This is a genomic window from Pseudoalteromonas sp. SG43-8, from assembly GCF_014164245.1.
Classification (GTDB): Bacteria; Pseudomonadota; Gammaproteobacteria; order Enterobacterales; family Alteromonadaceae; genus Pseudoalteromonas; species Pseudoalteromonas distincta.
This window is the reverse complement of record NZ_JACJEX010000001.1, coordinates 1,053,569-1,111,239: the sequence shown is the minus strand read 5'-3', so window position 1 is coordinate 1,111,239 and position 57,671 is coordinate 1,053,569. Positions and strand designations below refer to the sequence as shown.

53 protein-coding genes (2 of these 53 running past the window's edge) are annotated in these 57,671 nt (G+C 37.7%); 33 read left to right on the top strand and 20 right to left on the bottom strand.

Annotation, left to right across the window (positions count from 1 at the left end; genetic code table 11):
• The 6 genes from mfd to H5122_RS04970 all read right to left on the bottom strand — a co-directional run.
• Positions 1–2,354: the 5' portion of a transcription-repair coupling factor gene (mfd, locus tag H5122_RS04995; protein WP_182682648.1), read on the bottom strand. 1,120 nt of this gene lie to the left of the window's left edge; the window shows 2,354 of its 3,474 coding nt (coding positions 1–2,354); its start codon is at positions 2,352–2,354; its stop codon lies beyond the left edge, outside the window.
• A 59-nt stretch (positions 2,355–2,413) separates the two neighbouring features.
• Positions 2,414–3,307 carry a carbon-nitrogen hydrolase gene (locus H5122_RS04990; protein WP_182682649.1) on the bottom strand — a complete coding sequence of 298 codons (894 nt, stop codon included), beginning with the start codon at positions 3,305–3,307 and terminating at the stop codon, positions 2,414–2,416.
• Positions 3,304–4,359 carry an agmatine/peptidylarginine deiminase gene (locus tag H5122_RS04985; protein WP_182682650.1) on the bottom strand — a complete coding sequence of 352 codons (1,056 nt, stop codon included), beginning with the start codon at positions 4,357–4,359 and terminating at the stop codon, positions 3,304–3,306. The genes H5122_RS04990 and H5122_RS04985 overlap by 4 nt, the downstream gene beginning before the upstream one ends.
• A gap of 57 nt (positions 4,360–4,416) precedes the next feature.
• Positions 4,417–5,025: a PilZ domain-containing protein gene (locus H5122_RS04980; protein ID WP_024597238.1), complete on the bottom strand. Its 609-nt coding sequence runs from the start codon at positions 5,023–5,025 to the stop codon at positions 4,417–4,419.
• A gap of 220 nt (positions 5,026–5,245) precedes the next feature.
• Positions 5,246–6,013, bottom strand: coding sequence for a haloacid dehalogenase type II (locus H5122_RS04975; protein ID WP_182682651.1), 768 nt, complete (start codon positions 6,011–6,013; stop codon positions 5,246–5,248).
• Positions 6,013–6,663: a peroxiredoxin-like family protein gene (locus H5122_RS04970; RefSeq protein ID WP_024597236.1), complete on the bottom strand. Its 651-nt coding sequence runs from the start codon at positions 6,661–6,663 to the stop codon at positions 6,013–6,015. Before H5122_RS04970 ends, H5122_RS04975 begins: the two co-directional genes overlap by 1 nt.
• 122 nt (positions 6,664–6,785) lie before the next feature.
• Between H5122_RS04970 and H5122_RS04965 the strand changes: the two genes are divergently transcribed.
• Positions 6,786–7,673: a LysR family transcriptional regulator gene (locus H5122_RS04965; protein ID WP_002961497.1), complete on the top strand. Its 888-nt coding sequence runs from the start codon at positions 6,786–6,788 to the stop codon at positions 7,671–7,673.
• Here H5122_RS04965 and H5122_RS04960 read toward each other — a convergent pair.
• Positions 7,653–8,168: a DUF2937 family protein gene (locus tag H5122_RS04960; RefSeq protein ID WP_182682652.1), complete on the bottom strand. Its 516-nt coding sequence runs from the start codon at positions 8,166–8,168 to the stop codon at positions 7,653–7,655. The genes H5122_RS04965 and H5122_RS04960 overlap by 21 nt on opposite strands.
• A 274-nt stretch (positions 8,169–8,442) precedes the next feature.
• Here H5122_RS04960 and H5122_RS04955 point away from each other — a divergent pair, with 274 nt between their 5' ends.
• The 3 genes from H5122_RS04955 to H5122_RS04945 are packed head-to-tail and all read left to right on the top strand — an operon-like array spanning position 8,443 to position 13,130.
• A complete protein-coding gene (locus tag H5122_RS04955; RefSeq protein WP_182682653.1) occupies positions 8,443–9,009 on the top strand; it encodes an RNA polymerase sigma factor in 567 nt (188 codons plus the stop codon).
• A complete protein-coding gene (locus tag H5122_RS04950) occupies positions 9,006–10,085 on the top strand; it encodes a FecR family protein (protein WP_024603563.1) in 1,080 nt (359 codons plus the stop codon). Before H5122_RS04955 ends, H5122_RS04950 begins: the two co-directional genes overlap by 4 nt.
• A 9-nt stretch (positions 10,086–10,094) precedes the next feature.
• Positions 10,095–13,130 carry a TonB-dependent siderophore receptor gene (locus H5122_RS04945; protein WP_182682654.1) on the top strand — a complete coding sequence of 1,012 codons (3,036 nt, stop codon included), beginning with the start codon at positions 10,095–10,097 and terminating at the stop codon, positions 13,128–13,130.
• A 73-nt stretch (positions 13,131–13,203) separates the two neighbouring features.
• On the opposite strand, the gene H5122_RS04940 is transcribed toward H5122_RS04945, so the two are convergent.
• From H5122_RS04940 to H5122_RS04910, 7 genes are all read right to left on the bottom strand, one after another.
• Positions 13,204–13,599, bottom strand: a complete 396-nt coding sequence (locus H5122_RS04940) for a biopolymer transporter ExbD (RefSeq protein ID WP_182682655.1) — start codon at positions 13,597–13,599, stop codon at positions 13,204–13,206.
• Positions 13,600–13,913: 314 nt separating this feature from the next.
• Positions 13,914–14,357 carry a PA2169 family four-helix-bundle protein gene (locus H5122_RS04935; protein ID WP_002961486.1) on the bottom strand — a complete coding sequence of 148 codons (444 nt, stop codon included), beginning with the start codon at positions 14,355–14,357 and terminating at the stop codon, positions 13,914–13,916.
• 177 nt (positions 14,358–14,534) lie between these two features.
• Positions 14,535–15,473, bottom strand: a complete 939-nt coding sequence (locus tag H5122_RS04930) for a LysR family transcriptional regulator (RefSeq protein ID WP_182682656.1) — start codon at positions 15,471–15,473, stop codon at positions 14,535–14,537.
• 19 nt (positions 15,474–15,492) lie between these two features.
• Complete coding sequence (aceK, locus tag H5122_RS04925; protein WP_182682657.1) at positions 15,493–17,211, bottom strand: bifunctional isocitrate dehydrogenase kinase/phosphatase; 1,719 nt, start codon at positions 17,209–17,211, stop codon at positions 15,493–15,495.
• 103 nt (positions 17,212–17,314) lie between these two features.
• Positions 17,315–17,794: a DUF4124 domain-containing protein gene (locus tag H5122_RS04920; RefSeq protein ID WP_024596961.1), complete on the bottom strand. Its 480-nt coding sequence runs from the start codon at positions 17,792–17,794 to the stop codon at positions 17,315–17,317.
• 86 nt (positions 17,795–17,880) lie between these two features.
• On the bottom strand, positions 17,881–19,377 hold the full coding sequence (locus tag H5122_RS04915; RefSeq protein WP_182682658.1) for a DUF3413 domain-containing protein: 1,497 nt from the start codon (positions 19,375–19,377) through the stop codon (positions 17,881–17,883).
• 5 nt (positions 19,378–19,382) lie between these two features.
• Positions 19,383–19,595 (bottom strand): DUF1414 domain-containing protein, encoded by a 213-nt coding sequence (locus tag H5122_RS04910; protein WP_002961475.1) that lies wholly within the window; start codon positions 19,593–19,595, stop codon positions 19,383–19,385.
• 62 nt (positions 19,596–19,657) lie between these two features.
• Here H5122_RS04910 and yejK point away from each other — a divergent pair, with 62 nt between their 5' ends.
• A complete protein-coding gene (gene yejK, locus H5122_RS04905) occupies positions 19,658–20,674 on the top strand; it encodes a nucleoid-associated protein YejK (protein ID WP_002961473.1) in 1,017 nt (338 codons plus the stop codon).
• Positions 20,675–21,299: 625 nt separating this feature from the next.
• Here the strand turns inward: yejK and rne are convergent.
• Positions 21,300–24,413, bottom strand: a complete 3,114-nt coding sequence (gene rne, locus H5122_RS04900; protein WP_182682659.1) for a ribonuclease E — start codon at positions 24,411–24,413, stop codon at positions 21,300–21,302.
• A gap of 772 nt (positions 24,414–25,185) precedes the next feature.
• Here rne and rluC point away from each other — a divergent pair.
• On the top strand, positions 25,186–26,145 hold the full coding sequence (gene rluC / locus H5122_RS04895) for a 23S rRNA pseudouridine(955/2504/2580) synthase RluC (protein ID WP_165742892.1): 960 nt from the start codon (positions 25,186–25,188) through the stop codon (positions 26,143–26,145).
• Positions 26,142–26,801 (top strand): HAD-IA family hydrolase, encoded by a 660-nt coding sequence (locus H5122_RS04890; RefSeq protein ID WP_182682660.1) that lies wholly within the window; start codon positions 26,142–26,144, stop codon positions 26,799–26,801. Before rluC ends, H5122_RS04890 begins: the two co-directional genes overlap by 4 nt.
• Positions 26,802–26,806: 5 nt before the next feature.
• Here the strand turns inward: H5122_RS04890 and H5122_RS04885 are convergent, their stop codons facing one another.
• Positions 26,807–27,409 carry a nucleoside triphosphate pyrophosphatase gene (locus tag H5122_RS04885; RefSeq protein ID WP_182682661.1) on the bottom strand — a complete coding sequence of 201 codons (603 nt, stop codon included), beginning with the start codon at positions 27,407–27,409 and terminating at the stop codon, positions 26,807–26,809.
• Between the two features lie 131 nt (positions 27,410–27,540).
• On the opposite strand from H5122_RS04885, the gene yceD reads away from it, so the two are divergent.
• The 14 genes from yceD (at position 27,541) to H5122_RS04815 (ending at position 39,477) form a co-directional block, all read left to right on the top strand.
• Positions 27,541–28,065 carry a 23S rRNA accumulation protein YceD gene (yceD, locus tag H5122_RS04880; protein ID WP_149592585.1) on the top strand — a complete coding sequence of 175 codons (525 nt, stop codon included), beginning with the start codon at positions 27,541–27,543 and terminating at the stop codon, positions 28,063–28,065.
• Positions 28,066–28,074: 9 nt separating this feature from the next.
• On the top strand, positions 28,075–28,245 hold the full coding sequence (gene rpmF / locus H5122_RS04875; RefSeq protein ID WP_002962381.1) for a 50S ribosomal protein L32: 171 nt from the start codon (positions 28,075–28,077) through the stop codon (positions 28,243–28,245).
• A gap of 12 nt (positions 28,246–28,257) precedes the next feature.
• Positions 28,258–29,298: a phosphate acyltransferase PlsX gene (gene plsX, locus H5122_RS04870; RefSeq protein ID WP_002962380.1), complete on the top strand. Its 1,041-nt coding sequence runs from the start codon at positions 28,258–28,260 to the stop codon at positions 29,296–29,298.
• 52 nt (positions 29,299–29,350) lie between these two features.
• A complete protein-coding gene (gene fabD, locus H5122_RS04865; protein WP_182675336.1) occupies positions 29,351–30,277 on the top strand; it encodes an ACP S-malonyltransferase in 927 nt (308 codons plus the stop codon).
• An 11-nt stretch (positions 30,278–30,288) separates the two neighbouring features.
• The gene (gene fabG, locus H5122_RS04860; RefSeq protein WP_002962378.1) at positions 30,289–31,035 is read left to right on the top strand and encodes a 3-oxoacyl-ACP reductase FabG; all 747 of its coding nucleotides are present in this window, start codon (positions 30,289–30,291) and stop codon (positions 31,033–31,035) included.
• A 250-nt stretch (positions 31,036–31,285) separates the two neighbouring features.
• On the top strand, positions 31,286–31,522 hold the full coding sequence (acpP, locus tag H5122_RS04855; protein ID WP_002962377.1) for an acyl carrier protein: 237 nt from the start codon (positions 31,286–31,288) through the stop codon (positions 31,520–31,522).
• Positions 31,523–31,737: 215 nt separating this feature from the next.
• Positions 31,738–32,976, top strand: coding sequence for a beta-ketoacyl-ACP synthase II (gene fabF, locus H5122_RS04850; RefSeq protein WP_002962376.1), 1,239 nt, complete (start codon positions 31,738–31,740; stop codon positions 32,974–32,976).
• 59 nt (positions 32,977–33,035) lie between these two features.
• Positions 33,036–33,851: an aminodeoxychorismate lyase gene (gene pabC / locus H5122_RS04845; RefSeq protein WP_182682662.1), complete on the top strand. Its 816-nt coding sequence runs from the start codon at positions 33,036–33,038 to the stop codon at positions 33,849–33,851.
• On the top strand, positions 33,845–34,831 hold the full coding sequence (gene mltG / locus H5122_RS04840; protein ID WP_182682663.1) for an endolytic transglycosylase MltG: 987 nt from the start codon (positions 33,845–33,847) through the stop codon (positions 34,829–34,831). The genes pabC and mltG overlap by 7 nt, the downstream gene beginning before the upstream one ends.
• Positions 34,832–34,837: 6 nt before the next feature.
• Positions 34,838–35,464, top strand: a complete 627-nt coding sequence (gene tmk / locus H5122_RS04835) for a dTMP kinase (protein ID WP_182682664.1) — start codon at positions 34,838–34,840, stop codon at positions 35,462–35,464.
• A gap of 1 nt (position 35,465) precedes the next feature.
• Positions 35,466–36,380, top strand: a complete 915-nt coding sequence (locus tag H5122_RS04830) for a DNA polymerase III subunit (RefSeq protein WP_182682665.1) — start codon at positions 35,466–35,468, stop codon at positions 36,378–36,380.
• Between the two features lie 11 nt (positions 36,381–36,391).
• Positions 36,392–36,718, top strand: a complete 327-nt coding sequence (locus H5122_RS04825; protein WP_002962367.1) for a PilZ domain-containing protein — start codon at positions 36,392–36,394, stop codon at positions 36,716–36,718.
• 115 nt (positions 36,719–36,833) lie between these two features.
• On the top strand, positions 36,834–37,613 hold the full coding sequence (locus H5122_RS04820) for a TatD family hydrolase (RefSeq protein ID WP_024594691.1): 780 nt from the start codon (positions 36,834–36,836) through the stop codon (positions 37,611–37,613).
• 4 nt (positions 37,614–37,617) lie between these two features.
• Entirely contained in the window at positions 37,618–39,477 is a 1,860-nt protein-coding gene (locus H5122_RS04815; RefSeq protein ID WP_182682666.1) for an alkaline phosphatase D family protein, read from the top strand.
• A 654-nt stretch (positions 39,478–40,131) separates the two neighbouring features.
• On the opposite strand, the gene H5122_RS04810 is transcribed toward H5122_RS04815, so the two are convergent.
• The 4 genes from H5122_RS04810 to H5122_RS04795 form a co-directional block, all read right to left on the bottom strand.
• Positions 40,132–41,448, bottom strand: a complete 1,317-nt coding sequence (locus H5122_RS04810) for an O-antigen ligase (RefSeq protein ID WP_182682667.1) — start codon at positions 41,446–41,448, stop codon at positions 40,132–40,134.
• A gap of 100 nt (positions 41,449–41,548) precedes the next feature.
• The gene (locus H5122_RS04805) at positions 41,549–42,058 is read right to left on the bottom strand and encodes a hypothetical protein (protein ID WP_182682668.1); all 510 of its coding nucleotides are present in this window, start codon (positions 42,056–42,058) and stop codon (positions 41,549–41,551) included.
• Positions 42,059–42,079: 21 nt separating this feature from the next.
• On the bottom strand, positions 42,080–44,086 hold the full coding sequence (locus H5122_RS04800) for an EAL domain-containing protein (RefSeq protein ID WP_182682669.1): 2,007 nt from the start codon (positions 44,084–44,086) through the stop codon (positions 42,080–42,082).
• Positions 44,070–44,765, bottom strand: coding sequence for a transglutaminase-like cysteine peptidase (locus H5122_RS04795; protein WP_182682670.1), 696 nt, complete (start codon positions 44,763–44,765; stop codon positions 44,070–44,072). The genes H5122_RS04800 and H5122_RS04795 overlap by 17 nt, the downstream gene beginning before the upstream one ends.
• Before the next feature lie 295 nt (positions 44,766–45,060).
• On the opposite strand from H5122_RS04795, the gene galU reads away from it, so the two are divergent.
• From galU to H5122_RS04735, 12 genes are all read left to right on the top strand, one after another.
• A complete protein-coding gene (galU, locus tag H5122_RS04790; protein WP_182682671.1) occupies positions 45,061–45,960 on the top strand; it encodes a UTP--glucose-1-phosphate uridylyltransferase GalU in 900 nt (299 codons plus the stop codon).
• Positions 45,961–46,025: 65 nt separating this feature from the next.
• Positions 46,026–47,276 carry an oligosaccharide flippase family protein gene (locus tag H5122_RS04785; protein ID WP_182682672.1) on the top strand — a complete coding sequence of 417 codons (1,251 nt, stop codon included), beginning with the start codon at positions 46,026–46,028 and terminating at the stop codon, positions 47,274–47,276.
• Positions 47,264–48,331, top strand: a complete 1,068-nt coding sequence (locus H5122_RS04780; RefSeq protein ID WP_182682673.1) for a glycosyltransferase — start codon at positions 47,264–47,266, stop codon at positions 48,329–48,331. The genes H5122_RS04785 and H5122_RS04780 overlap by 13 nt, the downstream gene beginning before the upstream one ends.
• Positions 48,318–49,268, top strand: a complete 951-nt coding sequence (locus H5122_RS04775) for a glycosyltransferase (RefSeq protein WP_182682674.1) — start codon at positions 48,318–48,320, stop codon at positions 49,266–49,268. The genes H5122_RS04780 and H5122_RS04775 overlap by 14 nt, the downstream gene beginning before the upstream one ends.
• Positions 49,269–50,495: an O-antigen ligase family protein gene (locus tag H5122_RS04770; RefSeq protein ID WP_182682675.1), complete on the top strand. Its 1,227-nt coding sequence runs from the start codon at positions 49,269–49,271 to the stop codon at positions 50,493–50,495.
• Positions 50,485–51,534 carry a glycosyltransferase family 4 protein gene (locus tag H5122_RS04765; RefSeq protein ID WP_182682676.1) on the top strand — a complete coding sequence of 350 codons (1,050 nt, stop codon included), beginning with the start codon at positions 50,485–50,487 and terminating at the stop codon, positions 51,532–51,534. Before H5122_RS04770 ends, H5122_RS04765 begins: the two co-directional genes overlap by 11 nt.
• Positions 51,531–51,776 carry an acyltransferase family protein gene (locus H5122_RS04760; protein ID WP_182682677.1) on the top strand — a complete coding sequence of 82 codons (246 nt, stop codon included), beginning with the start codon at positions 51,531–51,533 and terminating at the stop codon, positions 51,774–51,776. Before H5122_RS04765 ends, H5122_RS04760 begins: the two co-directional genes overlap by 4 nt.
• The gene (locus tag H5122_RS20325) at positions 51,713–52,594 is read left to right on the top strand and encodes an acyltransferase family protein (RefSeq protein WP_182682678.1); all 882 of its coding nucleotides are present in this window, start codon (positions 51,713–51,715) and stop codon (positions 52,592–52,594) included. The genes H5122_RS04760 and H5122_RS20325 overlap by 64 nt, the downstream gene beginning before the upstream one ends.
• Before the next feature lie 161 nt (positions 52,595–52,755).
• Positions 52,756–54,159 (top strand): undecaprenyl-phosphate glucose phosphotransferase, encoded by a 1,404-nt coding sequence (locus H5122_RS04750; RefSeq protein WP_182712991.1) that lies wholly within the window; start codon positions 52,756–52,758, stop codon positions 54,157–54,159.
• Positions 54,143–55,357, top strand: coding sequence for an outer membrane beta-barrel protein (locus H5122_RS04745; RefSeq protein ID WP_182681426.1), 1,215 nt, complete (start codon positions 54,143–54,145; stop codon positions 55,355–55,357). Before H5122_RS04750 ends, H5122_RS04745 begins: the two co-directional genes overlap by 17 nt.
• Positions 55,357–55,875: a polysaccharide biosynthesis/export family protein gene (locus H5122_RS04740; protein WP_182681425.1), complete on the top strand. Its 519-nt coding sequence runs from the start codon at positions 55,357–55,359 to the stop codon at positions 55,873–55,875. The genes H5122_RS04745 and H5122_RS04740 overlap by 1 nt, the downstream gene beginning before the upstream one ends.
• A gap of 24 nt (positions 55,876–55,899) precedes the next feature.
• A protein-coding gene (locus H5122_RS04735; RefSeq protein ID WP_182681424.1) for a polysaccharide biosynthesis tyrosine autokinase crosses the window boundary here: on the top strand, positions 55,900–57,671 show its 5' portion. The gene runs 436 nt beyond the window's last position; only the first 1,772 of its 2,208 coding nucleotides appear in the window; the start codon lies at positions 55,900–55,902; its stop codon lies off the right edge, out of view.

Below are 57,671 nucleotides of genomic sequence, written 5' to 3'. Positions count from 1 at the left end.
ATTATTGATAAATCGCGCATGCCGCTCATGGCCATGTTGAGTGTACGAGGTATTGGCGTTGCAGTCAGTGTGAGTATGTCTACATCGGCGCGCAGTGCTTTAATTTTCTCTTTTTGGCGAACACCAAAGCGATGCTCTTCATCAACAATGAGCAAGCCTAAATCGTTAAATTTAATATCTTGTTGAATAAGTTTGTGTGTGCCAATAACTATATCGAGCTTACCGTTGGCCATTTTTTCAAGTGTGTCTTTTTGCTCTTTAGTGGAGTTAAAGCGCGAAAGCACACCTACTTCAATAGGAAAATCAGCAAAACGGTCTTTAAAGTTTTCATAGTGTTGTTGAGCCAGCAGGGTAGTTGGTACTAAAATGGCTACCTGTTTATCATCGTTAACCGCAACAAAAGCAGCGCGCATGGCCACTTCTGTTTTACCAAAGCCTACGTCACCACACACTAAGCGATCCATCGCTTGTTTTGATTGCATATCGCCTAATACGGCTTCTATGGCGTTACGCTGATCGTCAGTTTCTTCAAACGGAAAGCTATCGCTAAATTGGCGATATGCAGGGGCATCTAGGGTAAATTTATTACCTGGTTTTGCTTGGCGCTGAGCATAAATATCAAGTAATTCAGCGGCGACATCGCGTACTTTTTCAGCAGCACGTTTTTTTGCTTTTTCCCACGCATCTGAGCCAAGCTTATGCAGCGGGGCGCTGGCTTCTTCACCGCCAGAGTATCGACTAAGCATATGCAATGCAGACACTGGCACGTACAATTTAGCTTCACTTGCGTAAGTAATTGTTACAAATTCAGTAACTACACCTGCAGCATCAATGGTTTGCAAACCTTGATAACGGCCAACACCGTGATCGAGATGCACAACAGGTTGACCTTCTTTAAGCTCGGCTAAGTTACGGATTAGTGCATCTTGGCTGGCTTCGTACTTGTGCTTGCGGCGTCTGCGCTGAGATACTTTTATGCCAAGCAGTTCTTGCTCGGTAATAATAGAAAGGCTTGGTTTAGTGCCAAGTACGACACTTTGCTCGAGGGGGCTTACTATTAGGCCTACGTCACTTGCACTTTTTATAAATTGTTCGAGTGTTTCAAATTCTTTAAATTTTAAACCGCTTGGCTTTAAAATGCTCAGCAATGATTCGCGACGACCATCGGATTCAACACTGAGTAATATGCGGCCTTTTTTCTTTTTTTGCTCTGCTACATAATTTATAAACGCGCCATAAGGTTCATGATGTTTATGATCAATTCGAATGGCTGGCAGCTCGCTAACGCTTAAGTTTTTATTGCCTGCTTTAGTACCAAGCTTTGCAAGGGATAATCTAATACGTGCAAAATTGCCTAAATTAGAAAACAGCTCTTCAATTGGCTGATAAAGCGCATTAGGTTCAAGTAATGGACGAAGTGGGTCAACTCTGCGGTTTTCATAACGTACATTTACATCGTGCCAAAAGTTATCTGCCGCATGCTCTAAATCACCCAGCTGCATAACGGTTGTTGTATCTGGCAGGTAGTCAAAAATAGTCGCGAGCTTTTCAAAAAACAACGGCATGTAGTATTCAATACCTGCAGGCCAGTTACCTTTGCTTACTTGCATGTATACTGAGTCTTGCTGCGAGCTTGCGCCAAATTTTTCACGGTAGCTTATTCTAAAACGTTCAATATCAGCGTCGTTAGTAGGAAATTCATGCGCTGGAAGTAGCTCAATTTTATCTACTTTTTCATCAGAGCGCTGTGTTTCTACATCAAATAAGCGAATGGTATCGAGTTCGTCATCAAAAAAGTCGAGTCTAAATGGGTGTGGACTACCCATTGGATATAAGTCAACGATAGAGCCGCGTATAGCGTATTCGCCGTGCTCCATTACTTGTTGAACATTTAAATAACCAGCTTGCTCTAAGTTGTCACGAAAGTTATGAGTGTCTAGCTTGTCGCCCACTTTAAAGTTTATTGTTGAACCGTAAATAAATGAGGCCGGGGCTGTGCGCAACATTAAAGTAGATACAGGCACAATTAACACACTTTGTTGTTCTTTTTTTAAGGTGTTTAACGTGGCCAAACGGGCTGAAATAATATCTTGATGGGGAGAAAAATGATCGTATGGCAGAGTTTCCCAATCAGGAAATACCATGACTGGGTTATCGGGTAATAAATATTCTAATTCTGTTTCAAGGCGCAGTGCACTTGGTGTATCAGGCGTAACAATTAAGACTAAGTTATCTTGTTGTTTAACGCCTTCAGCAATAGCAATACTTAAACCACTTCCGCTTAGCTGGCCCCATTGAATTTTATCTTTATGAGATTTTACCCAAGGCAAGGCTGCCCATTGCTCAAACGCCATTTATTACTCCATTTATAGTTGGCTCTTAGCAAGTAAGAGCCATCTTGAGTTAAGATTACTTAGTCTCGGTATATTTTTGTTAGGTCTTTATAGTGATCAATTCGTCTATCACGCAAGAAAGGCCAGATACGTCTTACGTTTTCTGAGCGTTTTTGATCAATTTCTACTACTAAAATTTGCTCATCAGTATTATTAGCCTCTGCTAATAGTTCACCTTGTGGGCCTGCAATAAACGAATTGCCCCAAAACGAAATACCATCGCTTTGCGCACTAGGGTCACTTTCATGGCCAACGCGGTTACAGCTAATTACCGACACGCCATTGGCAACAGCATGGGCACGCTGGCTAATAACCCACGCATCTTTTTGACGAGTTTGCTCAGCAATGTCGTCGTTAGGATCCCAACCGATAGCGGTTGGGTAAATTAATACCTCAGCGCCAGCCATTGCCATTAAACGTGCAGCTTCAGGAAACCATTGATCCCAACATACTAGCACGCCTAATTTACCCACCGAGGTTTGAATAGGCTCAAAACCGATATCACCTGGGGTAAAGTAAAATTTTTCGTAAAAACCTGGATCATCAGGAATATGCATTTTGCGGTATTTACCTGCAATACTGCCGTCTTGCTCTAATACAACTGCAGTATTGTGATAAAGGCCCGTAGCGCGCTTTTCAAATAAAGACGCGACAATAACAATGCTTAGCTCTTTAGCAAGCTCACCTAAGGCATTACTGCTAGGGCCTGGAATGGTTTCGGCTAAATCAAATACGTCAACATTTTCGGTTTGGCAAAAATAGAGGCTTCGGTGTAGCTCTTGGAGTACAACCAGTTTTGCACCTTTTTGAGCGGCTTCACGAATGGCACTCATTGATTTTGCCATATTGTCCTGAGCGTTATCGCTATTGCTTTGTTGCACTAACGCAACGGTTAATTTTGCAGGGCTTGTCATTGTGCTGCTCCAGCTAAAAATCCACGAGGTAATTGCATTGTAATACAGTGTAGGCTGCCAAATTGTTCAATAATTGGTTGGCAATTTACGCCAATAATAGTGTGTTGTGGGTATGCTTTTTGAACTTGCGCAAGAGCACGCTCATCATTGGCATCATTATACGTTGGCACAAGCACAGCATTATTAATAATTAAGTAGTTAGCGTAGGTAGCCGGTAAGCGTGTTTGCTCATCGTCATAAGCGGCTTTTGGCCACGGTAACTCAATTAAGTTATATGGGGTGTTATCGGCAGTTTTAAAGGTTTTTAGTTGTTTTTCCATCGCATCAAGTGCGCTAAAGTGCTCATCAGTTTTATCGTCACACTGCACATATACAAGGGTATTATTTGGTGCAAAACGCACTAAAGTATCAATGTGGCTGTCGGTGTCATCGCCCGCTAAATAGCCATGTTCAACCCATAAAAAACTCGTCGCACCTAAGTGCTCTTTTAAAAGTATTTCTATGTCAACAGGATTTAAATCTGGGTTACGATTTTTGTTAAGCAAACATTCGCTGGTTGTTAGTAACACACCATGCTCGTTTATTTCAATACCGCCACCTTCAAGTACCATATCGAGCGCTTGATATTGGTTGTTTATGCTACTTAGCTCTTTTACCAAAGTACGATTGATTTGATTGTCTAATGCGCTTTCAAACTTATTGCCCCAACCATTAAAAGTAAAATCATATACTTTTAATTGTTCTGTTGAATCAATAGCGGCGCAAGTAAGCGGACCATGATCGCGCGCCCAGGTATCGTTAGTAGGCGTTACTACAAAATGAACACGATTAAGAGAGACGTTAGCACTATTTAGTAATGCTGTAATATGCACTTTTAAGGCACTGTTATGCGCCACAATAACAAGCTGTTGCTGCGTTGTTATGTGTTTAGCAAGTTCAATATATACAGGTTCTACACGCGCTAAGTTGTCGGCCCAATCGGTGTCTTTGTGAGGCCATGTAAGCATAACAGCGTCTTGCTCGGCCCATTCTGGTAAAAGTCTAAAGTTCATGAATTTTATATACTAATTAAGATGGCGCTAGTTTAGCATTTTACATAAAGATGTCAGCTAATTATCACTGTTAAGGTCGCCTCGGTTTTGATCAAGTTCTTGACGTTTTTTAAGTTGGCGGGTTTGAGCATGTAAACTCGCTCTAACAATAAGTTCTTGGTCAGTGGTTCTAATTGCGGTAAAGAGCATAGTGTATTGGTAGTGTTCGCTATCTTGTTTTTCTACTGCCACAACTTCGGTGTAACAATAAACCGCAGAGGCCTCGTGGTGCAAAAACAGTTTGGTTCTAAATGCTTGGCCAATTGAGTGTACTTCAGGTGATGTAAAACGAATACCGCCACCGCCGTAGCTATCACATTGTATTGCGTTATCTTGGGCTTGTTCTGAGGCCAAAATATGGCTCATTATTAAATCTATTTTACGTGACTGCGCTTGTAAAAATGTAGCTAGCTCTTGTGCTATATCGCCTAAGTTACGCAGTGGGCGTAACGAGCTTTGCTCAAGCTCACTTACTTCATTTGCTAATCTAAATAGTGGGGGAATGTCGTCTTCAAGCTCAAGCTGCGATTTAGGAACTTGTCCGGTTGATACGGGGAATAAATTTACTCTTATACTTTCATTAATTTGAAAGTACTGCTCAAACTCACCTAATCTTTCACTATTCATTATGTTCTCCACCACGTATTTATTTAATAGTAGCGTTGTGAGTACTAAATTGCTAGCAGATAAAATAACGCATAGCGGGCTAAATGCTTTGTTTACATTCAATTTTTAACATACTAATTATGAAAATAAATACACTAAGACATATTTAGGGTTAGTTATAAAAAAGCGGCCAATGTCATCCTAACATTGGCCGCTTGGGTATTGATTCATCAGCGTGTACTTATTTAAGTAGAGCGGCTAATTCATGTAAATCTTTCACAACGTGATCTGGTTTTTTAGCTAGTGGGTAAAGTGCCTTACCTGGGCGTGCTATAAAAGTGGTTTGTAAGCCAGCTTCTTTTGCACCAGCAACATCCCAACCATGGGCTGCAACCATCATTGCTTCATTTGGTGCTACGTTTAGCTTTTTAAGAACCCACTCATACGCACGTAAGTCTGGTTTGTAAATTTTAATATCTTCAATGCTGTAACGCGCATCAAAGTAAGACATTAAACCAGCGCTTTCAAACTGTGCCTTTACACCTTTGTTTGAAGAATTTGTAAGGCTTACTAACTTATAGCCCTGTGCTTTGAGTTTTGCCAGTCCTTCTTTAACATCGTTGTGGGGAGGAAGCGTTAAAAGAGGCGTAACGATAGCTGTTTTAGCTTGTTCACTTGTAATATTAATATTATTGTTTTGAGCAACCATAAGGAGTGACGCCACACCGATTTGCCCAAAGTCGTGATAACTACCGCTTACAGTATCTACTAATGAATGGTGCAGCATAGTCGAAAACCACAGTGGTAATAAATCTTCACGTCCGCCTAGCGCTTTACCAATAGAGGTACGCATTGACGTTAAATCAAGTAGGGTTTCGTTTACATCAAAAATAAGCACTTTAGGTTTTGCTTGTTCTTTTGTTTCATCAGCGACTGCATAACCAGATACAAGGCTTGTGCCCACAAGTAGCGAAAGAGTAAGTGTTTTTAACGATTTTAAAATAGACATTAATTATTCTCCGATTCAAGTGCTGTCATAACATCAATAGGTTCTGCGCGTAGGGTGTAATCTTCGCTTAAAAATGCGTATGTAATAACACCTTCTTGGTTTATCACATAGGTGGCCGGTAGCGGTAATTTAAAGCTTTTATCGCCGTAGTAGTGTTCAAAATCAATACCAAATTGTGTGTATAGCGCTTGAATACGCTCATCAAGTGTAAACAATAAACCAAATTGCTCAGCTACTTTATTGCTCACATCGCAAAGCACGTCAAATTCAAGGTCGTTTTTTTGTGCAGTTGAGAGAGTTTCATCAGGTAGTTGTGGTGATATTGCGATTAACTGAGCACTTTGAGTTTTAAATTGTGGTAAATAGTCGTTAAGTGCTTTTAGTTCTAAATTACAATATGGGCACCAGCCACCACGGTAAAAACTAATAATTACCGGCCCTTTTTTTAGTAAATCTGCAAGCTCAATGTTTTCGCCGTTATGGTTGGCTAAGCTAAAGTTTTCTACTTTTTGACCAATTTGCAATGCATTGTCTTTAATATGCTGTGCAATTAGCTCTTCGTTTGTAGTGTTCATTAGTGCCAAAACGTCAGCCGGTAATTTGGCATCTTTTTGTACGTTATAGGCATCTATTTGCGCTTTTAAACTCATGATTGAACCTCAAAAATTAGACTATTTGCAATTATAGTGTTTTAGATATTTAAATAAACATTGCAATACTGAAAGCTTCATTCGAAAATATTAAACATTGAAAAGTGCACAATGGCATCTTTATGTATAATTTAAGCGACCTAGAAACATTTATAGCTGTAGTTGAAAATAAGGGCGTGCTTGCTGCTGCCCGCGAGCAGCGTTTATCGCCTGCAACGGTGAGCCATCGCTTAAGTAAACTAGAGCGTGAGCTTGCTACAGTACTTGTTTTTAGAGATAGCAGGCGAGTACGGTTATCTCCCGCAGGTGAAATATTTTATACGCGTGTGGGGGCTATAATAGAAGCTCTACACGATGCTGAACATAGTATTGGCGCGCGTAGCTCATCGGTGAGTGGTTTACTACGCGTGACCATGCCGCCTTGGGTTTTTTCAAAATACGTAATGCCTAAACTCAATGAGTTTGAGCAAGCTTACCCTGAACTAAAGCTTGATTTTTTAATAACGGATCATTTTGTAAATGTGGTTGATGACGCGCAAGATGTTGCAATTAGGGTGGGAAAATTAAATGACTCAGGATTACTTTCTCGTAAAATCGTAAACAATAGTCGCATACTGTGTGCAGCCCCTAGCTATATAGAAAAGTACGGCATGCCTGAAAATTTAACGCAATTGAGTGAGCATTATTGGGTTTGCCTGCCGTGGCAACGCCAGTTAAAGCTTTTTGACGAACACAAAAAAATACATACCTTTAATGCTAAAACTCGTTTTACTATTTCAAACTCCGATAATATGACACAAGCTGCCATTGCAGGTCATGGTATTGCTATTAAATCAAAAATAGCGATTAATGAAGATCTTAAAAACGGTATTTTGGTTGAAGTTATGCCTGGGGTAATGGCACAAGATGATGCACCGGTTTGGTTTTTACGTCCGCAAAATAGTTTAACAACCCGCAAAACCGATGTATTTTATGATTTTATGAAATCACTATTTTTGAGCTGCGAATAAGCGTTTAAATGAGCGTTTTACTCCAGTTAAAAACAAATAACCAGTAAGCTCTGCAAGTAAGGCAACAATTATGGCTGCAACAATGGCGGCTATAATAGAGTCTTTTTTCAAAATGATTTGACCTTCAAAGCGTTGCCATACTTGTTGTTTTATATCGCTCATGCCACTGATCATAGTAAATATATACGGAGATTTCTCAAACCTATTTACGGCTATCTGTAAATCTTGCTGTCGCTCGTAAAGAGTACTGATATTACTTGCCCCTTTGTTCACAATTTCATCATCAATATTTTGATAGTGTTTTATTAGCTTATTTAAATCATTATTGAAATACTTAGCTGCATCGCTTTTAAAAGGCGCAACGGCATTATTAGCTTCAATTAACTGGGCTGATAATGCTTGGCCAAAATCGCTTACAAATGCAGGTATTTGCACTCCAAGTAGTAAACCGAATGCAAAGAAACTAAGTCGTATATAATCTAAAAGTTTACTCATTTATCTTCCTATGCATTTAAATAACCCAGAATTAACATTTGAGCTTGTTTTTATGTCAAAAACTCGTAATCTATTGGGGCGTGTTAACCTTTGTGGATTGAACCCAAAGGGCAGCGCATGTTTGGCATTTATGCTGCGTTATGCACCTATTTATGGGGAATAACCACACTACATAGGCTCTGCCTTGCCTAAATACCAAACGTACTGCTGTAAATTCAACCACGAAAGGCCAACACGCCCTAATAATAAAAATAACAACAGGTGGATGTTAAGGATGACGAAAAAAGTAAAGTTAACGTCAACATTTGTTGATATTTCTAAACAGCTCAAACGTTTTGTATCGCGCATTGTCCAACCCGACGATGTAGAAGATATTGTGCAAGAAACTTTTGTAAAAAGCTATGAAGCTGATTTAAAACAAGACATCCAGTTTACCCGCAGTTATATGCTAAAAACAGCAAAACATCTAGCACTCAACCATATAGCTAAGTGGGACAACAAATTTAATGATTCGTTAGAAAACGATAACGAATTGCCCGTATTACTCAAATCAATGAAGCTCGAAGACGAATACACATCTAAAGAGCGTTTTTTACTTTTTTGTAGAGCTACTGAGCAACTAAGCTCATCGATTCGTAAATGCTTTATATTAAAAAAAGTTTACGGTATGAGCCAAAAAGAGATAGCAGACCAAATGCAGTTAAGCCAAAGCACTGTTGAAAAACACATTGCCAAAGGATTGTTACAAACCATGTTGTACATGCGTGAACATGAGCAAAACCCTCAAACGAACCCTAAAGCTCAGGCACATCCTATATCAGTTAAGAGGGTCGCAGAATGAGTAATGTTCATCAATTTAATTCAAAAGATTTAATCTTAGAAAAGTCATGTGATTGGATAAGCGCGATTGATCGTGGTTTAACTGATGATGAAAAAGAGCAATTTAAATTATGGATGATGCAAAGCACCGCACATCAAGACTCTATATACGAGCTTGCTCAGCTTTGGGATGAGCTTTCAGTATTAAACGAATTGAGTCATTTATTTCCTCAGCGCAACAATACTAAAACATCAAAAAACAAGTGGATGTTTTCTTACTCAATTGCAGCGAGTTTGTTTGCAGCGTTAATGGTATGCAGCTACTTATTAATTAACTTAGAAAATGGTTACAACCAAGAGCTTGCAAAAGTTAATTACACTAAAATTTACAAAACAAAAGTAGGCGAGCAAGCAACGTATGTGCTGCCAGACGGCACCATAGTGCAGCTTAATACTAATAGCTTACTAGAAGTTGCTTATAGCAAAGGCCGCAGGCAGTTATTACTTAGTCGTGGGGAAGGGCGCTTTAATGTAGCAAAAGATGCCACGCGTCCGTTTAGTGTTATGGCTGGTGATAAAAGTTTTACCGCGTTAGGCACGGTATTTAATGTACAACGCAATACATCATCAGATTTAGAACTGGTGGTTACTGAAGGCAAAGTGATGATCACTGACCCAAGTGTAGCGGTTGATGCAAATGACTTTAAAGATTATCAACTTGCAGATAATAGCACGAAAAAAATTCGTCAAATTAATGCCAATATTGTTACCTCAGGCGAAAAAGCAGTTATTGAGCAAAGTGTTACAAAGCCAATTACGCAGCTTTCAATGAACGACGTACAACGCGATTTGGCATGGCAAAACGGGATGCTTATTTTTAATGGAGAAGAGCTAAGCGATGCTTTAAATGAAGTAAGCCGCTATACAGCCACACGTTTTGAGCTTTCATCAGCTGAGCTTGCCAGTATTAAAGTGGCTGGAGTATTTAAAGCCGGTGACGTCGAAGGTTTACTAGAAAGTTTACAAACTAACTTTTCGATTGATCATGAGCGTTTAGGTGAGCATGTAGTAACGCTAAAACACCATACAGAATCATAAGTAGACGTTATGCAGATCAAACTAATGTTAGGTAAAGTTGCATCAATAAAGATTGAACGTAAAAAAAACATTAAAAAAAAGAAACAAACCCATAGAGGATTTTTGTTTGTCAGCTGTTTATATAAGTTGCGCAGTAACCAAACGCATTTATTGAGTGGATTTAGTGTGCTTGCACCGGCTATTTTTAGTTTAAGTGTACAAGCAGCAACACAAACCACTGGGCAAATGGTGCAATTTGATATAAAAGCGCAGCGAGCAGACAAAGCCTTAATTGAATATGCTAAACAAACAGAGCAAACCGTGGTGTTTTCTTATGAGTTGGCAAAGCAGTATGACGCAAATTCAGTTTATGGATTTTATACTCAGCTAGATGCTCTAGAGGCATTATTAGGTGGGACTGAGCTCGATGCGGTTGTTGATCAAAATGGTTTACTGAGTATAAAACTCAAACAAATCAACAGGAATGATAACAACATGATGAAGCTTTCAGCGGTCAGTGCAGCAGTATTACCAGCTTTACTTGCAGTAAATTCGCAAGGTGTAAACGCAGCAGAAGAAGTCGCTCAAGAAAAAATTGAAAAAATTGCTATTGTCGGTAGCCGTGTAGCAGGACGTTCAGTTGAAGATTTACCCGTTCCAGTAGATATCCTAAGTGCAGAAGCGCTTGAAAATACAGGCCAAACAGAAGTTGGTCGTATGCTACAGTCTATCGCCCCTTCATTTAACTTTTCAAGCTCTGCAATTAGTGACGGTACTGATGCTTTAAGACCTGCGACACTTCGCGGTTTGGGCCCTGATCAAACATTGGTGTTAATTAACGGCAAACGTCGTCATCAAGCAAGTATTATTCATATTAATGGCTCTGTTGGGCGTGGTACCGCAGGTACTGACATGAATGCAATTCCAGCCTCTGCAATTAAACGCATTGAAGTATTACGTGATGGCGCTGCTGCTCAGTATGGTTCTGATGCAATTGCAGGTGTTATTAATATTGTGCTTAAAGATGGTAGCGAAGGTGGCAAAGCGGCTATTAACTACGGTCAATATTCTGAAGGTGATGGCGAAACCATTAACCTTGATTTTAATAAAGGCTTTGCGCTAGGTGATGACGGTTATTTAAATACAACTATCAATTACCGTGACCGTGCACCGACTAACCGTGCCGGTTTACATGGCTCTTGTCAGTTTTATGGTTGTACAGAACTAAGTGACGGCACTTTACTTGCTGGCGATCCGCGTGAGCTGACAGCCGATCGTGATACCTTTAGAATTGGTGATGCTGATTCTCAGCAGTTTGGTTTAACAATTAATACCGGTTACGAGTTAGGTGATGGCGAGCTTTACGGCTTTATTACTTACTCAACACGCGAAAATGAGTCGGCTGCATTTTTCCGTCATAATGCAAATGCAGGCGGTAACCCAGTACTACAAGATAACGATGCAACGATTCCGCTAGGTTTCTTACCAAAAATCAACACAACTATCGACGATATCTCGTACAACTTTGGTTATAAAACTGAATTTGATAACGATGCAAGCCTTGATTTATCTTACACCTATGGTGAGAACAGCATTGATTACACTACAAGTGACACTATCAATGCCTCATACGCTAACTTTTTACGTTATGACCAAGGCTTAAGTGCAGCTGATATTCGTACAACTATTCCACGTGAAGCGTACGCTTACGGCATGGAATTATCACTGCAAACAATCAATATTGATTTTACGCAAAACTTTGATGATTATTCGTTAGCAATGGGTGCTGAAATACGTACTGATGAATACCGTATTTTAGAAGGTAATGAATATGCGTACCGCGATTACGACACATTAAATGGTGTAAGTATTTACAGCGGTTTAAGTGGCGGTGTTGGCTCTGAAGATGCATCGGGTGGTTCACAAGGTTTTGGTGGTTCATCACCTGCGTCTTCAGTGGATGAGTCACGTGATGTAATTTCATTTTACGTAGATGCAGAATCTTATGTAATAGAAGATGTGATTTTATCTGGTGCACTTCGCTACGATAACTACAAAGGTTTTGGTGATACAGTAAACTTTAAACTTGCTGGTAACTGGTCTATTACCGACGATATTTCATTACGTGGTGCATTAAGCTCAGGATTTAGAGCGCCTTCAATGCAGCAGCTTTACTTTAATAACGTAAGCACACAATTTGTTGTTGATACTAATGGGAATTTAGTTGCAGAAGAAGTTGGTACATTTAGAAATGATTCAACACTTGCGCAAAGTTTAGGTATTCCAAAACTTAAAGAAGAAAAATCACAAAACCGTAGTTTAGGTATTGTGTATAACGTTACCGATAATATTAATGTAACCGTTGATTACTACTCGATTGATATTGACGACCGTATTGTAATTAGTGATCGCTTAGGTAAAGGGTTATCTACAAGCCTTGATGCAGCACTAAATAGTGCAGGTGCTGGCGTAGGGCAGTTTTTCTTAAATGGTGCTGATACAGAAACACGTGGTGTTGATTTTGTAGCAACGTGGAACACTGAAGGTTTAGGCGGCACACTTGATTTTACACTTGCAGCTAACTTTACCAAAACAGATGTTGTATCGTTGTTCTCTCCTGCTGGCTCAAGCCTTGAGACAGTAAAAGTAGAAGATATATTCTCAGCTGAAGACATCTCTATTATAGAAGAGTGGCAACCAGAGGACCGTATTAACTTAAGTGCGCTTTATCAACGTGATGATTGGACTGTTAACCTCTCACTTAATCGTTTTGGTGAATACACAGTAGAAGATGGTGGTCGTCAAACGTATGGCGCAGAAATTTTAACTGACGTTAAAGTTAACTACTTCGTTACTGAAGACTTATCAGTAAATATTGGTGCAAATAACTTGTTCGATGTTTACCCAGATAAAAATGAAATAGGTAACTCTCGCTCAGGTACTATTGTAGATGCTAATGGTAGTACCGTAATTAGCAGCTCAGGTGTGTTTGACTACTCACGTCGTTCGGCTCCGTTTGGTTTTAACGGTGCTTACTACTACGTAGGTGCAGAATACCGTTTTTAATTAATAACCTCCCTTTTGTTATTTAACTCAAAGGGCCGTAAGGCCCTTTTTTTGGTTTTAGCTTGGGTTGATTTTATTTAGAAATCAAACTTATTGAATAATCATCATATTGCTTAATATTATTCATTACATTCATTAAAGCATTATGTGTACTGTTTTCGTCTGCTGTTATAAGTACTGAACTTACTTCATATTTAGCCGCGAACATCGCTAAATTAGTCGCAACTTGCTCTAAATCAATTAACCTCCCAGAAAAATATACTCCGTTACTTTCATCAATTCTAAATAAAGCATTTTTAACAGGCTTATCTACTTGAGGGTTGTCGAGTGGTCGGTTTAATTCAATAGCCACAGGTTTTACAAAAGATGTAGTTACAATAAAGAAAATTAGTAATATGAACACTATGTCTAACATCGGGGTCATATCTACATCAGCATTATTTTGCAGTTTAGTCAGTTTGCTTTTCATATTGGACCTTATTTTTAATTAAATGCTGCGGCGCCACAGCAAGGTTTTAGGTACCTATTAACAAAATTAGCACAGCAAAAATAAAGCGTGGTTAAAAAAATATTCTAATAACATTAAATATTTGTACTAATTATGTATTTAAAATGTGGTGAAATAAGGTGGTGTTTATATCGATTTGCTTATATATGGGGTCTATTTCGCATCGTTATAGTGTAATTCAATTCGTTAAATTGCTTAAAAAAATATGCAGATTGGTATTAGAGGCAATAAAAAACCCAGCTCGAGGCTGGGTTCTAGCTATGCGTTATAAAAGCTTAATGCTTTTGCATGCGGCTCATTTCTGCATGGCAGCTTTGCATTGTTAATAATGTTTTAGCTAGTGCAGCTTCGCAATCAGCTGGTTGCGGTTTATCCATTGCAGCTTTAATTTCTTCAAGGGTTTTATCTTCTACCTCTTCAAGCTCTTTCACATACGTGCTGTCGTTGTGTGAGGTGAAAGTAGTCAATAGGGCTGTGTACGCACGTCGTGCTTCAACTGCGAAAGATGAGCCATCTTCGCGTTCGCCTTTTTCATTAATTGCATATGGCTGCAAGCGCTCAACACTCACTTTTCGGGCATCTATCATACGCTGAAAAAGTGCACCAATAGCAGGGTCTTCAACTTTTTCCTGTGCTTTTTGATAAAAATCGATGCCGCTGTTCATAACTTGAATGATGTCAGTAATATGATTTACTTCTGATCCTTGATGGGTGTTCATAATGACCTCTTTAATTAAATGAATTTATAGTTCAATTTAATTAAAGCAATGTATGTTCCACGTTTCAATGGTTATGTAGTCATTTGATTTTATTAGTTTAATTTTATTTTAGTAAGATGCTAAGTTAACAGGCAGAAAATTAACCTAGCAATTTTTACATTATATTGTGTAATAAAGTTATTTTAGCTCTTCAGCTACTTCAGCTACTTTTTGACGTAACCAAATGTGACTCGAATCGCGATGCAACAGTGGGCTCCAAATCATATCAAGCTCAAAAGGAGGAATTGGAAATGGTGGCTCTAAAATTTTAAGCCCCGGATCATCCAAATATATGTTCGCGGCTTTTGAAGGAAGGGTCGCAATCAAATTTTTCTCTTTAGCTAAATGAATAGCTACATGGTAGTTACGCGTAAAAGTGGCAATATTACGATGCTTACCAAAGTGGGCAAGTGCTTCGTCAACCCAGCCAAGTTTTTGCACATCTTTAGGGTCCATGCCTACACCTACACCAAAACCTGTTTTGCTTACCCATATATGGCGCGCTTTTAAATAGCTGTCGAGGCTAAAGTTTTCAATTATAGGATTATCGGCTTTTACTAAGCAGCAAAAACTATCTTTCCAAATACGTTTATGATGAAAAGACTGAGGTAAGTTTTCAAAACGGTTGATTGCCATATCTACTTTACCGTTTTCTACATCATGAAAGGTGACATCACTTGGTGTGAGTATATCTAAAGTAGTATCGGGGGCTTCTTCGTGCAATTTACTTAAAAGCTTTGGTGCTAATGTACTTGCAGCGTAATCACTGGCCATTATTCTAAACACACGCTTACTTTGGCTTGCCTCAAATTCTCGATTAGGTGCTAGAGTTTCTTCAAGGGTCATTAAAATGCCACGAATAACGGGTTGTAACTCCAAAGCACGCTCGGTAGGTACCATACCATCGCTGGTACGAACTAAAATAGGGTCGTTAAATAAGTTACGAAGACGTTTAAGGCCATTACTCATTGCAGGTTGCGTTATACTCAATTGATTAGCAGCGCGTGTTACGTTGCATTCTCGAAGCAATGTATCGAGGTAAACGAGTAAATTTAAATCTATTTTACTTATATTCATTGTGTGTGTCCTTTAGCGCTTACCAGTGGTGAATAAAGCGCTGTGCTGTCGGGTATGGGTAAATATGACTTACCTGACCATTTTTTATATTTTGTTGTGCCTGCTTCCAAAAGCTAACATCTATAAGCTCTGGATGAGTACTAAGTAAAAACTTCTTATACATAGGGTTTGGCATTACAAATGTACAAAGTTGCTCAGGAAATACGTCCTGTGGTGCAACAGAGTAACTTTGTTCATCCATTAAATAGTCGTCATAGCTCTTTGCTTTTGGTAATGCTCTAAAGTTCATATCGGTTAGATATTGAACTTCATCGTAATCGTAAAAAATAATACGTTTGTGCTTACTTACACCAAAGTTTTTTAAGAGCATATCACCAGGGAATATATTAACAGCAATCATTTCTTTTAGGGCTTGCCCATATTCTTCAATCGCGTCTGCGACACTTTCTTCATCAGCATTTTCTAAAAACAAGTTAAGAGGTGTCATGCGCCGTTCAATATACAAATGCTTGATAATCAACCAATCGCCCTCAATTACCATTGATGAGCCAATTGTTTTATGTAATTGCGTAAGTAAATTACTATCAAAACGCGCTAAAGGAAATACGACGTTAGAATACTCTATGGTATCGGCCATTCTGCCAACACGATCATGGTTTTTTACCAGTTGATAACGTTTTAATACGGTATCACGGCCAAAGGGCTTACTTTCACCAAATTTGTCTTTTATTACTTTAAAAACATAGCCAAATGAGGGAAGGGTGAATACCATCATCACCATACCGGGAGTCCCTGGTGCAATTGTAAACTCATCGCTAGAGTGAGATAAGTGGTTTAAAAATTCTCGGTAAAATTCAGTTTTACCCTGCTTATGAAAACCCACTGCGTTATAAAGTTCAGCAAGTGTTTTGTTTGGCATAAGTTGATTTAAAAACCGAACAAGTGCTGAAGGTGCGTGAGTCTCTACCATAAAATAAGCGCGGGCAAAGCCAAAAATAACACGCATTTGAGATGACTTAGTTAAAAGTGCATCTAAATATAATCCGTTATCTTCATCGTGTAATACAGCGATTATAAAGGGCTGAACCCCACTTTTTGAAACAACACGACCAACAATATAGGCTGCTTTATTACGATAAAAAGGCGTGTGTAGAATATCAAAGCGCATTTGCCAAGGTTGGTGATGTGTATCGGGGGCTTGTTTATAAAAAGCTTTAACAAGGAGGCGAATATCACGCTCTAAATTTACAAATGGGGCTTTAAAATCAAAATGACTAATAATGCGTTTTATTGTTGGTTTTAGGCCATCAACTACAGGAAAGTATGTTCTATATTCTGCTTCTACAGGTACTGAAGGAGCATCTTTTAAGGTTGCTTCAACAAATATAAAGTCATTATGAAAATAGCGCCTATGGTACAGCCGGCAAAATACAGAATTATAAAAAGTTTCTGCGAGCTCTGCTTGGGGATGAAAACATAAAAAATGCTGATATACCTTTTTAACTTCAAGCCATAGGCTTTCATCGAGTTGTTCGGTTGGGGTTTCTTTTTTTAGCGCTTGGGTGGTTTCGTTAACACGATCATCATAATAGCTGATACGCAAACGGCTGATATCATTTATTGCTTGCCAATCTTTTTTTGCGAAGGCAAGAGGGGCTTTGGCTGTTGTTTTTTGAAATAACTGATAGTGCCTTTTAAAACCCGTTAAAATTAATTCAGCAATATGGCGAGGTTGCATTTGCACTCCTTAAAAGTCCCTAGAGTTTATACTCTATTGTGTTAAGGGTATGTTATTTTAAGTTTAAAACCAAGATAAATGTTACTTACTAACTAAGAGTAACTTATTGGAATTGAGCTATCTTTTTTTCGAGAATTTTAATTTGTTTAGTCACAGCCGATACGTTTTTCTTATATGTTTTATTAATTATTTTTAGTTTTTTAGTAATGTCTTTAGTAATACGCTTTTTATCATCAATGGCTAAGATATGATTTAACCGCTCTTGTTGTTTGTATTCAGCACGCTCTTTATTACGATCAAGTATTGTTAGTTTATGGTTATTACTGCGAAGTTCTGCCTGTAAGCCAGATAGAAGCCTTTCACGCTCAAGTTCGTTTAGTTGTTTAGTGTAGTCAACCTTAGGACCAGAATACTGATTACCCGTTGTGTTAACTTTATAAGTCGTTGCTTCATCGTCACACGGCAGTTGAGAAAAGACAGTGCCTTTTTCTGTTACACATTTGTAGTAAGTGGTATCGCTAAAGCTAAAAAAACTGATAAGTAAAAAGCTAGAATGGAGAATATAACGAGAAGTTTTAAACATACATGTCATCCTTGGTTTTTATATCTAACAACAATATAAAACTATAACCTAGCTTGGTGGTATATCAAGCTAGGTTAGGATAACTGTTATTGGGTAAAGGTTTTGAGCTTTTTAATACTCTGTACTAAAAATGGTATATCTAAACCTTGTTCAATAGAAAAACCTTCAGCGGCGGAAATGTTTTTAAAGTTACCATCTGAATCTATTAAGGTAATCCTATCTTTTTTATAGGCTATAACAACACCCTGAGAGTAGTTCACGCCCATATCGTCTTTTTTCTTGTATAGATTAACGCCTAGCATTGTTTGCTTGGCAATAGCTTTGCAATTTAAATATTGCCCAACGCTTGTTGCAATTAAATCGCTCGGTTGAATTAGCCCATCTACTTTAGAAATACGTTTGTCAGAGCTGTATAAAGTTGAGGTGGTTACTACTTCTTGCTTGTTATTGGCAAGACTAAAAGCAAAAACCTGTGTTTCATCATCTCGAACAGTAGGGGTATCACTCGCTTTAATTACTCGAATAGCACTAGAGCTATGTGCTTGATCATTAATAAAGCTTAGTTCTTCAATGCCATTTACTTCAATGCTACGGCGCTGACTTTGCCAAACAGGGAGTGTTTGCTCGGTTAAAATTGCTGCTTTATAAAAAGCGGGTAAACCATAAACTAAGCTAAATAGCGTATCGTAATGATTTGTTGGCTGTAAAAACTGCTCTGTTTTATGCATGTTTTTATTCTCGGCAACAAACTTTTCGAGTTGTTGTTGAGTTTCAAATACAAATATATCTACATTAGCTTGTGTGTAGTCCTCGCATTTTTCAAGCGGGCTTGGCATTTGATAACTAATATTTTGGTTATTAATTTTTACGTTATGTGCTTGCTCGTAGCTTTCTATATCTAGCAGATCATTTTTAGCTAACAAGCTTTTAGCGGTAGTAGGGTATGAAAGTGGCAAAACATTATCTTGTTTTGTTACATCAAAGTTTAAATTGGCGTCAGCCCAAATATGAATACTGTGGCTAAGCGAAAAACACACGATTAAGAAAGAAATTGCGTAACGTGCAAATTTATATTGCTTTAAACGCTCAAGGTGGTGCCATGTGTAATTACTAACAAGTAGCTGAAAGCCTAAAATAACAACAACAATACCACTGGCTAAAATGGTTGTTAAAGCAGGAGAGCTTGTTAAACGATGCCACAACAATGAAATGATTTCAGGTAAGGCAGATATACTTAGGTGATAACCTAAATTAACATACACATAAGCATCAAGAGTAAGCAATGATGCGCCTACAGTGGCTATTACAGCGGCCATGCCACGAATGTGTCGTGGGTAGGGGAATATTAAACTAAGCGGAAATACCGTCAGCACAAACGCTAAAAAGGCTATAAAACTAGTGTGGCTTAGCCAAGTAACTAGCATATAGGTAATGCCTAAAAAGCTTGTAGGTGGCGAGTCTGCAAATAAATAGCTTAAGCTAATAAGCAGGGCTAAGCCGATATTGGCAAAGGTAAACCAATGCCCCCAACTTAGCAGCTGACTCGCTTTTGATGAAAATTGATTATGCTGCGATAAATTCATAAATTTTATTTAACCGACTGCGCGAGCGCTTTTGCAAAGTTCTCGGTTACAGCTTGTCTTTTCCCTGTTGGTACATGCTCTTTTAAGATATGCGTGATAGAATTTCCTAAACACATAAGACTTAAATCAACCGGCGCATTGTGTTTAGTTAACACATCAATAAGCTGATCGACGATTTGTTCTACTTCTTCATTAGAGTATTTTGATAAGATTGGCATTAGTTGGTTCAATAAAATAGTTATATTCTCGTATTTTAACACTAGAGGCGTGAAAAACAAAGATGACAACAGACGTTAAAAAATTAGTCGTTCACTATGTAGACAAAAAAGACGACGATACGCAAATTCACCTTCGAAATGATGAGATGGTAATTAACGATAAAGTAGCCGTTTTTATCGAACAATTACATCATGCATACAATGGTAAACCTGGTAAAGGTTATTGTGCTTTCAGTGGTGACAAAAACAGTGTTGTAGCATCTGCAATGCAAAGTTACCGTAATGATGAGTTAGGCTTTTGGCATATGACCGAGCAAGCCTCAACGGTTTTAAAAGAAGAGCTTGATAAGTATGCATTTAGTGAAACAGGCTATTTAGTATTTTGTCATTACCAGTACGTTGCAACTGATTACATGCTAATTGCGATGATTAACATCAAAGAGCATTATTCTATGACCTCAGAGCTTGATTTAGCCGCTTCTCGTCATTTAGACATATCACGCATGCAACTTGCTGCTCGTATCGATTTAACAGCGTGGGATACACAAGCTGACGACAACCGTTATATTTCATTTATCAAAGGGCGAGCTGGACGTAAAGTTGCTGACTTTTTCTTAGACTTTTTAGGTTGTGAAGAGGGTATTGATTCAAAACAGCAAAGCCAAGTAATGCTCAGCGCAGTAGAGGATTATTTATCTGAGCAACAATTTGATAAATCAGAAAAAGACGATTTACGTAAACAAGTTTTTGACTACTGTAATGACTGTGTGACAACTGGTGAAGATGCCAGCGTAAGCGAGCTATCTGCAACGCTTACAAAAGGCGATGACAGCCCGTTTGATAGTTTTTGTAAAGAACAAAGCTATGACTTAGAAGAAACTTTCCCTGTTGATAAGAAAACCGTAACCAGCATGGTTAAGTTCTCAGGTCTTGGTGGTGGTGTGAGTGTAAGCTTTGAACGTAAACACTTAGGTGAGCGCGTAACTTACAACGAGGCAACGGATACACTTGTAATTAAAGGTATTCCGCCAAACTTAAAAGATCAGTTACAACGTTTTATGGAAAGTGAAAGCGAGTAAATTTAACAAGTTAAGTTAAAAGTCTGATTTAAGAGCGCGGTATCTATATCGCGCTTTTTTATACCGGTATATAAATTCGTTGCATCGGAAAAAAACCTTAAAGATTTATTTCACATAGAGAAGTGAAAGAGGAGTAAATGAGAAAACACAAACGATGGTTTACTAGCGGGGCTTTTTAAAGTTAGCAAGACTTAGACTTATTACTACCTCTAAAAGCGCAGCGTCTCTTAACCTCTTTGTGAATAAGTCGCTTATTATGGGCTTTGTGCCCGTCACGCCAACAAGTTGTGCGTCTACAGGTTAATTTTATTCATTGTGTTAAATTTTGGCTGTAGTAGTGAAGCTTGCTTACACGAGAAGCAACGCTTCTGTTTATTTAATTTATTTGCTAACAAAACCACTAAAAGATCTATTTCACAAAGAGAAGTGAAAGAGAAAACACAAGTCATGCTTTATTGACAGGCTTAGCCTTATTACTACCTCTAAAAGCGCAGCGTCTCTTAACCTCTTTGTGAATAAATCGCTCATTGTGGGCGTGAAAAAACTTTAATAATTATTCAAATCATATAAACAAAAAAGCCCCGCTATTTATTAAATAGCGGGGCTTTTAAATGAATATTAGTTATTAATCAACACTCATTGTTTTAGTCATTGCAGAGCTTGCACGACCAGCAGGTTTGATTGAACCTGCTCGTAAACCACTGTCTGGAACTAGTTCACGTTTATCGTGATCCATTGCTACAGACGTATGCTTCACTTCGCTATCAGCTACAGGAGTAGGTTGTGCCATTGGCGCACTTGCTGACCCTTGAGTAACCGCTGTTTTAACATGCGGTGCTGATTTTTCAGTTTTCACTTTTGCTTCAACTTTTGCTGGCTCTTCAGTTACTACTGATGTTTCAGCTTTAGCAGACTCTTCAGTGGTTACTGGCGTTTCAACTTTAGCTGGCTCTTCAGTTGCTACTGGCGTTTCAACTTTAGCAGGTTCTTCAGTTACTACTGGCGTTTCAGCTTTAGCAGGCTCTTCAGTTGCTACTGGTGTTTCAACTTTAGCAGGCTCTTCAGTTGCTACTGGTGTTTCAACTTTAACTGGCTCTTCAGTGGCTACTGGCGTTTCAGCTTTAGCCGGTTCTTTAGCTTTTACTGGCTCTTCTACAGCTTCAACTTTTGCTAAGTCTTCAACCGCAACGGCTTGTTCAACTTGTTGCGACGCATCTACCGGTGTTTCTTCTGATTTCGCTTTAAGTTCTGCTTCGTATTCTGCAGCAGCTTGATCAGCAACTGGAATAAATGCAGGGGCTTCATCAGATTTAACTTCTGCTTCACCTTCAGGGCGACGACGACGTTGACCAGATGCACGAAGATGACGAGGAGAACGACGTGAACGTGTACGTGTTTGCTCTTGTTCGTCTTCAGTAGTTGCTGTTTCATCGTTAGAATCAACAACATCAACTTTCTCTTCTTTAATGTGAGCTGTTTTTTCTGCCGGAGTTTGCTTTTGCTTTTCTACAGCAGGAGCTTGCTCTTGAACTTGTGGAGTTTCAGTTACAGCCGTTTGCTCAGGTGCTTGCTCTGTTGAGTTAGCTTGCTCAGCTTTTTCATCTTGCAGACGTACTTTTTTACGTATGTTACGACGTTGACGGCGAACTTTAGGCTTTTGCTCTTTAGGCTCTGCAGCTTGTGCTGGCTTAGAATCAGTTTCTACTTCCGCCTTTGCAGGGGCTTCAGTTTTAACTTGATCTTTTTCTTGGTTTTTATGCTCTGGGCGCTTACGAGAGTTAGGATTACGACGGCGCTTGTTGCGGTTCTCGCTTCTCTCTTGAGTCTCGGTGCTTGCTGCTGAGTCAGTTTTAGCTTCCTCTTCAGCGGCTGGACGCTCATTGCGCGGCTTGTTAGTGCGTGGGTTATTATTACGACGACGTTGATTGTTATTACGACGACGATTATCGTTACCACGACGCGCATTGTTGCGCGTTTCTTGCTGCTCTTTTTCTACAGCTTCTTTTTTCTCTTCTTCAGATTCACTTGCAAATAACGACTTAAACCAATTACCAATAGCAGCTAGTAAGCCACCTTCAGTTTTAGTTTGTGCTACCGCAGCAGGTTCTACGGCTTTAGCTGGCGCTGCTTGTGGAGCAGGAGTAGAAGGCATTACCACGCCTTTTAGCATCGGCTCTTCACGGACTGGCGTACTTGGAGATTTTGACATCTCGAATACTTCAGGCTCTGGTGCAACAACTTGTCCGTAACTTACCGTTTCAAGTGTTTCGTCTTTACGTAAGCGCATAACTTCATAATGTGGTGTTTCCATATGTTGATTTGGAATAATCACTACGTCACATTTATGATGTTTTTCAATGCGATGAACACTACGACGTTGCTCATTTAATAAATAAGCAGCAACAGCAACAGGCACCTGTGCATTTACTTGTGCTGTATTGTCTTTAATTGCTTCTTCTTCAATTAAGCGAAGAATTGAAAGCGCTATTGATTCGTTTGAACGAATAGTACCTTGGCCACTACAACGTGGACATGGGCCTTGGCTTGCTTCACCTAATGAAGGGCGCAAACGCTGGCGCGACATTTCAAGTAAACCAAAGCGTGAGATTTTACCAATTTGAACACGAGCACGATCTGGGCGCGCTGCATCTTTTAAACGATTCTCTACTTCACGTTGATGGCGTGGAGGAGTCATATCAATAAAGTCGATTACAATTAAACCACCTAGGTCACGAAGACGTAATTGACGTGCAATTTCATCGGCCGCTTCTAAGTTTGTATTAAGTGCTGTCTCTTCAATATCGCCGCCTTTAGTTGCCTTAGACGAGTTAATATCAATAGATGTAAGTGCTTCAGTAGGGTCAATTACAATTGAACCACCAGAAGGAAGACGTACTTCACGCTGGAATGCAGACTCAATTTGGCTTTCAATTTGGTAATGTGTAAATAAAGGCGTGTCACCTTGATAAAGCTTAACACGGCTCATAAAGTCAGGACGAAAACGCTCAATGTGCGCTTTAGCTTCTTCAAAAACACGTGGTTTATCAATTAAAATTTCGCCAATGTCACGACGTAAATAATCGCGTATTGCGCGGAAAATCACGTTGCTTTCTTGGTGAATCAAAAACGGTGCTTTAGCACTATCGGCTGCTTGTTTAATTGCATCCCAATGTACTAATAGTGCTTTTAAATCGTAGTTAAGTTCTTCAAATGACTTACCAACACCCGCTGTACGAACAATTAAGCCCATACCTTTAGGTAGTTCTAAACGACCTAATGCTTCTTTAAGTTCAGTTCGCTCATCACCTTCAATACGACGAGAAATACCGCCAGCACGAGGGTTATTAGGCATAAGAACTAAATAGCTACCAGCAACACTGATAAAAGTAGTTAACGCTGCGCCTTTTTGGCCGCGTTCTTCTTTATCAACTTGTACTATTACTTCTTGACCTTCTTTTATTACGTCGCGAATGTTAGGGCGACCATGAAAAGTGTAACCTGCAGGGAAGTAAGTACGGGCAATTTCTTTTAAAGGAAGGAAACCATGGCGGTCAGCACCGTAATCAACAAATGCTGCTTCAAGAGATGGTTCAATGCGAGTGATTTTGCCTTTATAAATATTGGCTTTTTTCTGTTCGTGACCTGGGCTTTCGATATCTAAATCATAAAGGCGCTGGCCATCAACCAGTGCTACGCGCATTTCTTCTTGCTGCGTTGCATTGATTAGCATACGTTTCATATTGTTACTCTACTTATTTATGTCGCTGACATGACGATGTTTTTCTCGCCTGTTCAGTTGTCCCTATTTTTAGAATGTGCAGCCTCACGACTGGGTCTTTAACGGAACGGCTCTGTATCTCGTATGCAGTATTTTAAATGCTGGCAAACAATAGCGATTATTACCGCTATTAAATTCTTAATGGTGCTAAAACTGTCGGCTTTTCAGCTACGTTTACAAGTTTTACCCAGAAGTCGGCCTGTCATATTAATCTTACTAAATATCATTCATATTAGGCGCGTAGGGCTCATTAAGTTGGTGAGCAATACATACTGATGTATCGCTAATATCCGTTTTAAGAGCAAAAATCGCTGCCGATGTTAATGAACGTTTATTTATTAGATTTTTTTAATTCTAAATAAGCTGCTGTACGGTACTACAATAATTGAGCTAGTGCTGAACGACGTTTTTTACGTCGTCACTATCAGACAAATTATCTGTTCATTGCTTTCTCTAGCACATTAAAAATCGCTTCATGTTCAAACTTAACCAGCAATATATTACGCGCATTGCCGTTAATTGATCGCACGTGTTAACTGAGGAGGCATAAAAGCTTTGGAAAACTTAACTCGGATCTGTATGATCGGCTACCCAGAATGTGCATCACGAATGTTTTAATGTGTTAAAAAGCACCGTTGTTATTTGCAAATACTAAATATTTGCGCTGCTGATTATCCCACTATTATTACAGTGTTAGCAACTAAATTATTTTACTTAAATTAGTGATTAGGCAATGTCAGAAAAAAACGACTTACAAGTAACTTATGTCACGATCAATGAAGACCATTTAGGTCAGCGTATTGATAACTTTCTTATTACCCATTTAAAAGGGGTGCCTAAAAGCGCTATTTATAAACTTTTGCGTAAAGGTGAGGTACGCGTTAATAAAAAGCGTATTAAGCCTGTATATAAACTACAGCTTGACGATGTACTGCGTATTGCACCTATCAGAGTTGCTGAGCGTGAAGAGTTTGTACCATCAAAACTAGACAAAGTAACTCGCCTAGAAGACGATATTTTATTTGAAGATAAATACCTTATTGTTATAAATAAACCTTCAGGTATGGCTGTTCATGGTGGCAGTGGTTTAAGTTATGGTTTAATTGAAGCATTGCGCGCGCTTCGCCCAGAGGAACGTAGTCTTGAGCTAGTTCACAGGCTTGACCGTGATACATCGGGTTGTTTACTTATTGCAAAGCGCCGTTCGGTGTTAACAGCATTGCATGAACAACTTCGTGAAAAAACCATGGAAAAAAATTACTGGGCACTTGTAGAAGGGCAGTGGGACTCTAAAACTAAAAACGTTACCGAAGGGCTGCGTAAAAATACACTTAAATCGGGTGAACGCGTAGTACGTGTAGATAACACTGAGGGCAAGCCTTCGCATACGCGTTTTAAAGTACTTGAACGTTTTAACGATTGCTCACTTGTACAAGCATCACCTGTTACAGGTCGTACGCACCAAATTCGTGTACATACGCAATGTAAAGGTCATCCTATCGCGTGCGATGATAAATACGGTGACCAGGGGTTTGATGAATCTATGCGTAAAGTTGGGTTAAACCGTTTATTCTTACATGCACACGATTTAAGTTTTTATCATCCTAAAAACGAAACAACGATGCGTATTGAAGCGCCCCTTGATAAAACGCTTAAAAATACATTACTAAAATTACGAGACGCAAAACAGTGATTGTGACGCCAAGTAAAAAATATAAGCTCGTCATTTTTGATTGGGACGGCACCGTTATGGATTCAGTCACTAAAATAGTTAACTGTATTCGTAGTAGTGCTGAGTCACTTAATTTAGTGGCGCCAAGTGACGAAGCCATTAAAAATATCATTGGTATGTCGCTTGAAAAAGCAATTGATGTTTTATTTCCCGATAATGTCGCGCAGCATCAAGCGTTAATTAAAGGGTATAAACACCAATATAGTGTTGATACCACACCAACTCCTGTATTTGATAATGTTGTCAGCGTTTTAACTGCTTTAAAAAAGCAAGGCATTGTTTTAGCGGTTGCAACAGGTAAAGGTCGAGATGGGTTAGATCGTTTACTTGAGCAAAGTAAATTGCGCCACTTTTTTAGTGCAACGCGTACTAGCGACGAAGCGCAATCAAAGCCGTCTGCGGATATGCTGTATCAATTACTTGAAGAGCTTGGAATAAGCGCTCAAGAAGCTGTAATGATTGGTGATACCCAAATAGACATGACAATGGCAAAAGCTGCAGGCATGGATAGAATTGGCGTAACTATGGGTGTACATAACGCACAGCAGCTGAATGAGCTTAGCCCTGTTGCAACGGTAGATAATTATCTGCAATTGCAACAGGTTTTGCTTGGTTAATTTATTTAACTAGAACTTGTTTGAGCAGTAAGTACATCAATACCAAACTCAGCCAGTAATTGGCTGAGTTTAATTAATGGTAATCCAATTAAGCTATTAGGATCGTCTCCGCTTAGTTTTTCAAATAAACAGATACCCAACCCTTCACTTTTAAAGCTGCCAGCACAATTATAAGGCTGCTCTGCGTCGCAATAAGCACTAATTTGTGCATCAGTGAGTGTTTTAAACGTCACATTAAAAGGTTCTACGCAGGTTTTTTTTGTTCCAGTTACAATATCGTAAACACAAAGCCCAGTTAAAAATGTTACAGTATTACCGCTAAATAAATTTAGTTGTTTTAGAGCATTTTGTTTATTGTGCGGTTTACCTAAAATTTGATTGTTAAACACAGCGACTTGGTCTGATCCAATTGCTAACCCTTTTTTAAAGTGTTTATTAGCTGCTGAGGCTTTTAACTCACTTAAACGCTTAACCAGTTCAGTAGGTGTTTCGCATTCAAGTGCTGATTCGTCAACGTCGGGTGAAAACGTATCAAAGGGTAAATTAAATTTTTGTAATAAAGACTGCCTAAAAGGCGAGCTTGACGCTAAGATGAGTGGAAGCTTCATGGACTGTTTTCCTACGATAATTCAGATTGAGTTAGGATAAATCAGATCCGAGAGTAAAACACGTTAAAAACCAAGTAAAAATGGTTTTTTACTTTGACTAACAAACTAACTATCTATATGATGCAGCCCCTATGCAAAAGGTGAAAATTCCCATCACTCTTCATCCAGGCAAAGCAGCGCAGCACCGTTTATCGTATGACGGAATTGTACCGCTTGAAAAACTTACTCGTTTAGAGAAAGTTGTGCAGGAAGAAGTAGGTGAAATAGCGGTAAAAATACATTGCAAAAACGATGATCAAGGTTTCGCTGTGATTAGAGGCAATTTGTCCACACATGTTACTGTCATTTGTCAACGTTGTAATGGTGATTTAGGGTTGGATTTGGTTCAAGACTTTGCATATTCACCAGTAGGTGAAGATACAGAGTTAGATATTTTTCCTGAAGACTACGACGAAGTAGCACTTGATGAAAATGGTGAAGTTAACGTTTTTGATTTAATTGAAGACGAACTAATTTTAGCAATTCCATTAGTGGCTACCCACAACGAAGCTTCATGCAGTTATTCAGCAAAGCCTGCCAGCTTTGGTGTATTAAAGGCGGAAGATGATAAACCTAATCCATTTGATATTTTGAAACAACTTAAGAAAGATTCTTAGGAGAAGACTATGGCTGTACAAAAAAGCAAAAAGTCTCGTGCAAGACGCGGCATGCGCCGTTCACACGATGCGATCAGTGGTCCAACTTTAACTGTAGATCAAACATCTGGTGAGACTCATCGTCGTCACCATGTGACTGCAGATGGTTACTACAAAGGCGTTCAAGTAATTTCTAAATAAGAGATTACTTATATGCTGAAAGATCTAACCATAGCGTTAGATATGATGGGGGGCGATTACGGCCCCCGTTCATCTATTCCTGCTGCCGTTCATGCGGTAAACGCTCATGCCAATTTAAGTCTCATTTTATGTGGCAATGAAGACGTTATATCTAAAGAACTCGAATCCCTCGATTCTTTATCTCATCCAAGACTAATAATTCGTCACTGTAGTGAAATAGTCACTAACGCCTGCGAACCTGCAATTGCTGTACGTTCGAAAAAAGATTCATCTATGCGTGTTGCCCTTGATTTAGTTAAATCGGGCGAAGCACAAGCGTGTGTTAGCTCAGGTAATACCGGCGCTTTATTTTTTATGGCTCACTACGTATTAAAAATGCTGCCAGGTGTTAAACGTGCCGCACTCATTTCATCTGTTCCTACAGAAAGCCAAAACCCAGTATATTTACTCGACTTAGGTGCTAATGTGCATTGTGATGCGCAAATGCTTTATCAGTTTGGCATTATGGGCTCTGTAGTTGCTGGTCAAGCACTTGGCTGCGATAACCCTCGCGTAAGCTTATTAAATATTGGCGCTGAGGACATTAAAGGCCACGACGACATTAAACAGGCTGCACAATTAATGCAGCAAAGCCCACATATTAATTACATTGGTTACAGCGAAGGAAGTGATATTTTTTCTGGCAAGGCTGATGTTATTGTGTGCGAAGGTTTTGTGGGTAACGTGGCGCTTAAAACATGCGAAGGCATTGCCAAGCTTATTATGAATAAGTTTACAGCTGCGCTCGAAAAGCACCTTTTATATAAATGTATGGCGTTTATATTGCGTCCAATAATAAAAAAACTCTATAAAAGGGTGAACCCCGACCAGTATAACGGTGCTTCTCTGGTAGGATTGCGCGGTATTGTCGTTAAAAGTCATGGAAATGCGTCAGCTAAAGCATTTCAAGCAGCAATTGATGAAGCGGTAAAAGAGGTTGAACGTCAACTTCCTGATAAAATAGCCGCTATTTTCGAAAAAACACATTCTAAAGACACGGCGGTTAATCAATAATTGATGTGCCGTGTATTTCATTATTTATTTGTTTAATTAAAAAGAGCAAAGTATGGCACAAAAAATTGCACTTCTATTCCCAGGTCAAGGCTCGCAAAGCGTTGGTATGTTACAAGAGCTACTAGAGAGTTCTGACATTGTTAAAGCAACATTTGCAGAAGCATCAGATGCACTGGGTTACGACTTAGCAGAGCTAGTTCTTAATGGCCCAGAAGAAAAATTAAATCAAACTCATCGTACACAACCTGCATTATTAACTGCAAGTGTTGCTATTTACCGTGATTGGCTTGCATCAAACCCAGATGCAGACGTTGTTATGGCCGGGCACAGCTTAGGTGAATATTCAGCACTAGTATGTAGCGACGTACTAAGCTTGAGCGAAGCTGTTAAGCTTGTTGAAAACCGTGGTTTATACATGCAAGAAGCTGTACCTGCAGGCGTAGGTTCAATGGCTGCTATTATTGGCTTAGGCGATGAAGAAATAAAAGCGGCATGTGCTGCCTCAGCGCAAGGTGAGGTTGTATCTCCAGTTAACTACAATTCTCCTGGTCAAGTTGTTATTGCAGGGCATAAAGCGGCAGTAGATAGAGCATCACAAGCATGTAAAGATGCTGGTGCTAAACGCGCATTACCACTTTCGGTTAGCGTACCTTCACATTGTGAACTAATGAAGCCAGCAGCTGATAAGCTAGCGGTAGACTTAGCCGCTTTAACATTTAATACACCTAAGTGTGATGTAATTAATAATGTTGATGTAAAAGCTGAATCGACCGCTGATGCAATTAAAGATGCACTAGTACGTCAACTATACAGCCCAGTTCGCTGGACAGAAACAGTACAAGCCTTGGTTGCACAAGATGTAACGCAAAGCTACGAATTTGGTCCTGGTAAAGTATTAACAGGGCTTGCGAAACGAATTGATAAAGCAATGGTTTGTGGCTCAGTAAACGATGCCGCTTCAATCGCTGCAGCTAAATAAGAGTATATAAAATGTCTAATTTATTTTCTTTAGAGGGCAAAATTGTCCTAATTACTGGCGCTAGCCGTGGTATTGGTAAAGCAATTGCAACAACATTAGTTGCGCAAGGTGCAAAAGTTGCAGGCACTGCAACAAGTGAGTCAGGCGCTGCTAAAATTAGCGAGTACTTAGGTGACAATGGTAAAGGTTATGCATTAAACGTAACGGATCCTGCATCTATTGAAGCGACACTTGCCGCAATAAAAGCTGATTTTGGCGATATTGACGTACTTGTTAATAACGCAGGTATCACACGTGATAACCTATTAATGCGTATGAAAGAGACTGAGTGGGACGATATAATCGACACTAACTTAAGCTCGATTTTCCGTTTATCTAAAGCAGTACTTCGTCCAATGATGAAGAAAAAGAAAGGTCGTATTATCAATATTGGCTCAGTAGTGGGCACTATGGGTAATGCAGGGCAAGCTAACTATGCAGCGGCTAAAGCAGGCGTAATTGGTTTTTCTAAGTCACTTGCACGCGAAGTGGCATCACGTGGTATTACAGTAAACGTAGTGGCACCTGGTTTTATTCAAACTGATATGACTGATGATTTAACTGACGAGCAAAAAGCAGCAACACTTGCAAATGTTCCAGCAGGGCGTTTAGGCCAACCAGACGAAATTGCAGCTGCGGTATGTTATTTAGCATCTGACGCGGCTGCGTACGTATCAGGTGAAACTTTGCATGTAAATGGCGCGATGTACATGGTTTAATAACCATTGTACCCACATTGTTACCTAATAAAGTTAAGTAAGTTACCTCAAAAACATTGAATTATTTGTGAACTTGCTTTAAACATACTTGAAATCGCTGCGAAAATAAGCGATAAAAGACAAAACACACACTCAGAGGTTTGACCAGACAATTATTTATGGTCAAATCATTGAATCAGAGAATTATGCCGCGTAAACTACGCGGCAATCTGAAAATAACGCATCGGCGTTTTTAATAAAGGAAAGAAGAATGAGCGATATCCAAGAACGCGTAAAGAAAATTATCATTGAACAACTAGGTGTTAAAGAAGAAGAAGTTAAAAATGAATCTTCTTTCGTAGATGACCTAGGTGCAGATTCTCTTGATACTGTTGAACTAGTAATGGCTCTTGAAGAAGAGTTTGATACTGAGATCCCAGATGAAGAAGCTGAGAAGATCACTACAGTACAAACTGCTATCGATTACGTAACAGCACACGCTGAGTAATTAATCGCACGTTAAAGGCAGCATCCGCTGCCTTTAATTTTTTATATCCAAACCACCTCAAAGTTCGTGATTCAAAACTTAAGCCTCAATGCTCAATTTTAGCTAAAAATTAATTTTGATTGTGTTATGCGTTTTTAATCTATTTTGGGACTAGCACTTTGAGGTAGCTTGGGTATGATCATCCCCTTGTAAATATCCCTTATTGGAGGCAAACCGTGGCTAAACGTCGAGTCGTCGTAACTGGCTTAGGAATGTTGACGCCGCTAGGTAATGATGTTCAATCAACCTGGCAAGGCTTATTAGATGGCAAAAGTGGCATTCAAACAATAACCCACTTTGATACATCAAAATTTGGTACTAAATTCGCTGGTTTAATAAATGACTTTGATGCAACTGCATACATGTCAGCGAAAGATACTAAAAAAATGGACTTGTTTATTCAGTATGGCATTGCAGCGGGTGTTCAAGCCTTTAAAGATTCAGGCCTTGAAATTACTGAGCAAAACGCAACACGTATAGGTGTAGCTGTGGGCTCTGGTATTGGTGGCTTAACGCTCATCGAAGAAAACCACATTAAGTTATTAAATAGTGGTCCGCGCAAGTTATCGCCATTTTATGTGCCGTCTACCATTATTAATATGATCTCAGGTCACTTATCAATGATGCATGGACTTCGTGGTCCAAATATTTCAATTGTAACTGCCTGTACTACTGGTTTGCATAATATTGGCCATGCCGCGCGCATGATTGCCTACGGTGATGCAGATGCAATGGTTGCTGGCGGTGCAGAAAAAGCCTGTACGCCTATTGGTATGGGTGGCTTTAATGCTGCACGTGCACTTTCAACCCGCAATGACGATCCACAAGCGGCTTCTCGCCCTTGGGATAAAGACCGCGATGGCTTTGTGCTTTCTGACGGTGCAGGTGTTGTTGTAGTTGAAGAGTACGAACATGCTAAAGCACGTGGCGCTAAAATTTATGCTGAGCTTGTAGGCTTTGGTATGAGCGGCGATGCGTACCACATGACATCACCACCAGAAGATGGAGCGGGTGCTGCCCTTGCAATGCAAAACGCACTAAATGATGCGCAAGTAAACGCTGAGCAAATTGGTTACATTAACGCACACGGTACATCTACAAATGCAGGCGACAAAGCAGAAACTGCCGCTGTTAAGTCTATTTTTGGTAATGCAGCTAAAGATGTAATGGTAGGCTCGTCTAAATCGATGATGGGTCACTTGTTAGGTGCTGCAGGCTCGGTTGAATCGATTATTTCGATTTTATCACTGACAGATCAAAAAGTGTCGCCAACTATCAACCTTGATAACCCAGACGAAGGGTGTGACTTAGATTATATTGCTCACACTGCACGTGATGCAAAGTTAGACTTTGCACTGTGTAACTCGTTCGGTTTTGGTGGTACTAATGGCTCGTTGCTATTTAAAAAGGTATAATCTTTTTTAACAACGAATCAAATTATAAGAGCTCAGTTGTTTAACTGGGCTTTTTTTATATGCCAAATAAAATGCAAACAATAATAGCAGTAGATCAAAACAGCACTTTAAGCACGCGTGACAGAGGCTTAAATTACGGTGACGGCTTTTTTACAACGGCTAAAGTTGTTGATGGGCAAGTACAGTATTGGGCTCATCATAAAGCGCGTTTGATTGAATGCGCACAGCGCTTGGGTTTTCCTGAGTTAGACTTTAATAGCCTTGAAAATCAAATTGCTTTGCATATAAAAGCTGCACCACTGAACGTGCTTAAAATACTTGTAACGCGAGGCGAAGGCGGACGTGGCTATGGGCTGCCAAGTGAGTGTAATATTACTATTTTATTGAGCATATTAGATTACCCTAGTAATTACGAAGCGCTTGTTAAAAAGGGTGTAAATCTAGAAATAAGCCCAATTAAATTAGCAGCACAGCCTTATTTAGCGGGTCTTAAAACACTAAACCGGCTTGAGCAAGTACTAGTTAAAAAAGCAATGCAAACGCAAAACTGCGACGATGTGTTAGTGCTTGATTACAATAATAATGTAATTGAAGCTTCAGCAGCTAATATTTTTGCGATTAAAAATAAGTGTGTGTTTACGCCATTGCTTGATGAGTGCGGAATTAAGGGCGTTTATCTGCAATCGTTATGTGGTAAATTGCCTGTTGAATTTAAACGCGTGAAAGTAGAAGACTTAATCCAAGCAGACGCCGTATTTGTGTGTAATAGCTTAATGGGAGCAGTACCTGTAAAACGTATTGAGCAACAGGTATTTAATACAGACGAAAGCCACGCATTACTAACTAAATTATTAGCCAAGGAGGCTGAGTGTTAAAAGTTATTTTATCGGTACTTTTTTTAGCTGTTATAACCACTGCTGTTGGTTATCAGCAATTACAAGCAACAATAAATAGCCCGTTAAAGGTAGCACAAAACACACAATTTAAAGTTAAGCATGGTACTGGCTTTAATAAGTTATGCCAACAATGGCAAGCTAATAACTGGGTAGAAAGTTGTTGGCGTTATCAGGTTATTGCCAAATTAGATCCCACGCTTACCGACTTAAAAGCGGGGCTTTACGAGCTAACAGCCGATAGCGTTATTAATAACGTAAAAAAAATTAACCAAGGTCAGCAAATTAGTTTTAGTTTTACCATAATTGAAGGGCAAAACTTACGTGAAGTACTAAGTGCTATTAAAAAAGCTGATAATTTACAAAACGATTTAAAAACTGACGAACTAAGTACTCAAATACTGGGTAATAACACGCACTTAGAAGGCTGGTTATTCCCCGACACTTACCATTATCATAATAACGATACTGCAAGCAGTGTATTAAAACGTGCAGCACAAAAAATGCAGCAAACGTTAGATGATGCTTGGCAGCAGCGCGGTGCTAATCTACCCTATAAAACAGCATACGAAGCACTAATAATGGCTTCAATTATTGAAAAAGAAACAGGCCTTGCCAGCGAGCGTCCGTTAATTGCATCAGCGTTTGTTAATCGATTAAACACCAATATGCGCCTGCAAACCGATCCAACCGTAATATACGGGCTAGGCGCTGACTTTGATGGTGATATTAAACGTAAAGATTTGCGCGATTATACGCCCTACAATACGTATCGTATTAATGGTTTACCGCCAACACCGATTGCAATGCCATCAAAAGCCGCTATTTTAGCTGCAGTTAATCCGCCGCAAAGTGAATATGTTTACTTTGTATCAAAAGGCGATGGTAGCCACCAATTTTCAACCACGTTAAAACAGCATAACGCAGCAGTTAAAACGTATATATTAAATAAAAAGAATTAATAGTTTATGAAACCAAAATTTATAGTAATAGAAGGGCTGGAAGGCGCGGGCAAATCAACCGCTATTTCGTTATGCCAAGATTTTTTAAACAAACAAAAAATAGACTTCATTAACGTCCGCGAACCTGGCGGCACGCCACTGGCTGAATCGCTTCGTACGCTTGTAAAAGCAGAGCACGAAGAAGAGATTGCCTTTGAAACTGAGTTGCTTATTATGTACGCAGCTCGCTCGCAGCTAATGCACAATGTTATTACCCCTGCGCTTGATAACGGCCAATGGGTACTTGCCGATCGTCATGATTTATCGTCTCAGGCGTATCAAGGTGGTGGGCGTGGCATTAGCTCAAATACATTGGCTTCACTTTCGTCAATGGTGTTAAAAGGCTTAAAGCCAGATTTAACTATTTACCTTGATATTGACCCAGTGATAGGCCTTGAACGTGCAAAAGGGCGTGGCGAGCTTGACCGTATTGAACAAGAAGCCATTGAGTTTTTTCAGCGTACACGTATGCGTTATGTTGAACTTGCTAATGACGACAACACAATTAAAACCGTTGATGCAAACCAAAGTATTGATAAAGTACATCGCGATATTACCAATGTACTGCATTCATTTTTTGAAGGCCTAAAATAATATGCCATTGCCTTGGCTACATGATACTCAAGCACGTTTAGCGAAAAGTTATCGCGCAGAGCGTTTTCATCATGCGCAATTATTTTGTGGGCCTGTTGGCGTAGGTAAGTTTGAGTTAAGTGATGAGCTTGGGAATTCTTTGTTATGCCAAAATATAGCTAAGCAGGTAGCTGCGCAAAACAGTATGCTAAAACCTTGCGGACAGTGTAAAAGCTGTTTACTTACCCTGGCTGGCACTCACCCCGACAAACGTTTAACGCAAGTTGATGGGCAAAGTATTGGTGTAGATGATATTCGTGGTATTAGTGATTTTATGAATCACTCTGCAGCGCAAAATGGCAATAAAGTCGCGATAATCGAAAATTGCGAGAAAATGACCACAGCAGCAGCTAACGCATTATTAAAAACACTTGAAGAGCCAACTAACAGCCGTTTTCTAATATTAACTACAAGCCAACCAGAGCAGCTCCCTGCAACTATTTTAAGTCGATGCGCTAAAAGCGACGTAAAAATAACTAATACTGCACTTGCTCAGCAGTGGCTAGAGACATTAGATATCCCTAACTATAGTTGGTTAGCACTTTTTTATAACCAACCGCTGCAAGTAAAGCATTGGCAACAGCAAGACCAGCTAAAAAATATTGATACACTGTATAAGTTTGCAACTGAGTTTAAACAAAGCCATAATTTCAAAGCGTTAGTCGATATAATAAATAAACAGCCTGAACTTGTTCGTATATTTACTTTGTTTTTAAGCGTGCAACTAAAGCAGCAATTACTGCAAGGTATGAGTTTTGACGCTTATCAAAGTGCGCAAAATGCATTAGGCGAGTTTTTACAAAATAACACACAAGTACTTGGCCTTAATTTATCGCTTGCTGTATCACGATTAGCATACACATTGCGAAATTCTTAAAAGGATTAATCATGCAAGAACTACTAGTAGACATAGACGATTTAGACGAGTTATACCGTTGTTATATGCCTTACTTAAAAAAAGGTGGCTTATTTGTACGCACTAATATGCGTTACGAAGCAGGGCATTCATTAGCACTTAGAGTTACTTTGCCCGATGCCTTAGAAGATGACGTAGTGACAGGTAAAGTGTCGTGGATCACGCCACAAGGTGCACAAAGCTCTAATCCTCCAGGTATTGGTATTAGCTTTTTAGACGATAAAACAAACCTAAACGCTAAAATCGAAAAGCTCCTTGGGACTATGTTAAACTCAGGCGATCAAACATATACGATGTAGTTATAGGGTCGGTTTTTCATTGAGATTAACGCCGCCCTATATTGGGTTCTTTTAATTACTAACATAATAAATTAAACGAACAAATTTAAACCCTGAATATAATACAGGCCTTATAGTGATTGTAGATTCTCATTGCCATTTAGACCGTCTTGATTTTGATAAACTAGACCTAAACCTTGACCAAGTTCTTGATAAAGCGCGTGCAAAGCAAATAGAGCACTTTTTATGTGTAAGCGTAACGCTTGATCAGTTTCCAAGCATGCTTGATAAAATTAAGCATTACGACGATGTTTCAGCCTCATGCGGTGTACATCCACTTGATCAAAAAGACGCCCTTAATAAACAGCAACTAATTGACTTAGCTTCACACGACAAAGTCGTTGCGATTGGCGAAACGGGTCTTGATTACTACTATTCAAAAGATACCCACGCAGTGCAGCAAGCAAGCTTTGTTGGGCATATTGAAGTGGCTAACGAATTACAAAAGCCGTTAATTATTCATACACGTGATGCCCGCAGCGATACCATTAATTTAATGCGTGAGCACAAAGCCGAAAACTGCGGTGGTGTATTACATTGCTTTACCGAAGATTGGGATATGGCAAAAAAAGCCATAGACATGGGGTTTTATATTTCTATTTCGGGCATTGTTACCTTTAAAAATGCTATTGAGCTAAAAGAAGTAGTAAAGCAAATACCGCTAGATAGATTATTAATAGAAACCGACTCACCTTATTTAGCGCCGGTGCCGTACCGTGGGCAAACAAACCAGCCAGCATACGTAGAAGATGTAGCTTATTACATTAGCGAACTTAAAGGTATTAGCTTTAATGAACTTGCTAAAGCGACTACCGAGAACTTTTATTCTTTATTTAAATTAGCAGCTAAAGGCTAAATACATGATTACTCACACGGTAAACCTTCCTATTTTACTAATGGGGCCAATGGTGCGCCGTGCAGAGCAAACTGGAGTCTGTATGCAGTTTGCTACCTCCATATCTGCTAGCTGCCAAATAAACTTATTAAATATTGAGTGTTATAGCGAACAACAAACAATTGCTTTAGGCCAGCATTTATACCTACATTTTATTGTTATAAAACCAGTAGACAATCTGTTTCCTGTAGATAAATTATTAAGTTATGAGCTCATCATTGATGATGCAATAATTGATTTATCGCCTTGGTGCTATAGCAGTCAAACAACGCCTGCATTTGTAATCCCCGATAAACTAAGTGATATTTTGCATGGCTCGTGCCGTAATGCACATCATCCAGCAAAAGATAGCTTAGTATCTGCAAGTCACTGGCAAAATACTCAGCGTGGTAATAATACTCAAGGCGCACAATTGTTATTACTGAGCGGTGACCAGGTTTACGCCGATGACGTAGCTGGGCCCATGTTATTAGCTATTCATCAGTTAATTAAAGCGTTAGGTATCTATAAAGAGCAACCACTTGCCATTGAGCTACCGGGCGATATAAATGAGCAACTTTATAATCGCCATTTGTTTTTACCAAAAACGCCTTGGCAAAAACGCTCAAAGTTAGGTGTTGGTTACTGGCTAAAAAAAGACGAACCTCATTTTTCAAGCGTAAAAGCCTACAATCACCTTATTCATTTTGAAGAATACATTGCACTGTATTTATTAAATTTTAGTGTTGCTGCTTGGCAATGCGTTGATATACAAAACACAACGTATTCAGGTCAAAACAAGCAAAACAAAACTATTTTTGACGCTGAAAAAACAGCACTGATTGATTATGCAAAAGGCTTAACTGAAGTAGAGCGATTGTTTGCCAATGTATCTACGCTAATGATGTTTGACGATCACGATGTAACTGATGATTGGAACCTCACCGCTGGGTGGGAGCAAGCTATAAATGAAAACCCAAGTAGTAAACGGATCATCAATAACGGCTTAATTAGTTATTGGCTTTTTCAGGGAATGGGGAACGATGCACTAAATAAAACAGGCGAGTTACTAACACCTTTTAAGCAAAGCCGTACTGCTAATAATTTATGGCAGTTTAAAGCATTTGATAAACCACTAAACGATTTTAGTTTTTGGCATTATGAGTTAACTACAACCCCAAAAGTAGTGGTGCTAGATACACGTACGCACCGTTGGCGAAATGAGCAAAACTTTAATGAGCCTTCAGGCCTACTTGATTGGGAGCGCCTAACAGAGCTTGAAGAAAGCCTATTAAGCCACGACCAAGTTATTATTGTATCGCCAGCTCCCGTATTTGGTGTTAAATCAATAGAAGCCATTCAAGCTATGTTTAATATTTGCGGGCAACCGCTCATGGTTGACGTAGAAAATTGGATGGCACACGAAGGATCAGCCAAAAAACTACTCGATACTTTTAGACGCACCGACACCCCAAACGAAACGCTTATTTTATCGGGAGACGTACATTACTCATTTTGCTTTTCGGTGCAAAAGCGTTTTGGCGATCATCCCAATCGAATTTGGCAACTTACCGCCAGCGGTATTAAAAACGAGTTCCCGCGTAAATTAATAAACATACTCGATAAGCTCGATTCAATTCTATACGGCCCAAAAAGCCCTTTAAACTTTTTTACCAAACGCTGGCATATGGAAGTAGATAAACACCAAACCATAGGTGAAGGGCAAAAATACTTAGTAAGCGACTCAGCTATTAGTTTAATAACACTAGAGCAAGGGAATTTAGCCCGATATCAACTTATACACGGTGAAGGGCATTTAACTGAGTTCGATTTAGAAGAGCAGTAATTTTTAATCAATAATTAAATAAATTAAAGATCTATTTGCACAAAGAGAAACGAAAGAGGAGTAAATGAGAAGACACAATACCAATCAGAATACAGTTTCGGTGTTTATTTCCTTCTCTAAAAGCGCAGCGCCTCTTAACCTCTTAGTGAAAAAGTCACTAATTACATGCGCTGCTGTTACAGTAAAAACCAGCTAAAGATCTATTTGCACAAAGAGAAATGAAAGAGAAGTAAATGAGAAAACAGAATGCCAATCAGGATATAGTTTCGGTTTTATTACTTCCTCTAAAAGCGTTGCGCCTCTTAACCTCTTAGTGAAAAAATCACTAATTACAGGCGCTGCTGTTACAAAGCAATGCTTAAAATTATTCAATTTATTTATAAAAACCAGCTAAAGATCTATTTGCACAAAGAGAAGCGAAAGTGGAGTAAATGAGAAGACAGAATGCCAATCAGGATATAGTTTCGGTTTTATTACTTCCTCTAAAAGCGTAGCGCCTCTTAACCTCTTAGTGCATAAATTACTTATTAAAGGCTTTGCTTGTCACGCCAACAAGTTAACCGTAAATTTAACCTTGCGGTAGACGCTGAGCTTGCTCGCGTGAGAAGCGCAGCTTCTAATCAGTCTATATTAGCTAATTACTTGGCTTTGTATTTAACCATGCTCTTTTCGGCTTCGTTTAGACGCAGGTAACTTACTACTCAATATTGCCAAACATAAAATAGTCATAAACAACATTGAGTTTGCACCTGCTTGTAAAGAGTAATCTACCAATGAATGCAGCAGCATATCTATAATTGCAATAGCGCAGCCAAAAGCAACGCCCTGAAACAACGCTGTTTTACGATTTCGCATAGTCGCTATACATAACCATAAACAATAAAGTATAAGTGAGCCCAGTGCGGCTGTAGTGGGTATACCCAGCTCTACTGCAAACTGTACGTAATCGTTATGGGCGTTATCGTAGTAACCTGAATAAGGCTCAGATTGATACGCCGGAAACGCAGTATAAAATGTACCACCACCAGAGCCCAACAAAGGCTTATCTAAAATGAGGGGTATTGAATCACGTACAACTTCGTCACGGGTTTCTGATGAAATACTGGTTTCGCTTATACGCTGTTTAACTTTTTCTACATCAAATATAGCGCCGATAATAATTAAATCGATTATAAAAAAACTAACGATAAGTAGTTTAAACGCTTTAGGTTTTTGCCTGTAAATAAAAAACGTGAGTAAGCTAACAACCATTAATGCAATAAAAAATGCAGAGTTACCCATACGGCTACGGGTTAAAATTAACGCAACAATAATAATAATTAACGAAATACGTAAAATTATTTTTGAGCTTAAAAGTATTTCAGTCCACGCCCGAAGCGTTTGTTTTAATGTTTGTTTGTAATCGCTAGTAGAGCGCTTTAATTCACTAACTAAAACACCAGTACCCAAACATAAACATAAAGCTAAAAAGTTAGCCAAAAAGTTAGAGTAAGTAAACGTACCAATAGCACGCTCGGTATGCTTATAACCAAATAATGGGCTAATAATATCAGGCGATAAATTTAAATAAGTGGCATATAAAGCCTGAAACACGCCGGCACTTATAATTGCATATATTAAATTTTTAATACGCTTTTCAGTATTGCAATAAATAAATAATAGCCAACAAAATAAAATCATAAAACTTGTTTTAATAAGCATTTGTTTAGTTTGAAACGGGTCAACACTTACGGTAAATATTTGTACTGCGCATACGCCCGCAACTATACCGAGTACAGTAAATAAGGGCCAAGAATATAACGGAGGGTATAAATGGTGCTTGTTATTAATACTGCTGAAAACTAAATGGATGAAAAAGGTAGCACTAATTAATATCCCCATTGCTAAAATTGCCCAAGGGCGGTAACTACCTAATGGTAAGGGCAGCAAAAATAAAATTGCACAGAGTAAAAAAAATATAAAACGATTCACAGGGTTCTCTAAACTAAGAGCCTAAAAGAAGGGCTAAAAAAATAAGCCATATAAAGTAAAACGCAGCCAAAAGGCTGCGTTTTTATTATTTTATTAACGGTTAGTTACCGACTTCAGATATACCTGCATCACCACCAGTGCCGCCTGCACCTTGCGGTACTGCAGTTGTTGGTAAAGTAACAATTACCGGAGCAGAAGGAGCTGGTGCGCCTCCTGGGCCAGCTGCTGTTGCTTCAGAGGCAACAGTGGCATCAACACCAGCTGTAATAGCAGCAAGTGTAACAGTATCGCTGTCAACGCCAGCAGCTACAAGCCCAGCTAAAAAATCAGCAATAAGTGGGCTATCGGCACCCACAGCATCAACAACTACATTCATCATAGAATCAACTTGAGCAGCAGTACAATTTGTACAAACGCCGTTAATAGCTGCTACTAAGTCTGCCTTTAGCTGATCTGGAGCTGTTTCAGCAGATGCGCTATTTAAAACGTCGACTAAATTAGTCATGCCTTCAGTTTGTACTACTGCATCAGTATCCGTTTGTGCATAAATTGGTAAAACTGTAAGTGAAGATGCACCTGCTATTAAGCTGGCTAATATAAATGATTTCATCTCTTGTCCCTTGGTCGAGTATTAATTACAAAATTTTAGCGCATCGGTGCAAAAAGTAAACTCTTTATTTACGCCGTTATCACTAGTTTTTATTATTTTGGTTGGCGGCATTATTAAATTACCCTGCACGCCATCGCAACCTAAACTTTCAAGTACCTTTAAAGTTTCAGGTTTTTCAATCAAACAAGCTAAAACTTTAATACCAAAGCCATGACAAATATTATTAACTGTTTGAATAAAAAATTGGCTTTGGGTGTTATCTAATAAATCTTGAATATAGCTACCATCTATTTTTATATATTCAATGTCTAACCCTTGTAAATATCTAAACGAGGTTAAACTAGTACCAAAGTGTTCAACACACACATTTATGCCAATATCTTTTATTGTATCTATATGTAAAGAGGCAACATGTACGTTGTAAAGTAAGCTAATTTCATGCAATTCAAAAATCAAATTTGTTTTAATAATTGGTTTAGTGTGTGCATAAAGAGTAAGCCATTCAATAAAGTCAGTTGAATACAACGAAGCCTTACTAATATTTAACGCAAATGTATCGTCTGGGTGTTGCTCTTTAACGTTTACAAAGTTACGAATTATTTTTTTGTCTAACTCTTCGGTTAAGTTAAGCTTTTCGGCCATAGCAAATAAATGGCCATTATTAACCTTTTCGCCTTCATGCGTAAAATGAGCAAACACCTCAAAGTAGCACTGCTTGTTTTGTGAGTTAGTGCGTTTAACTGGCTGCACCGAAAAACTAACTTCACCAGTAGCAATAATTGACTGAATAAGCGAACGCCACTCTTTAACACTAAAAAGGGTATCTTTATCTACTTTATTATTAATCGCTGTATCACCAATGGTGCAGCCGGTATCAAGGGCTGAAAGTACACCCCCGATAGATGAGCCTTTATCAACATTTACTAACGCTAAGTTAGCAAAACCATTCACGTGTAAGCTGTTTTTCTTTTTACTAAAAGCATCATTTATATCGAGGCGCGTTCTATTTAAAAATTGTATATCGAATGGGACTAAAGCAATAAAAGTACTACCGTTAAGTCTAAATATTTTAGAATTAGTTAAAGCACCAAACACATTTTGCAAAGTAACGCTTACATCATGTACGTGCTCGTCACCATCTTGGTAACTTACAGTTTGGTTAATATTAGTAAGTGAGGGGAGAGTGACCATCATTGCAGTGATTGGAGTGTCGCTAGTAATGGCGTCAACCACTGAGTTAAAGTGGTTCTCAAACGAACGGCGATTACCCAGCCCTGTAAGTGAGTCTACATATACTTCATCGGTAAGTGCTTGTGTTTGCTTTGTTAAAGAGTCAAAGGTGCTTTGTAAGTTCATTACCATATTATTAATGGCTCTAGTTACAGTACGTAGCTCACGTGCAACTGGTATTTCGTCGTTTAATGTAAAGCGTTTACGCGTAACCAAGTGTGCTTGGTTTTCTACTGCTTTTAAAGGTTTAAACACTGCACGTAGTATTAAATATGCCACTGCAAGCGACGCTACTAATAAAAATAAAGAACCATAAAAGCTGCGTTTAGTATGTTCCCATAGCGTTAAATACGATTGCCCAACATGGCTTGTTACTTCAAGCACTCCAGCTATAATCCACCCATTGTTTAATTCTGATTGCATAGTAGGGGCTTTAAGCTTTACTGCTGTAATAAACCAATTAGGCACAGATTCAACGCGTTTTGGGCTTGTTAGGTCAAAAACTATTTTATTATCGGCGTTAGTAAATTTTATTTGTTTGTAATAACCGGAGTCGAAAATAGCGGTTGCCATGGTTTGGGCAATCATTAAACTGTCTTCTTCAAGGTAAGGCGATATAGAAAGCCCTAAGCTTGTTGCTGTATCTTGCGCGTGGCTACCCATTTGCGTTTGTAAGTATTGGCGAGTGGTATCAACGTCAGTAATTACGCGTACAAAAAAAGAAAGTACCGAAATCAATATAATAAGGCCATATACTTGGGTTTTTAAACTTAATCCATTTTTAAAAAGTCGAGACATAACTCGGTGTTCCTTTATCACTTTTGGCGGGCGCAAGCTCACCTTGTTCAATTCGCTCTAACATGGTGTTCCAGGCAGAAACACCACGGCTATTTTTTACTTTATTACCTAAGCCTTTTGATTTGGCTAACCATAAACCTTGGCCATTAAAACTATAGATAGGTGTTAAGTCAGGGCGCTTATTAGCGGGTAGTAGTTTAGTGTTAAAATTGCCTAAAACAAAGGGGATTTGATTAGGAGTTTCAATATAAATAAGTACCATATGAGGTTGATTAACTGTTTTTTGACGTACATACATTAAACGTACTTTATCTTCGGGTACGCCCAGTGCTATTAACGTAAAGTATTTGGCAATTACGTAGTCTTCACAATCACCCATACCAACACCTAAACTCTCAAGTGGGGTGGCCCAATAATCTTTTTGGTGCCAAAGCTCATCATCGGTTTTGTATTTAATGTGCTTATTAAAAAAATCATTCACCAAATGGATTTTTTGCCATTCACTTTTGTCAGCCGATTCATCTATAAAACTGAGCCAGTTTTTAATGCGTTTATGCCCTTCATTACCATATTGTTTTTGAGCGCGCGCAATTATATCGCTATTGCGTAAATACAAAAGCGTATTTTGTGCGCATACAAAAAAAGACACTAATAATAAAATGTAAAACCCTAAACGCACAAATGTTCCTTAAGTTTGTGTTCCCTAATAGCTAAACAAGCCTAGTATAGTATTGGTAGCTTTAAAAGGGTAGGTCATCAAAAAGCATTAGGCACTAAGTTGGTGCAATACTGTCAGTTTTTGGTGCAACATAAAATTAACAAAAAAACAATCAAAAAGTACTCTTTAATTATTGAGTGCATTATTGTGTTGTGTATAATAGCAAGCTCACACGGCATGTGAAACGCTCAAAAAGGAATTTTAGCTTAGCAGTTCCTTTTTTTGTTGTTTAACAAAAATAATGAAAGGAATTAAAGTGAAAGTTTTAAAAGCAGTATTACCTGTAGCTGGCCTTGGTACGCGTATGTTGCCAGCCACAAAAGCCATCCCTAAAGAAATGCTTCCTCTGGTAGATAAGCCTTTAATTCAATACGTAGTTAACGAAGCTGTAGCAGCTGGCATTAAAGAAATTGTGCTTGTTACACATGCTTCAAAAAACTCAATTGAAAACCACTTTGATACAAGCTTTGAGCTAGAAGCCACACTAGAAGCGCGCGTAAAGCGTAGCCTGCTAGAAGAGGTTCGCTCAATAGTGCCAAAAGATGTAACGGTAATTTCTGTTCGCCAATCGGCACCACTAGGCTTAGGCCATGCTGTTTTAGCAGCGCGCCCAATTGTTGGTAATAACCCATTTGCAGTAATGCTACCCGACGTAATTATTGATAAATACAAATCAAATTCAAAAACCGACAACTTAAGCCAAATGATCGACCGATTCGACAAAACGGGCTACAACCAAGTTATGGTAGAGCCAGTACCTCAAGAGCAAGTGCATCAATATGGTGTAGTTGATATAGCCGGTAAAAAAATAAATGCCGGCGAAAATGCTGCAATTAAAAACATGGTCGAAAAACCAAATAACGATGAAGCACCGAGTAATTTAGCTATTACAGGACGTTATGTTGTATCTACAGCAATTTGGGATTTACTAGAATACACCCCACCAGGCGCAGGCGGCGAAATACAACTTACTGATGCTTTATTACAATTACGCCACCTAGAAACGCTTGAAGCCTACCATCTAAAAGGTAAATCTCATGATTGTGGTTCTAAATTAGGTTATATGCTTGCCAATGTAGAGTATGCAATGCAATCGAGTAGCATGGGTGAAGAGTTTAGAAAAGAGTCAAAAAAATTATTTAAAGAGTTTTTATAAGTTCTATAAATACTTAATTATTAGGTAAGTGAAATTAATTGCTTACCTCTTTTGCATTGGTTTTCATGAAAAATATTATAAACAAGCTATTTTCAAGTGTAATTTCAAGGTTGTCAGTATTTTTAGTTCAGATGCTAAGCTTACTTGTACTTTCTCGATTGGTACCTGTGGAGGTTTTCGGTGTTTTCGCGTTAATAAATGGGATTTGCTTTCTCCTAATGATGCTAGCTGAGTTTGGTGTAACACAAAGTGTAATCAATAAAAAAGATAGTTCATATCAGAGTTTATTTGACTTTTCGTCTACAATGTCAATTTTAGTTTCAGCCTTAGCGCCTTTGTTTCTGTTTTTGCTAGGTATATCTTTTAATATTAAACTTACACTATTTACTTATATAGCAGTTTCATCAATTGTGTTGTTATTTGGAATAACTTCTGTTTGTTTAGGTGACTTAAATAAACGGTTTTTATTTAAGTCAGTAGCAATCTCAGAAACTATTGCAGAGTTAATAGGCTTAGCAATTACTATTGGGGTCATTTATTTTTATGACCCAACAGTTGAAGTTTTGGTATTAAAAGTACTTGTTTTCTCTATATTCAGGGCCGCGCTAATTACTATATATTTTAGAAGTATAGGCTCAAAACTAACCTTTAAATTAAGCATAGAAATCCCAAAGATTGAAAAGTTTAATCGTGGTGTAGTTATCAGTAATTTGGCTTCATTTTTAGTTAGGCAAGGCGATAACTTTATTGTAGGTAAACTGTTTGGTATTGCGATGTTAGGGTTATATGATCGAGCTTATCAGCTTGTAAAGTACCCTGTAATGCTTTTATCCTTTTCTCTACAACCTGCACTTCAACCAATTATGAGAACTGTTGACAATTATTTGTTTTTTAGAAAAATCATTGTTATTACCTGGTTGTTATGTCTTCTAGCTGGCTCAACTTTATCTGTTATTTTTAGTTTGTATACTAATTTCATAGTCAATTCAATCTTGGGTGAAGGATGGAGTCAAATAGATTTTATTGTAAAAATTCTCTCATACTCTATTGCTTTTCAATGTTTTTTTAGTCTGAGCGGTGGTTTTTTTTACGCGTTAGAAGAGTCGGGGAAAAATGCATTTGTTAATATAACTACTTTTATATTAATTTTTATTTCTTTTTCGATAGGCTATTTAAAAAGTAGTATACAGATTGGGCTTTACTTAGTAGCAATATCATTCTTTATTGTTAGTGTTATTTGCTTGTACTTGTTATTGAGACAAGGACGTTTTTATTATGAAAAAAATAAATTAGAGAAAGAAAAATGTCACGTATAATTACAATTAATTCTTTTAAATCGACCTGTCCTGGTGGTGTTGAGTCATTAATAAGAAGCTTTCATAGCATTGGCACTCATAGGGGCTGGGATTTTCTAGAGTTACATAAATGGGGATCTTCAAAGGAAATACATAATGTCAGCCAGCATGCTAAATTCATAGAGTATGGAAGTGGGCAAGGTAAGGTTGGAAAAATTTTAACTCGCGTTAATCTTTACAAAGAGCTATTAAAATTAAATCCTAAAAATAATATAATATTTATATTTCATATGTCTGATCTATTATCAGTACCAATTTCCGTGCTTAAAAATAATAAAATCATAGTCGTTCAAACAAATAGATTCGATATATTTCTAACTTCATTGGGTAAGATTGCAGTTTTACTATACTCAAGTTTTATAGATTTTTTTACAGTTTATACTGAAAAAGATAAAGTTAAATTAAAAAGTATATATCCTAAGTTAGAAAATAAAATAGAAATCATACCTAGAGGATGCAGAGTTGAAAAAGCAATTGAATCTCCTGCATTTAGCAATAAGCTCGTTACAATAACAAGGCTAGATGAAAAGCAAAAAAATATTTCGGAAATGATTGAAATCGTTAACAGCTTACCAGAAACATATACTTTAGATATATATGGCGAGGGTGAGGAAGAAGAAATAAGCCTAATTAAAAGCTTAGTTGATAATGTTCCTAGGGTAAAATTTTGTGGAGCAGCAACAAAGATCGAAGATGTTTTAAAAAAATATTCAATTTTTCTAATGACATCAAACTATGAAGGCTTTGGTCAGACTTTGATTGAGGCAAGAAGTCAAGGTTTACCAATAGTTCTTTATAATACTTTTGATGCAGCATCTTACATTGTTAAAAATGGAGGCAATGGATTCTTAATACCAAAGGGGGATAAAAAATTATTTATGGAAAAGGTCTTAGAGATAACGTATTCAAAAGAAGCTTATGGTGTATTTTCCGAAAACTCTCTAGGGCTTGCTAGTGAGACTGATGAGGCATTAGTTAACAATAAATGGGGTCTACTCTTAGATGCATCACTTTAAGTTAAGCTTTATAGTTCCTTGTTATAATGGCTTTGATAAGTTAAGAAGGTTGATTGAGGATTTCAAAAATCTTGATAATCAATCTGAAGTAGAGTTTGAAGTTATAATTATTGATGATGGATCTGATACCGATTTTGATGATGTACTAGAACACAATCACTTTTTATACAAAAAAGCCAACGGAGGTGTCTCAAGTGCAAGGAATTACGGTCTATTAAAAGCTGGTGGTGATTATGTTATATTCATTGATTGTGATGATACTATAGTAAACAGTACTTTAAGTTTGATATATGACGCGGTAATTAATAACAAGTCTGATGTATATGTATTTTCTCACCACTATATAGATAATGAAAAGGTAGTGAAAAAAGTTAACAAAAATATTGCAGAAGTGCCCTCAGATGTAATACTTGAAATGGTATTAAATAAAAAGGTGCTATTTCATAATTGTGCAATGGTGTATAAAAAAAATTACCTAGAAAAAAACATATTACAATATAACGAAAACTTAAAATACAGTGAAGATGTTTTCTTTATCCTAACAGCAATAAATAAAGCAAAAAAAGTTACAGTGACAGAAAAAGTATTTTACCATTATATTGATAATGTAAATGGAGCTATAAATCAAAGTTTTGATAAGAAAATGTTAAATCAGCTCCATACTTTTGACCTAATAAAAAAAATAGAAGTTTCAAAAGAACAATGCAAGTCATTAAACTACTTTGTTTTTACATGCGCGTGCCATTCTTTAGTTAGAGCTTTTAAAGCTAAAAAATATGACGAAAATGTGCTAATAGCTTTTATACAATACTCTAGGAAAATTAGCTTTCCTTATTTTTTAAATACAGATAAATATTATATTTTTTGTTTGTTTGTAAGGTTTTTTTCTCACTTGCCAACCAGCTTATTGGTGAGAATTAAAAGGTTAATAAATTAAATGGGAATTAAATTATTATATGCTGTAAGTGTTTTTCTCATATTCGAAAATACTTCATTATCAAAATATGCGGGGGTTTTTACTGCATCACTTGCTATGTTGCTTTTGCCCTTAGTGATAAGTTATTTAATGATGAGTTCAAAAAAGCTAGGTGAAATTGAGAAACAGATTTGTTATATATTTTTTATTTCTCTTATTTATTCATTAATTCTTTTAATATTTAATTATTATGACAATTTAAGAATTTATTTTCTGGTAGACAGAGGTCTGCGCTTTACTTTACTAGCTCTCCCAACAATGATCTTTTTTATATTCTTTTGTTCATTCACAGAGAAAAACTTAGAAAAGGCTTTACTTGTTTTTTCTTTGAGTATTTTAATTATATATATTTTTAACCTTTTATTACCAAATGTTTTTAATGCAGCTTCTTTTTTCCAAGGTAGTTATGCGCTTTCCCCACATCGAATGCGTGGCTTTACGCTAGAGGCAAGTACTTTTGGTTTTCAAGTAGGTATTGCTGGAATATTTTTAGCTAAGTATTTCGCACTAAACAGGCTTTTATCTTTTGTGATTATTTGTATAGCTATATTTTTAACAACATCCAAAGGTGGGTTAATTACTTTTTCTTTAGCATTTTTTATTGCAATTTTATTGCATAAGAAAACAGTCCAATCTACTAAAACTTTATTGCTGTTTTCATTTTTAGCTCTCAGCCCAATACTTTACTTAGAAGTTTTATTGCCTGCATTTGCTACAGATATCGAAAAATATAATAGTTCTGCAACTCGAACCACAATGATCCTAGTTTCTATTTTTTCTTTATTAGAACATCCATTCGGGGTGGGTTTCTTTGGTTATTTACCATCGATATATGAAAATGGTAAAGAAGTAATTCAAAGTATTGAAATGCTGATGCCAAACGTATTTGATTATAAGGAAGTAACAACATATTTGTATTTTGGCGCTGTAAAAGGGGTTTCTACTAAAAGCTTCATTTTTGATTGGCTAATATATTTTGGAGTTATATTTCTTTATTATTTATATAATGTGGTTAAGTGGTATATCAGCAAGCTCAAAGAGTTTGACTTTTATTTTTTAGTAGTCTTCTTGTTCATTTTAATGTCAGTCACCTTTTACTTACCAATAGATGGTCGGTTCATTGTTCCGCTTGTTTTAGCATTTTTATATAAATCAGTCACTAGTAGGGTAAATAAGTATGAAAAATAAACTAAAAATATTACATGTAGCTGAGGCTTTAAAAGGTGGTGTTGAAACATATCTAAAGAGTTTGATTTTGTCTTTGAATGAGAAAGGCATAGAATCATATTTGCTAGTTAAAGAAGATGTGCCTTGGTTAGAAAAAAGTAAGGTCTATCATTATGACAGAGGCCCTCGGAGTATCTTAGGTTTATTTAAATTAGCTAGAATGTATGTGAAATTAGTAAAAAAGCTTAATATTGATGTTATTCACCTTCATGGTACATTCTCTGGTTTAGTCTGCAGGTTGACTAAGGCTTTTACCCGTAGTGTTCCTATTATCTATTGCTCGCATGGTTGGGCTTATAGTATGGATAAAAAAAAGATTACGAAATGTTTGTATAAAACTATAGAGTACTTACTCTCTTTTTTATGTGAAAAAATAGTTTGTATCTCCCATTATGATTTCTCTATTAAAGTAACTCCATCAAATAAAACAGTTTTAATAGAAAATGCGATTACAGATAATTTTGGTAATGAATATATAGAACCCCAAAAGAAGAAGTTACTTTTTGTAGGGCGATTTGATCATCAAAAAGGCATAGATATATTACTTAATGCATTTAAAAAAGTTAATGTGAATTATGAACTTATAGTCGTTGGTGGTGCAGTGCACGGAGAAGATATAAATATATATGAGTACCCAAATGTTACATTTTTGGGTTGGCTTTCTGGAGATGATTTACACAAAATTTATTTGGAGTCGTCGGCAGTTATTATACCTTCACGATGGGAGGGGTTTGGTTTAGTAGCAATTGAAGCTATGTCTGCATCTAGGACAATTTTCACTTCTGGTGCAGGGGGGCTGAAGTATCTAACGACACTTGCCGAGGGCTCTGAATTTACTAGTGAAGAAGAGTTGATTGAAGTTTTACAAGGCTTTGACTCTTATAATAAACATCAAATTCAAGAGCTCGGATGTAAAGCCAGAAAAGTATTCAGAGACAATTACATGATTGATAGGATGTCAGAAGAGTTGATTACATTATATAAAATGGAATTAAAATGAATAAATTAGAACGACTTCATGGTTTAGATTTTTGTAGAGCAATATTTATGGTGCTAGGTGTCTTTTACCATGTTGCCCTCATATATAAGGTTGAACAGGATTGGCGTGTGGGCTCAAATGATACTTCGGAATTCTTTTCAATTATATCTTTATTTATCCATGATTTTAGAATGGAGGCATTCTATGTAATTGCTGGTTTTTTTATATTTACATATATAAAAAAGGAAAAGATAGTTTTTTAGGAGATAGGATAAAAAGAGCATTAATCCCTTTGTTTTTTTGTGGTTTGACTATTAATTACCTAATGAATATTTACAGTTATAACTTTTCTTTTGATTATTTTGATGTGAATTATTATCTATATGGAAAGTGGTTGGGTCATTTATGGTTTTTAGGCAATCTAATAATTTACTTTCTACTTGTACAGCTATTCTGTAAGTATATCTCTGCTTTGAAAGGGGTTAGTGAGATTCAGCTTTGTTCGATTTTTATTGTTTTTGCTCCTGTAGCTTCAATTCTGTTACTAGCTGTTTCTAAGTACACAGTTTCTAATGAGTATATATTTATTGCATTTCATTCGCTATTTGGTTATTTTCCTTACTTTCTATTAGGTTGTCTCTGTTGCACTTGGAAAATGACTTTTCTTAATATTTTAAATTATAAAGTTTTTTTTATCTCCATACTTATTTACTTATTAATCTTCTTAATAGCTAAACTTGAAATAGACTCAACTTTGGTGAGTAAAGTATTTGAAAGACTCTCCCACGGAAGTTTGGTACTAGCAATGATTGCACTTTTTTATAAGTTGGGTACTAAAAAAGGCTCATTGATAAAAGAAATTTCAGATTCGAGTTACACTATATATTTACTACACCAGCCGTTGATCGTGCTTATTTATGCCTTTATATTTTCAGATCTAGCTTTAAATATTTATTTAGAATATGTGCTGCTAGTTTTTATGGTTTTGGTAATTTCATATCTTTTTCATCGTTACATTGTTAGGTTTTATAAAGTAATGTCGTTATTATTCAACGGGGTTTATAAAATTAACAGAACTTAATTGATTTATAAATTAAGTTCTATAGTTATCCCTAATTTATGCTAGAATTTAACTGTACTTCCTCTAAAGTTATATTGAATTGATAAGTGACGTAAGGTAGTATACATTTTAATTTTTTTTGAATATTTACTGCTTAAAACTATAAAAGGGACTATTAAATCATGACATCTTCAAGGACGTTTAAGCCCACCAGCTCTTCAGACGCTAGTTTTTATCGTTTATTTGATATTTTTGCCTTGTTTTTAGCATTTCAATCTTCTGCGTTATTTTACTCATTTGAATCAAGCCCATATTATATGGTTGCAGTACTTGGTATTGCATTGAGTTACCTATATAGCGCAGAACTATTTTCTACTTACCGTTCATGGCGAGCGGGAAAATTTAGAACTATGGTCCTATGTGCTTGGGCTAGCTTGCTAACGGCCTTTGCCCTTTTAGTACTAGTCTCTTTTGTATTTAAATTTTCTGAAAATTTATCTCGCATAGGAATAGGGTTATGGTTTTTACTAAGCATCATATATCTTTATGCTTGGCGTTTTATAGTTCACATGTACAAAAAGCAGCGTCGTAGAATGGGCTTGAATTTACGTAACGTTGCGATTGTTGGTGCAACCGAATCTGCTGTCTATTTATATGATGAGATTACTAAAAACGATGAGTTAGGTTTTAAGTTTTTAGGTTTTTTTGACGATCGTAAGCCTGAGCGCTTATTTCAAAACTCAACAAAACATGATGTGACCGGTAAAATACAAGATGCTGTAAATTCTGCTCGAAATGGGGAAATAGGCGTTTTATATATTGCTCTCCCTATGAAAGCAGATAAGCGTATCGCTGATATTTTATTGCAGCTTGGTGACACCACTGTTGATGTACATATTATACCTGATTTTTTAATGTCTAATTTAATACACGCCCGTATTGAGCATGTGGGTGATGTTGATACATTAAGTGTGTTTGAGTCACCATTTATAGGTGCCCGTGAGTTTATAAAACGAACTGAAGATATAATAGTAGCCTCCATTATTTTAATGCTAATATCGCCTATTTTAATTGCCATTACATTTGCTGTTAAATTTACTTCTAAAGGCCCTGTAATTTTTAAACAAGATAGGTATGGATTAGATGGCCGTAAAATTAAGGTTTGGAAATTCCGTTCAATGACTGTTACCGAAAACAGTGCTGTAGTAACACAAGCCACAAAAAATGATGCGCGCATTACACCTTTAGGTGGTTTTTTACGCCGTACAAGCCTTGACGAATTGCCGCAATTCATAAATGTTTTAAAGGGTGATATGTCTATTGTAGGTCCACGCCCGCACGCTGTAGCCCATAATGAGGAATACCGTAAAAAGGTAGAGTTTTACATGTTGCGTCATAAAGCAAAGCCAGGTATTACAGGTTGGGCGCAAATTAATGGGTGGCGCGGTGAAACCGATACTCTTGATAAAATGGAAAAACGTGTAGAATTTGACTTACATTATATTAAACATTGGTCACTGTGGTTTGATGTGAAAATTATTTTTATGACAATTTTTAAAGGATTTAAGAATGCAAATGCATACTAAAACACTAGCCCCTATTTTTGCCATGTTAAGTGTTGGGATTACAGCTCCCGCAGCCGCTAATTTAAAACCAGGTAGTTTTATGTCTAAAGATGGTGCCGAAATTACGCCGACTTTACAAACTGGGCTTAGTAGTAACAATAACTTTTTTAGCACACCTGATAATGAAGAGTCGCGTTTAATCTGGACTATTACTCCTAATATAAAAGCTGCGATTGACGATGGCCCTGATAGTTATAGCTTAGACTTAGGAACTAGCAGCTCTCTACATAATAAAGATACTGCCGATAATTTTACCCAAGTTAATATTGGTGCTGGTGTACATAAAGAATTTACTAGTCAACATCGTTTAGATATTAACGGTGATGCAGATTGGCTATACGAGCCACGTGGTAGTGGTTTAACAGAAGGCTTGGGTGATGCAGTAAATGAGTTAGTTAAATACCAGCAACAAAATGTTTTAGTGCGCTACGTATACGGTGCACAAAGCTCAAAAGCTCAAGTTGCTTTAAGCGCCGGTTTTTTTAGTAAAAAATATCAAAACTTTAGAGAAGTATCGCAATACCGTGACTATGATAAATCGTTAATTGGCGTAACTGGCTACTATAATACTCGAGCATCTACCCGAACATTTTTAGAGGTTAAGCAAGAGAACTATCGTTATGATTTTTTAGCCAATAGTGGTATGTCACGAGATTCAGACGACGTAAAAGTATTATTAGGTATGGAGTGGGAAGCAACAGCGGTTACTTCAGGCTCATTTAAATTAGGTTATCAAAATAAAGACTTTAGCGCTAATGAGCGCCAGAATTTTAGCGGTTTAAGCTGGGAGGCGGGTGTAAACTGGCAGCCACTTAGTTATTCTACCGTGCTATTTACAACAAGCCGCGCAGCTAAAGACCCATTAGTGCAAGGCGATTACATTAAAGAAAGCACTTATGGTGTTAATTGGACTCATAACTGGAGCGATTATTTAAGCTCGCTTGTTGGTGCTACTTACACTAACGAGCAATACACTGGTGATGTAGGTCGAAAAGACAAATCTAAAAGTGCGCGTTTAGGTTTAAACTACGTTGCGAGTAAGTTCGGTATGGTATCTACTTACGTCGATTTTATAGATAAAGATTCTACTCAAAGCGCAATAGAGTTTGATCGCGTAATTGTTGGTGTTAATTTTACTTTTGCTTTAAAGGCTAATTAATGAAGTTTATATTTAGTTTAGTACTTCTTTCTATTAGCGTTGTTAGTGTTGCACAATCTGCACATAACTATGTTTTAGGTGCAGGTGACAAGGTTGAAATAAAAGTTTTTGGCCAGCCTGATTTAGAGGTGACTGCACTTTTAGGTAATAGTGGTGAGGTTAATTATCCGTTTTTAGGGAAAATTAAACTTGCAGGGTTATCTACTTCTGAAGTTGAAGAGGTCATAGTTGAAGGTTTGCGTCCTGACTATTTAGTAAACCCAAATGTTTATGTCCAAGTAATCGAATATAGGCCATTTTATATTCATGGTGAAGTAAAAATCCCTGGTGCTTACCCGTATCAACCTGCTATGACAGTTAACCAAGCTATTGCATTAGCAGGTGGATTAACTGAGCGTGCCTCGATTGACAAAATATACATATTTAAAGAGCAGACTAAGCAGCAGCAACAAAAAGGTAATTTAAATAGCCAAATTGCAGCGGGCGATACTATAAAAATTGAACAGCGCTTGTTTTAAAGCAGTTTACAAGGCAGTAATTAAATGATAACACAAGATGAAAATAGTCTATCTCAAGATAAGAGTGTAGATTTTACCTATTACTTTAATATTTTTATGCGCATCAAGTGGCGTATTATAGGTTTTGCAATAGTTGTTACGCTATTAGCTATTATGGTTACGCTTACGTTAGTGCCCAAATATATTGCAACGGCTACTTTACTTATTGAAGCTGAGCAAACTCAAGCGATCAGTTTTGACGAGGTTTATGGCTTAAGTTCTGCAAAAGAGGAATACTATTTAACTCAGTTTGAAGTTATAAAATCTGACAGTATTGCTCGAGAGGTGATAACAAAACTCGATTTAAATAAACATATAGATTTTGCTCCTAAATCTACTGTGTTAACAGAATTTAAAGATGCAATAAAATCTATATTTCCTTTTTTAAATAAGAAAGAGACTAACTCTTATACTGCCGAAGAAATAGCTGAAAGGGATATGTTAGGCTTGTTGGCTACTTTCAAATCAAAACTATGGGTTACACCTATTCGCAAAACTCAATTAGTGAGAGTAAGCTTTGAGTCGAGCGATCCTAAATTAGCAGCTTTAGTAGCCAATACTGTTAGTGAAGTCTATATAGAAAGCCAAATGCGTGCAAAAATGGGGGTGACCCAAGATGCTTCTAATTGGTTGAATTCTCGCCTTTCTAAATTACGAATGCAGTTGGATGATTCAGAAGTAAGACTTCAAAATTTTAGAGAACAACAGCAGCTTGTCGATATAGAAGGTATAGCTGGGCTTGTTACACAAGAATTAGAGCAAATATCGCAGCAGCTAGTGGTTGCGCGTAACGAAAAAAATAACCTTGAGAGTATTAACCGAGTTATTAGTGAGTACGGTAACAATAATTTAGAACTTTTAGGTAGTATGCCTGAAATTACATCACATCAGGTTATACAAAACGTAAAGCGTGAAGTTGTTATAGTAGAACGAAAATTAAGTGATTTAGGTGAAGTGTATGGTGCTAAGCACCCTAAAATCATCTCAGCTAAAGCAGAGCTTGCAACGGTAAAAAGTAATTTAAATAAGCAAATTAAAGGCCTTATTACCGGTATTGAAAAAGAGCTAAACCGTATAACTCGTACTGTTAGTGCACTTGAACGTGACCTTGTTAAAATACGAGCTGAGTACCAGAACATTACCCGTAAAGAAACCCAATATAACCAACTAAAGCGTGAAGTAGAAACTAACCGCAATATATTTAATACGTTTCTATCACGCTCTAAAGAAACTGAAGTAACAAGCGACTTTAGCTCGGCTGCTGCACGCTTTACTGATCGTGCCTATGCCCCAAATAAACCTGCGAAACCAAATAAAAATTTAATAGTTATTTTGGCATTTGTCACAAGTTTTGGTTTTGCAGTAGTAATGAGCTTTATATTTGACGCCCTTAACGACACTGTTAAAACCAAAAATGACGTTGAAAGTAAGCTTGCTCAACGTATGATTGGTTTATTACCGCATGTACCAATGCCTAATAAGAGTGTTTTTCCGATTCACGCCTATCTTGATGATAATTACAGGCGTTTTGCCGAATCGGTACGTACGTTCAGAACTAGCTTGTTATTAACTCAGTTAGAACGTGACCATAAAGTAATCGCTGTAACATCAAGTGCTCCGGGTGAGGGTAAAACCACAACCTCTGCTAATTTAGCGATGTCGCTTGCGCAAATGGGTAAAGTATTGCTAATTGATGCTGATTTACGAAAACCAAGTATTGCTAAGCGCTTTGATATTCCAGTATTCCACCCGGGGTT

Coding starts and splice junctions, on each gene's coding strand:
- H5122_RS04990 (WP_182682649.1), bottom strand. CDS start 3,307: ATGACAAGCCCTGCAAAATTAACCGTTGCGTTAGTGCAACAAAGCAAT.
- H5122_RS04985 (WP_182682650.1), bottom strand. CDS start 4,359: ATGAACTTTAGACTTTTACCAGAATGGGCCGAGCAAGACGCTGTTATG.
- H5122_RS04980 (WP_024597238.1), bottom strand. CDS start 5,025: ATGAATAGTGAAAGATTAGGTGAGTTTGAGCAGTACTTTCAAATTAAT.
- H5122_RS04975 (WP_182682651.1), bottom strand. CDS start 6,013: ATGTCTATTTTAAAATCGTTAAAAACACTTACTCTTTCGCTACTTGTG.
- H5122_RS04970 (WP_024597236.1), bottom strand. CDS start 6,663: ATGAGTTTAAAAGCGCAAATAGATGCCTATAACGTACAAAAAGATGCC.
- H5122_RS04965 (WP_002961497.1), top strand. CDS start 6,786: ATGTATAATTTAAGCGACCTAGAAACATTTATAGCTGTAGTTGAAAAT.
- H5122_RS04960 (WP_182682652.1), bottom strand. CDS start 8,168: ATGAGTAAACTTTTAGATTATATACGACTTAGTTTCTTTGCATTCGGT.
- H5122_RS04955 (WP_182682653.1), top strand. CDS start 8,443: ATGACGAAAAAAGTAAAGTTAACGTCAACATTTGTTGATATTTCTAAA.
- H5122_RS04950 (WP_024603563.1), top strand. CDS start 9,006: ATGAGTAATGTTCATCAATTTAATTCAAAAGATTTAATCTTAGAAAAG.
- H5122_RS04945 (WP_182682654.1), top strand. CDS start 10,095: ATGCAGATCAAACTAATGTTAGGTAAAGTTGCATCAATAAAGATTGAA.
- H5122_RS04940 (WP_182682655.1), bottom strand. CDS start 13,599: ATGAAAAGCAAACTGACTAAACTGCAAAATAATGCTGATGTAGATATG.
- H5122_RS04935 (WP_002961486.1), bottom strand. CDS start 14,357: ATGAACACCCATCAAGGATCAGAAGTAAATCATATTACTGACATCATT.
- H5122_RS04930 (WP_182682656.1), bottom strand. CDS start 15,473: ATGAATATAAGTAAAATAGATTTAAATTTACTCGTTTACCTCGATACA.
- aceK (WP_182682657.1), bottom strand. CDS start 17,211: ATGCAACCTCGCCATATTGCTGAATTAATTTTAACGGGTTTTAAAAGG.
- H5122_RS04920 (WP_024596961.1), bottom strand. CDS start 17,794: ATGTTTAAAACTTCTCGTTATATTCTCCATTCTAGCTTTTTACTTATC.
- H5122_RS04915 (WP_182682658.1), bottom strand. CDS start 19,377: ATGAATTTATCGCAGCATAATCAATTTTCATCAAAAGCGAGTCAGCTG.
- H5122_RS04910 (WP_002961475.1), bottom strand. CDS start 19,595: ATGCCAATCTTATCAAAATACTCTAATGAAGAAGTAGAACAAATCGTC.
- yejK (WP_002961473.1), top strand. CDS start 19,658: ATGACAACAGACGTTAAAAAATTAGTCGTTCACTATGTAGACAAAAAA.
- rne (WP_182682659.1), bottom strand. CDS start 24,413: ATGAAACGTATGCTAATCAATGCAACGCAGCAAGAAGAAATGCGCGTA.
- rluC (WP_165742892.1), top strand. CDS start 25,186: ATGTCAGAAAAAAACGACTTACAAGTAACTTATGTCACGATCAATGAA.
- H5122_RS04885 (WP_182682661.1), bottom strand. CDS start 27,409: ATGAAGCTTCCACTCATCTTAGCGTCAAGCTCGCCTTTTAGGCAGTCT.
- yceD (WP_149592585.1), top strand. CDS start 27,541: ATGCAAAAGGTGAAAATTCCCATCACTCTTCATCCAGGCAAAGCAGCG.
- rpmF (WP_002962381.1), top strand. CDS start 28,075: ATGGCTGTACAAAAAAGCAAAAAGTCTCGTGCAAGACGCGGCATGCGC.
- plsX (WP_002962380.1), top strand. CDS start 28,258: ATGCTGAAAGATCTAACCATAGCGTTAGATATGATGGGGGGCGATTAC.
- fabD (WP_182675336.1), top strand. CDS start 29,351: ATGGCACAAAAAATTGCACTTCTATTCCCAGGTCAAGGCTCGCAAAGC.
- fabG (WP_002962378.1), top strand. CDS start 30,289: ATGTCTAATTTATTTTCTTTAGAGGGCAAAATTGTCCTAATTACTGGC.
- acpP (WP_002962377.1), top strand. CDS start 31,286: ATGAGCGATATCCAAGAACGCGTAAAGAAAATTATCATTGAACAACTA.
- pabC (WP_182682662.1), top strand. CDS start 33,036: ATGCCAAATAAAATGCAAACAATAATAGCAGTAGATCAAAACAGCACT.
- tmk (WP_182682664.1), top strand. CDS start 34,838: ATGAAACCAAAATTTATAGTAATAGAAGGGCTGGAAGGCGCGGGCAAA.
- H5122_RS04830 (WP_182682665.1), top strand. CDS start 35,466: ATGCCATTGCCTTGGCTACATGATACTCAAGCACGTTTAGCGAAAAGT.
- H5122_RS04825 (WP_002962367.1), top strand. CDS start 36,392: ATGCAAGAACTACTAGTAGACATAGACGATTTAGACGAGTTATACCGT.
- H5122_RS04815 (WP_182682666.1), top strand. CDS start 37,618: ATGATTACTCACACGGTAAACCTTCCTATTTTACTAATGGGGCCAATG.
- H5122_RS04805 (WP_182682668.1), bottom strand. CDS start 42,058: ATGAAATCATTTATATTAGCCAGCTTAATAGCAGGTGCATCTTCACTT.
- H5122_RS04800 (WP_182682669.1), bottom strand. CDS start 44,086: ATGTCTCGACTTTTTAAAAATGGATTAAGTTTAAAAACCCAAGTATAT.
- H5122_RS04785 (WP_182682672.1), top strand. CDS start 46,026: ATGAAAAATATTATAAACAAGCTATTTTCAAGTGTAATTTCAAGGTTG.
- H5122_RS04780 (WP_182682673.1), top strand. CDS start 47,264: ATGTCACGTATAATTACAATTAATTCTTTTAAATCGACCTGTCCTGGT.
- H5122_RS04775 (WP_182682674.1), top strand. CDS start 48,318: ATGCATCACTTTAAGTTAAGCTTTATAGTTCCTTGTTATAATGGCTTT.
- H5122_RS04770 (WP_182682675.1), top strand. CDS start 49,269: ATGGGAATTAAATTATTATATGCTGTAAGTGTTTTTCTCATATTCGAA.
- H5122_RS04765 (WP_182682676.1), top strand. CDS start 50,485: ATGAAAAATAAACTAAAAATATTACATGTAGCTGAGGCTTTAAAAGGT.
- H5122_RS04760 (WP_182682677.1), top strand. CDS start 51,531: ATGAATAAATTAGAACGACTTCATGGTTTAGATTTTTGTAGAGCAATA.
- H5122_RS04750 (WP_182712991.1), top strand. CDS start 52,756: ATGACATCTTCAAGGACGTTTAAGCCCACCAGCTCTTCAGACGCTAGT.
- H5122_RS04745 (WP_182681426.1), top strand. CDS start 54,143: ATGCAAATGCATACTAAAACACTAGCCCCTATTTTTGCCATGTTAAGT.
- H5122_RS04740 (WP_182681425.1), top strand. CDS start 55,357: ATGAAGTTTATATTTAGTTTAGTACTTCTTTCTATTAGCGTTGTTAGT.